Origin of the sequence: Mesorhizobium sp. C399B (assembly GCF_030323185.1) — a bacterium.
Taxonomy (GTDB): Bacteria; Pseudomonadota; Alphaproteobacteria; order Rhizobiales; family Rhizobiaceae; genus Mesorhizobium.
The window spans coordinates 3,202,510-3,256,962 of the sequence record NZ_CP100472.1 but is presented as its reverse complement, the minus strand read 5'-3'; the positions used below and the strand labels follow the sequence as shown (position 1 = coordinate 3,256,962).

The following is a 54,453-nucleotide window of genomic DNA, read 5'->3' as shown; positions in this document are numbered from 1 at the left end:
CGGCGAGGCTGAGGGAACGCTGGTGTGGCCGCCGCGCGGCGAACTCGGCTTCGGCTACGACCCGGTGTTTTTGCCCGACGGTTTCGAAAAGACGTTCGGCGAGATGAGCGCTGAGGAAAAACACGGCTGGAAGCCCGGTCAGCCGACGTCGCTGTCGCACCGCGCCCGCGCCTTCCAGAAATTCGCCCGCGCCAGGTTAGGCTCAGCTTAATGTCGCTGGACCGCAGCCCGGGCTTCGGCGTCTACATCCACTGGCCGTTCTGCGCGGCCAAATGCCCGTATTGCGACTTCAACAGCCATGTCCGTCACCAGCCGGTCGACCAGGAGCGCTTTGCCCGCGCCTTCGAGACCGAGCTGAAGACGATGCGCGAGCGGACCGGGGCGCGCGAGGTGACCAGCATCTTTCTCGGCGGCGGCACACCGTCGCTGATGCAGCCGCAGACGGTGGCGGCGGTGCTGGACGCCGTGGCGAAGAACTGGACGGTGCCCGACGGCATCGAGGTGACGCTGGAGGCCAATCCATCCTCGGTCGAGGCCGAGCGCTTTCGCGGCTACCGAGCCGCCGGCGTCAACCGCGTCTCGCTCGGCGTGCAGGCGCTGAACGACAAGGATCTGCGCTTTCTCGGCCGACTGCACAATGTCGACGAGGCGCTGCATGCCATCGGGCTGGCACGGGACATATTCCCAAGACTCTCCTTCGACCTGATCTACGCCCGCCCCCGCCAGACGCTGGACGAATGGCAGGCGGAGCTCGAACAGGCGATCGGCCATGCCGCCGACCATCTGTCGCTCTACCAGCTGACCATCGAGGAAGGCACGCCGTTCCATGCGCTGCATGCGGCGCACAAGTTTACCGTTCCCGACAATGACCGGGCCGCCGATCTCTATGCGCTGACTCAGGAGGTCACCGCGGCGCATGGCCTGCCGGCCTATGAGATTTCCAACCACGCCAGGCCGGGCGCCGAGAGCCGGCACAATCTGACCTATTGGCGCTATGGCGAATATGTCGGCGTCGGACCGGGCGCGCATGGCCGCTTTATCGAGAACGGCCACCGCACCGTGACGATCGCCGAGCGGATGCCGGAGACCTGGGCCAATCTGGTGGAGGCCAGGGGCCATGGCGTCACCGGCGGCGAGATCCTGACGCGCTCCGAAGAGGCCGACGAGTTCCTGCTGATGGGGCTGAGGTTGGCCGAAGGCATCGACCTTTCCCGCTACGAGGCGTTTTCCGGGCGCGGCCTGTCGAGCGCCCGGCTGACCGTGCTGCAGGATGAGGGGCTGGTGGCGCCGATCGGCAATGCCAGGCTACGCGCCACGCCAGCCGGCATGATCGTGCTCGATGCCGTGGTGGCGGATTTGGCGCGGTGAGCCCACAGGGCAAATGGCCGGGCTGTTGGACGATTTATCGGCTTGAGCAAGGATGTTAGAAAGTCGACTTGTTGAACCGCTGGCGTGCCAGCGCCGCATCCGAGGTGACTCCTGCGATGACGTTCCTGATCCACGAGACCTTGATGACATTGAACACGGATGATGTGTTCGAGTTTGGATTGACCGAAATCTTGAGATCTCCAGAGCAAGACGACCTCTTTGAGGCTCAGGCGATTTTCATCAGGAACGCAACGGTCACATCGAAACTAAAATTGACCCACTTGAGCGAATTCAGCGTTGTCCTCAGTTTCATAACATATATTGGAAATAAGCTTCGCGGAATCGCCAAGGATGAGTTGCTCGAGTTTGATCTGAATGGACTCACATTTGATCAGTACATCCCTCTCAGCAAAAATCTGCGTAAGATCTGGGATGAGTAGTCGGTGAAGAACGTCCTGTTCGTCTGCAGCCAGAACCGCTTGCGCAGCCCGACCGCCGAGCAGGTGTTCTCCAAACGTAGGGATATCGAGGTCGAGTCGGCCGGCACCAATCACGATGCAGACACGCCGCTGACGCATGAGCTGGTCGCCTGGGCCGACATCGTCTTCGTGATGGAAAAGGCGCACCGCACCAAGCTGCAGAAGAAATTCAAGGAGAGCCTGAAGAAGGCCCGCGTCATCTGCCTCGACATCCCGGATGATTACGGATTCATGGATCCGGAGTTGGTGCGATTGCTGGAGGTGAGGGTGACGCGATACCTGGGCTGACTGATGTGGTTGGGGCGTTCCACGCCCGCGTTCGCCATCCTCGGACTTCACCCGAGGATTCATGCCGCGAGGTTAAGGCGCTGCAGCGGTTCAGAATTCTGCGCCGCTGCATCCTTCGGCAGAGGTCACGGAATGGATCATAGGGTCTGCGCCGCGTCACTTCGCTCCTTGCTTCGCCCTAGGATGACGATGTTGCACCGATCGACAAACTAAGCGTCGTGCTTGAAGCGGCGCTTGCCGCGGTGTTTCTCGGCATGCGCCTCTCCGGTCCGGGCCGGCTTGGCGTCGCTCTTGTCCCGGCGGACGCTGTTCTGGTCGTTCATCGGATGCGGCGGCGCGCCTTCGCGGGCGCTCTTCGTTTCAAGACGGGTGATGAAGATATCGAAACGATTGGGCATCGTACGGTCAGTGCTCCGTCGTGCTGTCCGGTTTGTTGTCCGAAAGCCTGACATTCGTCGGCAAGGCGGTGGCCGCCCGACTGGCCAGGCCGGTGTCGCTTTCGGCGAGCGCACGCTTGCCCTTTCGCGCAGTGAAGCGCTTGCGCTCGGCATAATAGGGCTCGAAAACGTCCTGCAATTCCAGGCTGTCCATCCTGTCCTCCTCCTCAAGAGACTCAGGTATTCAATCCGCCAGCCACGCTTTCGTTCCCCACTGTGGCAAAGACATGGCCGCCGGGTTACATCGGCGTCAGGTTTGGCTCGACGTTCGGGAGTTTTGCAACCCGGCGCGCGCCGTGCCAAACAGGGCGAAATGGAGAGACCCCGGTGACCGGCGAGAAGCGCAGCTATGTGATCGGGCAGACCGAGATCGCGGTCCGGCCGCTGGCGCCGGCGCTGTATCTGGTGGCGACGCCGATCGGCAACCTCTCCGACATCACGCTGCGCGCGCTGGAAACGCTGGCGGCCGCCGACGTCGTCGCCTGCGAGGACACCCGCGTCTCGCGCGTGCTGCTCGACCGCTACGGCATCCGCCGCCGCACCACGGCCTATCATGAACACAATGCCGGCGAGGCCGGACCGAAGCTGATCGCGGCACTCGAGGCCGGGCAGAGCGTGGCGCTGATTTCGGATGCCGGCACGCCGCTGATCTCCGACCCAGGCTACCGGCTGGTCGGCGAAGCGCTGGAGCGCGGCCTGCGCGTGGTGCCGATCCCCGGCCCATCGGCGCCGCTGGCGGCGCTGACGGCGTCGGGCCTGCCGTCCGACGCCTTCCTGTTTGCCGGGTTTCTGCCGGTGAAATCTGGGCAGCGGCTGACAAAGCTCGAAACGTTCAGGGCGGTGCCGGCAACGCTGATCTTCTTCGAGTCGCCGCGTCGGCTGGCCGAAACGCTGGTCGCCATGGTCGAGGCGTTGGGCGGCGCGCGCAAGGCCGCCATCGGCCGCGAGCTGACCAAGACTTTTGAAGAGATGCGGACGGGAACGCTGCAGGCGCTGGCCGACCACTATGCGGCGGCTGACACGCCGAAGGGCGAGATCGTCATCTGCGTCGGGCCCGCCGAGATCAAGCCCGACCAACCCGCCGACATCGACAGGCTGCTGCTGTCGCTGGCCGCCGAAATGCCGGCGTCCAAGGCGGCGGCGGAGGCGGCGAAGATGACCGGCGGGCAGAAGCAGGCGCTTTACCGGCGGCTGCTGGAACTCAGGGATGCGGTTGGAGAAGGCGAAGGTGGCTGAGCGCCCGGCCGCCAGCCGCCAAAAAGCCTATCGGCGCGGCCATCGCGGCGAGTGGCTGGCGGCAGCGGCGCTGATGCTGAAAGGTTATCGCATCCTCGCCCGCCGGCATCGCACCCGCTTCGGCGAGATCGACCTGATCGCCAGGCGCGGCGACCTGGTGCTGTTCGTCGAGGTCAAGGCGCGGCGCACGCTGATGGAAGCGATGGAGGCGATTGGCCACGAATCGGAGCGCCGCATCGAAGGCGCCGCCGACATCTGGCTGTCGCGGCAGCCGGACTACGGCAGATTGTCGATGCGCTTCGACATGATCGCGGTGCTGCCCTGGCGCTGGCCGGTGCATGTCGAGAACGCGTTTTTTGGGAGGAGTTAGCGGCCTTTACCCTCCCCCTTTGTGAGCAAGCGACGCGACGCGTCGTTGGCGAAACGGGGCGGGGTGTGGCGCCGACCCCCACCCCGATCCGCTTTGCGGATCGACTGACCGGGGCGAGCCGCCTGTCTCGCCCGTCCTTCGGACCCCCACAAGGGGGAGGGTAAAGCTCACCCCCAGATCATCAACGCCACCAGCCCGACGCCACCCACGACCAGGCGCCACCAGCCGAACAGCGAATAGCCGTTGCGCGAGACGTAATCGAGCAGGAAGCGCACGACGATCAGCGCGGTAACGAAGGCGGCGACGAAGCCGATGGCGATGATCGGCAGATCGGCGCTGCTCAGCACGTTGCGGTTCTTGAACAGATCGAAGGCGAAGGCGCCGACCATGGTCGGGATGGCGAGGAAGAAGGAGAATTCCGCCGCCGCGCGCTTGTCGACGCCCAGCAGCAGCGCGCCGACGATGGTCGAACCGGAGCGCGACGTGCCGGGGATCAGCGACAGGCACTGGAACAGGCCGATTTGCAAATAAAGCCTTGTCGGGAAGCGCTCGACGTCGCGGTAGACCGGCTGCAGCTTCATGCGGTCGACGACCAGCAGCACGACGCCGCCGATGATCAGCATGATGCAGATCAGCCTTGGCGATTCGAACAGCACCGTCTTGATGAAATCATGCGCCAGCGCGCCGATGATGGCGGCCGGCAGGAAGGCAATCAGGATGCCGAGGACGAAATGCCGCGTCAGCCGGTCATGCGGCAGGTCGAGCAGCATCTGCCACAGACGGCGGAAATAGACGCTGAGGATCGCCAGGATGGCGCCGAGCTGAATCAGGATCTCAAAAGCCTTGCCGGTGGAATGGAAGCCGAGGAAATGGCCGGCGAGCAGGATATGGCCGGTCGAGGAGACCGGGATGAACTCGGTCAGCCCCTCCAGCAGGCCGAGCAGCAGGGCTTCGACAATGGTGTGGCTATCCATGGCAACCTCGGCATTCAAGGGACGGAAGGAAACGGCTGGCAAAAGGGCTTGCTTGTCACGGCGCGGAAGTCCCCCTATAGGTCGCAGCACCGTGACGGCCGCATGACGGGCCGCCAAGACTTACCGGTGCGGACGGCGATTCGCCAGTGCGCCTTAATATCGCGGAATCATGCTGACGCTTTTCCATCACCCGATGTTCGCCACCTGCCGCTTCGTGCGCCTCGCCTTCGGCGAATATGGCGAGGAGCTGGCGCTGATCGAGGAAAAACCGTGGACGCGGCGCAAGGAGTTTTTGGCGCTGAACCCGGCCGGCACCTTGCCTATCCTGCTTGCCGAGGGCGACGTGCCGATCGTCGGCGCCATGGTGATCGCGGAATATCTTGACGAGACACGTGGCGTCCTGAAGCGCGACAAGCGCCTGTTTGCGGAAGACCCGATGCAGCGCGCCGAAATCCGCCGTCTCACAGACTGGTATCTCAACAAGGCCGAGAGCGAAGTGACCCGGCATCTGGTGCGCGAGCGCGTGCTGAAGCCGGTGATGCCGGAAACGGCGGGCGGCGGTTCCCCCGATTCGGCGGCGATCCGCGCGGCGCGCGCCAACATTCGCCAGCACATGAAGTACACCAACTGGCTGGCCGGCACCCGTCATTGGCTGGCCGGCAGCAAGGTCACCTATGCCGACCTGGCGGCGGCCGCGACGCTGTCGGTGCTGGATTATCTCGGCGAGATCGATTGGCGCGAGCATGCCGCGGCGCGCGAATGGTACACGCGGGTGAAATCGCGGCCGTCGTTCCGGCCGCTGCTCACCGACCGAGTGCGCGGCCTGTCGCCGGTGTCGCATTATGCGGACCTCGACTTCTAGAAGCCAAACCCTGCGCGCGCTGGTCGACGCCGAGGCGCGGCGCGCAGGCTTCGATGCGGTTGCCGTCACCACGCCCGATGCGATCCCGCTGGCGCCGGCCAGATTGGCCGAATTCGTCGCCGATGGTTTTCACGGTTCGATGGCGTGGATTGCGGAGACGCTCCAACGCCGCAGCGAGCCTTCGACGCTGTGGCCCGAGGTGCGCTCGATCATCGTGCTGGCAATGAATTACGGCCCCGACCACGATCCGCGTGCGCTGCAGGCAAGGCGCGATCGCGGCGCGATCTCGGTCTATGCACAAAACCGCGACTATCACGAGGTGATGAAAGGCCGGCTGAAGGAGATCGCCGGCAAGATCGTGGCGCGGGCCGGCGGCGACGTGAAGGTTTTCGTCGATACGGCGCCCGTGATGGAAAAGCCGCTGGCTGAGGCCGCCGGGCTCGGCTGGCAAGGCAAGCACACCAACCTGGTCAGCCGCGAGCACGGCTCCTGGCTGTTTCTCGGCACCATCTTCACCACGGCTGAGCTCACGCCCGATGCGACCGAGGTAGACCATTGCGGTTCCTGCCGCGCCTGTCTCGACGCCTGCCCGACCGACGCCTTTCCGGCGCCCTACCGGCTCGATGCCCGGCGCTGCATCTCCTACCTGACCATCGAGAACAAGGGGCCCATCCCGCAAGAATTCCGCGAAAAGATCGGCAACCGCGTCTATGGCTGCGACGATTGTCTCGCCGCCTGCCCGTGGAACAAGTTTGCCCGCGCCGCTTCGGAAGCCAAGCTTGCTGCCCGCGACGAACTGCGCGAGCCGCCGCTCGGCGAGCTGTTGCAGCTGGACGACACGGCGTTCCGGTCTTTCTTCTCGGGCTCGCCGATCAAGCGCATCGGCCGCGATCGTTTTGTCCGCAACGTGCTGGTTGCCGCCGGCAATTCCGGCGATACTTTGCTGGCTGACCCTGTCCGCACCCTCCTTGGCGACGCCTCGCCGCTGGTGCGCGGCGCGGCGATCTGGGCGCTGGCGCGGCTGGTGACGGCCGCCGAATTCAACGGGCAGGCGGCGATCTACTTGAAAACCGAAACCGACACGACAGTGCAGGACGAATGGCTGTCCGCATTGCCAATTGAGGCGCACGCATGAGCGAAAAACAGGTTTTTATCTTCGGCGCCGGCTATTCGGGCAAAGCCTTTGCACGGGCCAATGCGGAGGCGATTACGATCTTCGGCACCACGCGCTCGGCCGAGAAATTCGAGGCATTGCGTCAGGCCGGCATCGCGCCGCTGCTGTTTCACGGCGCCCTGACACCTGAAATCGGCGAAACGCTGGAGACCACCACCCATCTCGTCGTCTCCGTGGCACCGGAGGAGGCCGGCGACCCTGTGCTTCTCGCCGCGCGCAAGGCGATCGAGGCGATGCCGGCGCTTCGCTGGATCGGCTATCTCTCGACCGTCGGCGTCTATGGCAATTATGACGGCGCCTGGGTCGATGAAACGGCCGAGTGCCGGCCGGTATCGAAACGCTCGGCCATGCGCGTGGCAGCCGAGCGGGACTGGCTGCAGCTTGGCCTCAAGACCGGCAAGCCGGTGGCGATCCTGCGGCTTTCCGGCATTTATGGGCCGGGACGCAACGCGCTGGTCAATCTGGAAAACGGCACGGCCAGGCGGCTGGTCAAGCCCGACCAGGTGTTCAACCGCATCCATTGCGACGACATCGCCGGCGCGCTCTGGCACCTCATCGGTGGCAATAGAGGCGGCATTTTCAACGTCACCGATGACGAGCCGGCGCCGCCGCAGGATGTCGTCACCTATGCCGCTTCGCTGATGGGCGTCGAGCCGCCGCCAGAGATTCCTTTCGAGACCGCCCAACTTTCGCCCATGGCGCGGTCCTTCTATGGCGAGAACAAGCGCGTCGCCAACGCCGCGATCAAGGCAGCGGGCTACCGGTTCCGCTATCCGGACTACCGCCAGGCGTTCGATCGGATGTGGGCCGACGGCAGCTGGCGCGACGGCGAGCCGCGCAGCCCGATGAAGGTAGATAATCGAAACGCGAGCCCGAGGGTGATATGATTCGATTGTGTTGCGGACTTTTGCAGTGGGGTTCATGACGATTTCGATGCGATCCTTGACCGGCAGACGGCCGTTCCTGACGGCGGCGCTGGCGATCATGGCGCTGGCCGGGCTGGTGGCGGGCGCAATCACGGCCGAGCCACGGGCAAAAGACCTGTTCGGCGCCAAGAAGCTGCCGGCGGTGGCCGCGGCGCAATCCTTCGGCTTCTATTCAAAGGGCTGCTTCACCGGCGGCGTCGCCATTCCGATGGACGGCCAGAACTGGGAGGTGATGCGTCCCTCGCGCAACCGGCGTTGGGGTCATCCAACGATGATCGCGCTGATCGAGAAACTGTCGCGCGATGCCGCCGCCGACGGCTGGCCGGGGCTGTTGATCGGCGACATTTCGCAGCCGCGCGGCGGGCCGATGCTGACCGGGCACGCCTCGCACCAGATCGGCCTCGACGCCGACATCTGGCTGACGCCGATGCCCGACCGCAAGCTCACCACCCAGGAGCGAGAAAACATCAGCGCGACGCTGATGGTCGACGACAAGACGCATCTGGTGAAGGACAGGCTGTGGAAGCCGATGCACACCAAGCTGCTGAAGCGCGCCGCGAGCTATCCGGAGGTCGAGCGCATCCTGGTCAATCCAGGCATCAAGAAGAAGCTGTGCGACACCGTCACCGGCGACCGTACCTGGCTGAGAAAAATCCGGCCGTTCTGGGGCCATGACTATCATTTCCACATCCGCATCGGCTGCCAGCCGGGTTCGCCCAACTGCAAGGGACAGGAAGCGACGCCCGACGATGACGGCTGCGGCAAGCCGCTGGCCTGGTGGTTTACCGAGGAGCCGTGGCGCCCCAACAAGAACCCGGATGCGCCCAAGGCGCGCGACCTGATGACGATGGCGAACCTGCCGAAACAATGCCAGTTCGTGCTTGACCAGCCCGACGCGGACTCGGCCGAAGCCGTCACCTATCGCGGCGGCGGCGTGCCGATCGCCGCCAGGGCGCCGGAACCCGACGCGCCTCCGCCTATTGCGGGCAATGCGGGCGGCTTGCCAAACGCAGCCAACGCCTTCACCGCCACGCCGGAGATCGGCATTCCCCTGCCAAGGCGACGGCCGCCGGCAAACGTCGGACAGTGATGGCGAACTGACGCTTTCCCTTTCCTGGGCCATGCGCTAGTCAATCGATTGAAAACCGGGGCGATTGAAAACCGGGGCGATTGAAAACCGGGGCGATTGAAAACCGGGGCGATTGAAAACCGGGCGATTGAAAAACCGGGCGATTGAAACGGTCGCAACGGCGCCGCAAAGGGGACGAGCAAGAGCATGTCAGGCGACGACGACACCGCGTTGCGGTTTCCAGTGCTGATCGGCGACATCGGCGGCACCAATGCGCGCTTTTCGATCGTGCTCGACGCAAATTCGGAAGCCGGTGAGCCGCATATCGTGCAAACCGCCAATTTCGCCACCATAGACGAGGCGATCCAGGCGGCGGTGCTCGACCGGTCGTCCATCCGGCCGAATTCGGCAGTGCTGGCCATCGCCGGACCGGTCGATGGCGACGAGATCCCGCTTACCAACTGTCCCTGGGTGGTGAAGCCGAAGCAGATGTTTGCCAATCTGGGCCTGGGCGACATCGTCGTGCTCAACGATTTCGAGGCGCAGGCGCTGGCCGTCGTGGCGCTCGGCGAAGAGCACATGGAAAAGATCGGCGGCGGCACGCCGGAGGAGAATGCCGGGCGTGTCGTGCTCGGTCCCGGCACCGGCCTCGGCGTCGCCGGGTTGGTTCATGCCCTCCACCACTGGATACCGGTGCCTGGCGAAGGCGGCCACATGGATATCGGTCCGCGGACGCCGCGCGATTTCGAGGTGTTCCCGCATATCGAAAAGCTGGACGGCCGCATTTCGGGCGAGCAGATCCTGTGCGGGCGCGGTCTGGTCAATGTCTACCGGGCGGTCGCCAAGGCCGACGGCAAGCGGGCGCCGTTCACCACGCCGGCCGAAATCACCGGGGCGGCCCTGGCCAAGACCGATGCGGTCGCCGAGGAAGCGCTGGCGCTGTTCGTCACCTGCCTCGGCCGCACCGCCGGCGACCTCGCGCTGGTGTTCATGAGCCGCGGCGGCGTGTTCTTGACCGGCGGCATCGCGCAAAAGATCGTGCCCGCGCTGAAGGAAGGCAATTTCCGCGCCGCCTTCGAGGACAAGGCGCCGCACAGCGCGCTGATGGCCTCGATGCCGGTCTATGTCATCACCCACCCGCTGGCGGCACTTCTGGGCCTTGCCGCCTATGCCCGCAACCCGTCGCTGTTCGGCGTCCAGACGGCGGGGCGGCGCTGGCGGGCATGATCCATTTCGTCCCGAAAACGGGTATTTTCCTGGAAATGGCTGCCGCTTTCGTGACCCTAACCTCGGGCCGCGACGAAGTTTCGCCATAGGCAAGCCGTAGCCGGGGCGCTAAGAGGGGGCCGAATTCCAGCCTGGCATCCCTAGAGCCGGATGATTTCAGATCGAATCGACCTGAAATCTGAATCCGGCTCTAAATCAAAGAGATAGAGCATGATGTCGTCCGAAAACCGCTTCACACTTTTCGGCATCATGCTCTAGCAAACCACGAAGCGCCCGCGATTTGACCGCTCAAAGTCCACTCAAACTGAAAGTCCAGCCAGCTGAGGTCACTGCGGTGCTGCGCCGCATCCTGGCCGAAAACGGTAGTGAATATCGCTGGACCTATGTCGTTGCCGTCGGCTGCCTGCTGATTGTTTCCGCCACCACCGCCTTCACGGCGTGGATCATGGCCCCGATGATCAACGAGATCTTCTACGAACGACGCGGCGACATGATCGTCTGGATCTGCGCCGGGTTCATGGCCGCCTCCGTGCTGCGCGGCTTCGCCGGTTACGGCCAGGCGGTCGCGTTGGCCAAGATCGGCAACAATCTGGTCGCCCGCTACCAGAAGCGCAGCTTCGACCACCTGATGAAGCTCGGCGTCGACTTCTTCAACGATACGCGTTCCGGTCGGCTGGCGGCACAGGTCAACGAGAATGTCGGGGGCGTTCGCGATCTGCTATCGCTGACGCTGACCTCCATCAGCCGCGACGCGGTCTCGCTGATCGCCCTCGTCGGCGTCATGATCTACCAGGATCCGGTGTTGTCGCTCAGCTCGCTGCTGATCGGGCCGCCGCTGATCTGGGCCGTCGTCTACATCACCCGCCGATTGCGGCGCATCAACCGGGAATCGGTGCTGATCAACTCGCGGCTGAACGGGTCCGTGCAGGAGGCCACCCAAGGCATTGCCATCGTCAAGGCCTTCACCCTGGAAGCCGAGCTGGCGCGCCGGATCGGCATCATGGCCGATACGGCCGAGCAGCGTAACAACAAGATCGCCCGGGTCGCGGAGCGGCTGTCGCCGATTTCCGAGATTTTGGGCGGTCTCGCCATTACCTCCGTCCTTGCCTATTCCGGCTACCGGGCGCTGGTGCTCGGACAACCACCAGGCGCTGTGTTTTCCTTCATCACCGCGCTGATCATGGCCTACGACCCGGCACGGCGCCTGGCTCGTACGCAGGTTGGTATGGAACGTGCCCTGGTCAACGCCCGGATGATTTACGAGCTGCTCGACCTGGAGCCTAAACAGGGCGATGCGCCCGACGCGGTCGAAGCCAGGATCACCACCGGCGAGGTTCGCTTCGACAATGTGACGTTCGGCTACAGCGCCGGCATGCCGGTGATCAGGAACCTGAGTTTCACCGCCGCGGCCGGCAAGGTTACGGCGGTGGTCGGGGCCTCGGGCGCCGGCAAGACGACGCTCGTGGCGCTGCTGCAGCGCTTCTACGATGTCGACAAGGGTTCGATCGAGATCGATGGCCAGGACATTTCCAAAGTCACCAAGCACTCGCTGCGCGGCTCGATCGCCTATGTCTCGCAGGCGCCCTATCTGTTCGAAGGCAGCATACGCGACAACATCCGTTTCGGCCGGCTTTCGGCGACCGACGCCGAGATCGAGCGGGCGGCGGTGCTGGCGGCGGCCGACGAGTTCATCCGTCAGCAGCCGCAGGGCTACGACACGCCCGTCGGCGAGGGCGGCTCGACACTTTCCGGCGGCCAGCGCCAGCGCGTCTCGATTGCGCGGGCGATCGTGCGCAACGCGCCGATCCTTTTGCTCGACGAAGCGACCTCGGCGCTCGACAACGAGGCCGAGGCGCGCGTCCAGGAGGCGCTGACCCATGTGATGGAAGGGCGCACCACCATCGTGATAGCGCACCGCCTGTCGACGGTCGTCAACGCCGACCACATTATCGTGCTTGAAGAGGGCCGCCTGGTCGAGGAAGGCACCCATGCCGCGCTAATGGCCGATCCAAACAGTGTCTACGCCCGCTTCCACCGCATTCAAGGCAAGAACGGACTGGGGCTTGTCGACGACTCCAAGCCCGTCCAAACTCCGGTCCGGCGCAGCCGCGCCAAGAAGGCGGTGGGGAGAACAGCATGAGCGAATCCGGCGAAATGGGCCTGGTGGTGGTGGGGGCGGCCGGCCGCATGGGCCAGACGCTGATCCGCGCCATCCATTCGATCCCCGGCGCCCGCGTCGTCGGCGCGGTCGAACGAGCCGGATCGCCCTATCTCGGCAGGGATGCGGGCGAGCTTGCCGGCATCGGCATCATCAATGTGACGATCGGGGACGATCCGCTGCCGGTGTTCGCCAAGGCCGACGGCGTGCTTGATTTCACCATGCCGGCAGCCACCGTCGAATTCGCAGGCTATGCCGCGCAGGCACGCATTGCCCATGTCATCGGCACCACCGGCTGCTCGGCGGAAGACGACGCCAGGATCGAAGCGGCGGCGCGCCACGCGACGATCGTCAAATCCGGTAATATGAGCCTCGGCGTCAATCTTCTGGCGGTGCTGGTCGAGCAGGCCGCGCGCGCGCTCGGTCCAGAGGATTTCGACATCGAGATCCTCGAAATGCATCACAAGCACAAGGTCGACGCGCCCTCGGGCACCGCCTTGCTGCTCGGCGAAGCGGCGGCGGCGGGACGCGGCATTTCCCTTGCCGGCAACGATGTGCGGTCACGCGATGGCCATACCGGCGTGCGCAAGCCAGGAACGATCGGCTTTGCCAGCTTGCGCGGTGGCTCGGTGGTCGGCGACCACAGCGTCATCCTGGCCGGGACCGGCGAGCGCATCACGCTGTCGCACCATGCCGAGGACCGCGCCATCTTTGCCCGCGGCGCGGTCAAGGCCGCGCTCTGGGCGCGCGGTAAAAAGCCTGGACTTTATTCCATGCGGGACGTGCTCGGCTTGAGCTAAACTATCCATAATTTTGAAGGAGCAAACATGTCGGGAACTCTCGTGCTCGTGCGCCACGGCCAGAGCGAATGGAACCTGAAGAACCTGTTCACCGGCTGGCGCGATGTCGACCTTACCGAGCAGGGCCACAAGGAGGCCAAGGAAGCCGGCCAGAAGCTCAAGGCACGCGGCTTGAAATTCGACATTGCCTTCACCTCGGCGCTGATCCGGGCGCAGAAGACCTGCCAGCACATTCTCGACGCGGTCGGCCAGAGCGATTTGAAGACGACCCGCGACCAGGCGCTGAACGAGCGCGACTATGGCGATCTCTCCGGCCTCAACAAGGACGACGCGCGCCAGAAGTGGGGCGAGGAGCAGGTGCACATCTGGCGCCGCTCCTACGACGTGCCGCCGCCCGGCGGCGAAAGCCTGAAGGACACCGGCGCCCGCGTCTGGCCCTATTACCTGCACGACATGCAGTCGCATGTTCTGAAAGGCGGCACCGTGCTGGTCGCCGCGCATGGCAATTCGCTGCGCGCGCTGATCATGGCGCTGGACGGCAAGAGCGGCGAGGAGATCGTCAAGCTCGAGCTCGGCACCGGCGTGCCGGTGATCTACAAGCTCAACGCCGATTCCACTGTGGCGTCGAAGGACGTGCTGGAGGGGTGAGGTTTTCGGCCAGCGCATTCGCCAAGTCGGCGCTGCCCCTCATTGCCCTGCCGGGCATTTCTCCCCGTATAGTGACGGGGAGAAAGGGCTGGCCGCAGCCTCGGCGCTCTTCTTGTGACGCAGGTGACTGGCGAAAATTCATCGATGAGAGCGCCCCTCTCCCCGTCACCGTACGGGGAGAGGATGCCGGCAGGCAGGTGAGGGGCGGCGCTGACCCCCGGGAAACTAAGCCGGCAGGCAGCGGCCCTCGAAAAAGCGCGTTGACACATATCGTTTGCCCGCTTACATGAGCCCGCACCAGCCCAGATGGCGGAATTGGTAGACGCGCACGGTTCAGGTCCGTGTTCCGCAAGGAGTGGAGGTTCGAGTCCTCTTCTGGGCACCATCTATCCCACGCAAACGCGTGAAATCCAAGGAAATCAAGGCGTTGAGCGTCCCCGGAGGTCCACTTAAAGGTCCCTCTGGAGGCTCACCCTTGGACATCAATCTCCCCTACGTTCATCAACCCTCCGGCAAGGCGCACTATCGCTATCGGCGGAAGGTGCCCAACTTCCTGAGACCGGCGCTTGGAAAGGCGTGGATCATTCTCCCCCTTGGCAAGACGCCCGCTGAGGTGGTGCGACATTACGACCACGCTCACAAGCAGGCCGAGACCGAGTTGAAGGCGGCAATGAAGGGCCAGCCCACGAAGGCCCAGCCCAAGACCAAGCTTGAAAGCTACCAATGGGCGACACGACAAATTGCCGAATGGGGACCGATGAGTGCAGACGCGGCTGAGGCGTTGGCCGACCATCTGGAGGAGACCGGGCAGGGTGACCTTTACCGGGCCTTGGTCGTGCCAGATCGGAAGCCCGAACCGACGCTTGCCGATGCCGTGAAGCTCTACCTGAAAGACAGGGTCGAGGGGACGCCCGACGAGACCAAGAAGCGGCAGCGCGTCGAGCGGGTGCAAGGCCACGTCGAAAAAGCTCTGAACCGGGGTGATCCGCAGATCAGATCGCTGACGCGGACTGACGCCAGGGAGGTCAGGGACCACATGCTCGCTGATGGCGACATGGCCCCCGCGACGGTACATCGCTACCTGAACGACCTTCGGGCGATCATCACATACGGCATCAAGGAGCTTGATCTTAGAGACGCGACCAATCCGTTCAACGGGCTGGAGGTCAAGAAGCAGACGCTGGCTAAGGAAGACCGGAAGCCTTTCTCCGAGGCTCAACTCAAGGCAGCCAGGGCGCGGGTACTGGGCCACGCTTCGGTCGACCTTCAACGTATCTGGCGGATGCTGGAGCAAACCGGATGCCGGCTGGCGGAAGTGACCGGGCTCATGGTGGAAGACGTTCACCTTGACGGGGATTTCCCTTATCTCGACCTCAGGTTTCACCCGCACAGGCGCTTGAAGAACGCCGGCAGTGTGCGCCGGGTGCCACTGGTTGGGGAGGCGCTCAAGGCCGCTCAGGAGGCCCGCGAGGCGGCTGGAGACCACGCCATGCTGTTCCCAGCCTACGCCCGAGAAGGTGGCGCTACGGCAGCCTCACAGGTCCTGATGAAGCATGTTCGCAAGGTCGTGACCGACCCGAAGGTGACGGTGCACTCGCTGCGACACACGCTCAAGGACAATCTGGTCAGGACTGACGCAACAGAGGCAGTTCAGAACATGATCTTGGGTCACTCGTCGGGTGCCGTCAGTGAGGCTTATGGTGGGCCTGAAGCGAGGCTGGAGGTGGCAAAGCGAGCCCTCCAGCGAGCTATTTAAGGCCCTGAGAGGAGATGGTTAGCCTGAGCCAACGCATCCGAACTGCACAGCCCCACTGCATCTACTGCGGAGGGGTGGCGCCCGGCGACGACATAGACCATGTTCCGCCAACGGGCCTGTTCGATGGGGCATGGCGACCAAAGGGTGGAGAAGTCACGGTCTGCAAATCCTGCCACACCGGAACCCGCGAAATGGACGATGTGGCAGCCTTCGCCAGCCGGTTTTATCCGAACCCCGAGACCGACACCCAAAGAGCTGACATGCAGCGTTCCATTCGGTCGTTCGTTAGGAACTATCCGCATTTGGTTGCCGAGGCGGGTCGGCCTCAACCCTACAAGCAGATTGAAGGCGCAGGGACGTTTCGTATCGGCCCCCTCATGAACTCCGTCATGACAACGTTTGCGGCTCGCATTGGGCTCGCACTCCACCATCGCCTGACCCGCGAAATCATCCGGCCGGGCGGGGGCGTCGTTGCAAAGTGGTTCACTAACCACCAACGGTTCGAGGGTCGGCTTCCCGACGATTTCCTGCAAACCTTGGGGCCTGGCTACACGATGGTTCAAGGGACAAAAGGGGTTGGTGACCAGTTCAGCTTCGCCTTCTCCAAGGGAAGCGATCATGGTGTGACAGGGTATTGGGCGACGTTTCGACACTCATTCGCAACAATGGCTTTCGTGTCGCAGTCTACTTCGGACTTCCCGACCGCGCAGCCTGTCGACATTCACAGACCGGGTTTCCTGCAGGGGTACACGGTCAAGCGCTTGGGAGAGTGGCCCGGCCTAAATGGACTGCCGTTCTACCATTCCTATTGGTTCAAATAGGTGACGCTCCGGTAGGGCTCCCCCAATTCTGAAGCTCTCCGGCGTGACCACGCAGTCAACCCACGCGATGACATCGGCACCAACGCAGGTCCGCTCCACTCCCGGCTCAGGGCGGTCAAAGCGCGCGACTAGCGGCTGTGTGAATGGGGCCTTGGCTCTGTGGTTCAAATGACCCTCAACGATCTTCTCGAACCAGAAGCCATCAAAGCGGCAGACTAAGGTGCGGAGCAAGGGGACCCGCTGGTCCTTGTTAAGGGAAGACTGTTGCACGAGCATGTTGTGCAGCCGCTTCATCTTACCGGCGTCGTAGGCTTCGACAACGATTTCAAGCCAACCGGGTGCGAGGTGGGTCGACAAGCTCCATCCACTGTACAAGTCCGTTCTCCCCTTTCGGTCGAGGCCATTCTACATCAGGGCGTTTCTCGAAATCCTGAATGAGGGTCGCTATAAAATTGCAGAAATTTCCTTATGGGTGATCGGATAACAGGCACGCGCGCCGCCCCCCCTTACCCGGTCAGGTTCTATCGAAGAGCCCAGACCAGCGGCGCGGACGACTGAGCCTTCCACTAGCACAGGGCAACAGCCCCAACGCACCCGACCTCATCAAATCCCTTGATTTCGCCTATGGCATTGACTATCGTATGGCATTGCTGCTGCACAGCCATAAGGATGAGCCATGAATGTCTATGGGTACTGCCGCGTTTCGACCTTTGAGCAGGCCAACTCAGGCGAGAGCCTTGAGACCCAGAAGCGGGCAATCGAAGGCTATGCCATGATGAAGGGCTGGACCATCGCCGAGACGTTTGTTGAAGCGGGCGTATCTGGGTCGATCCCGTTGGCCGACCGTCCAGAGGGTCAGCGCATGTTGGCCGGGACGGCATCAGGCGACATCATCATCACTCCGAAGCTCGACCGCATGTTCCGCAATGCGACCGATGCGCTGGTAACGCTGGAGGAGCTGAAGGGCTCCAAGGTCGAGTTGCACATGCTGGACCTTGGTGGCGACGTATGTGGGAACGGCATTTCCAAGCTGGTGTTCACGATCCTGTCAGCCGTGGCCGAGAACGAGCGAGACCGCATAAGGGAACGCATCAGGGACGTTAAGCGCAGCATGGCTTCCCGTGGCCTCTACAACGGCGGCAAGAAGCCTTTCGGGTTTGATGTCGTGGGAGAGGCTAAGGACAAGCGGCTGGTGCCGAATGAGGCAGAGCAGGCCACCCTCGCCAAGATGGTCGCGATGCGCAACGACGGGGCGAGCTTCAACAAGATTGGCGCTGCGGTCGGTATGGACATGAAGACTGTCAGCCGCATCCTCGCGAGGCAGGCAGCCGAATAAGGCCTCCACTACCACCTACGAAGGCGAATAGGTTGCCCACTGGCACCTACGCAACGCACAGCAGCAGCGCGGCAAATCGAATAAGGCCCCCACTAGGTCTACGAAACGCGCCTTTCCCAGATCGACCATCCTGTGCAGACCCGACAGGCACCCTCGTTGCTCCTTCCGGGGAGACTTGAAGGTGTCGCCGGGGTGGTCGGTCTTGGTGAGGTGCGAGCCCGCGAATGTTCAGGCGCGTGTCTGCCTATCCGTGCATTTCCCGGTGGACAGGTGTCCGAGACCCCAACAACAAGGAGCGAGAATGAGTGCAGGAGAGCAACTCCTGGAATTGACCGATCAGTTCACCGCAAGGCCGGCTTCAGGTGCCACAACAGGCCCACCAGAACTGCGCATTGAGATCATCGAGACGATGCCGGAATTGTTCCAGCCGAGGGGCGGGATCAGCGAGCGGCATGTGTCGGACCTGATCAAGGCAATCAAGGCAGTCGGAGCCCTCGACCCGGTCACCGTGATGGTGGTCGGGAACAGGACCATCCTAATCGACGGGCACCATCGGGTTGAAGCCTATGGGGCTGCTAAGTGGGCCGATCCGGTGCCCGTCAGGTACTTCGGCGGGACGCCTGAAGAGGCCGTTCTGGTGGCTGGCGAGGCCAACTCCAAGGCCAAGCTGCCGATGGACAACACTGACCGGCAGAACTTCGCGTGGCGGCTGGTGCTAATTGACAAGCACAGCAAGGCGGCGGTGGCGAAGTCTTCGGGCATATCGGAAGCCCAAGTGTCTATCATGCGGCGCGCCAAGAAGACCCTAGGGGAACAGGCCGGGGACCATAAGTCGTGGTTTCGGGCTCGACTTGCGGCGAATGGCAAGGATCAGGCTTTGAACGATGACGATGAACAGGAGAAATGGATGGAAGCCGTTGCCGAGAGATACGCCGACGAGTTGACTAAGCGGTTCTCGACCAAGCTGGCGTTGAACCCCGAAATCGCGGCTAGGGCGTTGTCGAGATACTTCGGGCGGAAGCTGCCGGAAGTCTACGGGTTCCTTAGGGAGCATGTAGGCGAGGACGACAGAAGGGCCATTGAGGTCGAGAATGAGGACTTCTGAAGCCCCGCCTGTGTAATCACTAGGCTATGCAATTTATACAGGGCGCTCCAACCGGGGCGCTCTTTCCACATCAACACGAAGGAGACGATGAGCCCAGATGAGAAAGCGTTGGTCACGCTGCGGACGCCCGGATGGGACCCGAACGACCACCTAGATCGATACGTCACCCATGGGGCCGTTACGGCGTTCATGGCGCAATACCTCGACCGACACCCAGACGGCACCTCGACCATTGAGGATGACCCCGTGCGGGGCTGGCGCGGGCTGGTGAGCGAGACCGGCAGTTGTGTCTATTGCCCGACCGCGTTCCAGATCATGCAGGCGCATAACGACGCCGTGGGGCTGACTGACCGGGAAGTGGTGTTCTTGGTCATGACCTCGACCGAGGTTGAGAGCTTCACCCAAGCGGATTGGGACGCCATGGTCACCGGCAAGATTGCCGAGGCGAAGGCCCGCCAGGACGACGACAGGCGAGGCAAGCGGCATAAGCTCGACCACGACGAGAGGGCAGAGCGGGGGGGCCGGGAAAGGCTGACGCTCGACCAAATACGGGGCCAGCGGATAACGCCCGACGAAGCTCTTTCACAGCGCGCCAAGATGCGCCGAACGAAATCACTGAAAGCAGCAAAGGAGCGAAGGAAATCGAGACGAATGATAGCGCAAGGCATCGTGGTCCAGCCGAGCAAGGATGAGTGGCGGACGATGAGCCCGACCGACGTCAAGCAATACCACCAGACGATTGACCGGCTGGTTGCCATGGGCACCCTCGACCCGTTCGCGGTGGACGAGATCGAGAACCCCGAGGGTTCGCCGATTGCGTATCTCTACCGAATGGGTCGGATGACCGCCAAGGGTGACCGGACATGACGCCGGAGCAGATCAAGCGGCGGGATTGGGTGGCCACATATCCGACGCGGGAGGCGGCTCTTGCCTTGGTCGAGTGGATCAGGGCCGACGACTGGGAAACCGTCTCCGAGCTGGATCGAAGGCTGCCGGGGATTGGCATCGAATGGACCCAGTGCTTCAACACGGCAGCCGAGCGATGCTTTGAGGTATATGGCTATCCCGCCTTGGACGTGGTGACAATCGCGAGGCGTATTGCCGAGGTCACGACGAGGCCTGCAGCGCCCCGCAGAGTGACCACCGGAGCCAGCGACGAGCTTCCCGGGCCGCCAGCCCCAGCCAGACCTAGCGCGCGTCCTGAGGGCGCTGTGACGACCACCTACGGGTTCACCCCACGGGGCTAACGCTCAGTCGCTATACCATCCCCCACCAACTGGCTGGTGGGTAACAGCAGCACCCTGCATCAGACGGGCAGGCAGCGCAAAAAACCAATTCAAATCAACCAGAAGGAACGAGAATGACCCATTACGACGACAACCCGAACAAGTATCAAACCGACAACACGACCGTAGCCAAGGCCATGTTCCGGGCGCAAGAAGCAGAGCAGGCAGCCAACGAGGCGAAGCAGGCAGCCCTTGCAGAGCAGGCCAAGGAAGAGGCCTTCAAGGCTGACATTGCCCACCGGACGGAACTTGGTCTCAGAGCCAACCAGCAGCTTAATGCAAAACGGAGCGGCTTCAACACCGGGCAGGCGCTCAATGAAGGTCAGCAGGCCAGAGCAGCGGCGGCCAATGCCAGCGCATTCAACGCGGCACCTCAGGCCCTTGTCGACCAGCTTCCGGTGACAATCGGCGGCATTCAGCTTGGACCACAGCAGGCCAAGGACATGCTTGCCCGTGGCGAGATCAGGCAGGCCGATTACGTCGCGGCTGTGAATGTGGCGTTGAAGCCATACGGCTCGTCTTTCAGGTAACCACGGGGGCCGAGAGTGATGGGGCGGTTGATGCCGCTCCGTTGCCCACCGTGGATGACAAGACTGGCGAGGACAAGGCGTTAGACCTCGACACCGCCGACCCTGCCGAGATCGAGGCGATTGCAGATCAGGCGATCACAACGTTCAACGAGACAGTGGACCGTGACACGGCTGAACTGATCGTGGCCAAGTTCACCCTTGACGGGACGCTCGACGCCAACGTCGTCGGGGTCGATCAGCAGACCCTCGACGCGACCGTGAAGGCGTTCGAGAACCGTATGACGAGCGAATGCTTGGCACCTGTCGGGCTCACCCTCAACGACTACCTCGACTGCTGCGACGAGGCAGACCTTCCGGCGATCCGCTCACTTGTCGTCAGGGGCGATTTCAAGACCATCGCGGAACACGCCCAGCGCATCCGAACTGCACTCAATAACCAAGGATGACGACATACCCTGCCCCCGATGCATCGCCCCAAGAGGTGTGTCGGGGGTGGGCCTTTTGAACAACTGACCCGCCATTCGGTTGTGGGGCTTGCTCGCGTCCGGTGCATCCGTGTACACGATGGCAAGGAGGGGACGATAAGATGGTATTAGTGCCGGCCTATAGTCAGATGTTGTGGCCCACGATCACCGCGCTGAAAGAGCTTGGTGGGTCCGCGACCAACGATGAGTTGCTTACGAAAGTCATCGAGGTAATGCATCTCCCCTTGGAGGTGCAAAACGTCCCACACACGGACGGGCGACAGTCGAAGGTCGGTTACAACCTTCATTGGTCGAAGACTTACCTCAAGAAGGCTGGGTACGTGGACAACAGCGTCCGTGGTGTGTGGGCGCTAACCGACGCCGGGGAGGAAGTTACCGAGGCTGTAGTAGCTCAGGTTCCTTCGATAGTCCGAAAGATGGACACCGAAGCGCGGAAAGTCGCGCCGGTGAGCAGTGAGGAACCCGCCACCGACGTGCTCGACATCAACTGGAAAGACCAACTGCTAGACTGTCTGAAGAAGATCCCGCCAGATGCGTTTGAACGACTGTCTCAGCGGCTGCTGCGTGAGGCCGGCTTCATCAAGGTCGAGGTAACGGGCCGCGCTGGGGATGGTGGTATTGATGGCATCGGGGTTCTGAGATTGAACCTCCTTTCCTTCCAGGTCCTGTTTCAATGCAAGCGGTATAGCGGTTCGGTAGGACCCAGCACGATCCGCGACTTCCGGGGCGCGATGGTCGGGCGTAGCGACAAAGGATTGTTGATTACCACAGGCACCTTCACTGCCGAGGCGAAGAAGGAGGCCACACGCGACGGAGCGCCGGCGATAGAGTTGATTGATGGCGAGCAGCTTTGCGACCTCCTGAAACAACTCAAGCTCGGGGTCTCGACGGAGATGGTTGAGAAGGTTTTGGTTGACCCTAGCTGGTTCAGCAGGGTGTGAACCGGGGCTTGACCGAGGTCCACCGATCAGCCATCTTAGAGGTCCACCGAAGCAGGACCCTCCGGAGACACTCACACGCTTCAACTTCTTGGCATGTAAGGCTTAGAGCCAGATAGGCAGGCGGTTCGATACTGCCGCGTTACGCCTCTTCTGGGCACCAAATTCCCGTTTCGGATAAATCCGAAATGATTTAGACGCGAAGCAAAAAAGCCCGGTTTCCCGGGCTTTTTTGCTGATGGATGACAGATAGTCCGGCGGAGGGTCAATGCGGCGGGCGAACCGCTTTCATTGCTTCTTCTTCGAGTGTCTGGAGCTTCTCCCGAATCTCCTCCGGCTCGGCATGCTCCAAGCCGACGACATCGTTTCTGGTCTCATTCAGCGAAACGATAATCTCATCAAGCTTGGCGTGAATGGCGGCCGTGTCGCGGTAACCCTGGATCAGTACAACGCCGGTGATCACGATGGCCGCTACCGACAATGCGTAGGTGACCACATTCGTCAGGCCGAATGGCACCAACGCAGTACAGAGCAGCATGGCTACAAGAAGGACATAGAAGCCCGGTGGCCGGGATAGAAAGTCGCCCATCACAAACAGGAAGCGATTCATATCAAGGCCGCGGTCAAAAATGCCACGAGTGCGGTGACGGCTACGCAAATTGGAATTGCCGCGAGTAAGGCAGCTTCCAGGACCCAAGTTTCCTTGTCGCTAAACATCAGACATCCTCCCGTTGAGAAAAGGCTGCCCGTAGACTTTCACAGGGCAGCCACAGCCCGCCGCTCCAGACCGGAGCGGCGGGCTCGCGCGTTATTCGATGATCTGCACGACCTTGCGCGTGTCGGGATCGACGAGAACCGCATGATCTCCGACAACCGTATACTTGTAGCGGACATCCGGAACGTCGATTGCGTGGAGCTCGACAGTGTCTGGAAGTGCCGTGCCGACATTGAGTTCGACGCCGAGCAAACTGACTGATGCCAGCTTTTGCTTATGGATATATTCGCGAACGACCGTCTGTTGTTCGGGCTTGAGAACAATAACGTCCTCGGCAAACGAGGTGCCGATGCCCGCCATAAGGACGAGGGCGCCGGCGGCGCTGACGAAATATCTGGTCATGGGAATTTCCTTTTCATAGGTCAGTTCGGAAGCGTGGATGCGAGCAGATCAGCCGCCACTCGCAGGGGCTGGGGCAGGTGCCGCAGGCTTTGCGGGTGCAGCCGGAGCTTCCACCTTTGGCGCTTCAACCTTGACGTTGATATCCTTGCCGCCGTCGCCGCGGATATTGATGACGCCGGTAAAAATAAGCAATACTACGACTGCAATAAGTGCAAGAACAACAGCAATCGCAGTGCCGCCGCCACCCCCAGAATTAACAACAGTTGGGCCGTCGGCCATGTGTTCCTCTCCTGTTTTATTTAGTTGCATTTGGGAAACGCCTGCCCCGCTTGAACGTTCCGCCTCGGGACTTGGGTCTTAGCTGATATCCGACTTTGGTCTGGTTCGCCGCGGACTGAAGTCCCAGGAACAATCTGGCTGATCTCAAGTTCGGTCCCTCGGCGAACAGGCGTGGTGCCGTCGCCGGATTACGCGAGGAGAAAACCATGAAAATCCACTTTGCAAGTGCTGCTGCAGGCTTGTTGCTTTTGGCTGGCGTCGGCGGCGCCGCAGCTCAGGATGTCGTCATCACACCGGAGCAGGATACGGTCGTCCGCGAATATGTGAAAAAGCAGCCGCTTGCTTCGGTGAAGATCCCGGGCGTGGAGCTGAACGTCGGCAGTGCCTTGCCTGATACGGTCGAGCTGCACGAAGTTCCCAACGTCAAATACCGCTATGTCGTGGTCGACAACCGCACCGTCCTGGTCGACCCCGGCACCCGGAAAATTGTGAAGGTCTACGACTGATCGAATAGCTGCAGCCCGCCGCCGACCATGGCGGCGGGCCGCGGATTTAACATTGCGCTCCAGGATGATCGAAGATGATCGATGACGTCGAGACATCGCCAGCCCTCGATGCCCGCCTGGGTTCGCTCAGGGCGAGAATGCGCGATGCGCGCATAACAGAGGCCGACATGAAGACCTTTCAGAAAGTCGCATCCATCATGGTTGGCGGCAGTGGCCGCATCAGCGGCGATGACCTGATTGCAGCTTCGTTCGTCCTCGAGGACCAGCCGGAAGGCTTGTAAGGGCGAAGTACTCACGTGTGCAGGCTCCCGCAACGCTGATCCCAAGTGTTCTGGTGCTGAACACATTCCTGCTGCGGGCCGGCGTCGAAGGCGTGCCCGCTGGCGAGGTCGCGTCGCGCTCAAGCATCGTCCAGAACACCATGTCGCTGCATGTGAAGATACCCGGCCATGCGAGCCGATGCCGGCGCCGTATCAGCGCGGCCGGCAGAACAGGCAGGCCGGTCCAGAGCGTCGCCACGCCTATGGTCACAAATGTCACCGAGGCCAGTTTGGTCCAGATCGGATGATGGTAGCGGGCGATCGCCATCTCGACCGTACGGGCGCCGGCCTGGGAAGGACCCACCAGCGCGCCGAGGCCGACCGCCGCGCCCAGCGTGGTCGGCGCGCTGTTTACCCTGCAACGCGCGGCTATGCGGCGTGCTCGCACAAGTTAGCTCCAACTTGAGGCACGGCGTGAAGTCTCGGTGCTTGCCCCCACGATGGCGAGGTACGAAGTCAAAGGCGGTCACGCTCCGCAATCACGAGATTTGTCGATAATAAGCGATATTAGGCTGTATTCGCGACTATTCGATCGCTCTTCCATAGTGGGCGATTAGATAAAATTGGAAATGATATCCCGGATCGGAGGAGATCGAGCCATTCGGACCGGCATCAGCATGATTGAACCGCAGCCACCGGAAGTTGACAGTGATCATCAGCGGGATCGGATTTGGTACGAAGTCTTAATACGTCTCACCTAAGGTCCAACTTTGACTTCGGGAGCGCGACGTTCGACAGACATATCTCCGCAGGTTACATTCGCCAGTCAGACAGCGCTCCGCACTCGAATGGATGTCTCTGAATGCCGGGCCTCACGCCTTCACGACCGCACCCGAGAACCTTGGGATGGATGGGCACGACAGCGCTCGCCATGGGTGGCAGCAATCAAAGCCTGTTTCTGATTGCCGCCCTTTTTGTCGGCCAGGGGAATATTCCCGGTCAAGGAAGCGCTGCGGTTCCTTTGCTCGTTGTTGGTCTGCTTCTAAGCTGGGCCGCCGCGCCTGCGTGGACCGAATTGGTTCTCATGTGGCCAAACCGCGTCGGCGGTATCTCTGCAGCGTGCGCCGAAGCCTTCCGACCTTACAGTCCCGTTCTCTCGGCTCTGACGGGCACCTGCTATTGGTGGGGTTGGGTGCCGACCTGCGGACTGACAGCGGTTCTTTCAGCGTCTGCAATCCAGCAATGGTACCTGCCGGGCCTCCCCGTGGAGGCGGTCGCCTGCGGGCTTATCGCATTCTTTACGACGGTGAACCTGTGTGGAATCAAGTGGGTGGTCCAACTGGCGATCCCGATCGCCACGGCCTCCGCGACGCTTGCGTTTCTCTCATCCCTCGTACCGGTCATCAGTGGCTCGGTCGACTGGCGGCAGGCGACGGATTTTGCCCTGACCAGCCCGTTTACCGGCCTGTTCGGCGACATCACGTCGGTGATGGCGGGACTGTATCTGATCGGGTTTGCCGCACCGGCATTTGAGGCTGCAGCCTGCCATGTTGGCGAAACCATCGATCCCAACCGCAACATTCCTCTGGCGATGTGGGCCAGCGCCGCAATGGCGGGCGTCTATTTCCTGGTCCTGCCGGTTGTCTGGCTGGGTGTGCTCGGACCGGAGCCGCTCGGCACCGACCTCGCCATAGCTCTCGGGCCCACCTTTGCGCCCTTGTTGGGGAGTTTCGGCAAGGCGGCCGCCATCTGGCTCATCATGCTGAACATGTTCCATGGAACGTTGCAGCCATTGGCAGGCGCCGCGCGGACCCTTGCGCAGCTGAGCGAAGACGGCCTGCTGCCGAGCTTCCTGGCCAGGCGCACCTCAACAGATTGTCCCTGGGCGGCAACGCTGCTCACAGCTGCCGCGGCAATCGGCTTCATGCTGTGCGGGTATCCGCTCTGGATGATCGCCGCGGCCAATTTTACGTACCTGATCAGCATCTGCATGCCAAACATCGCAGTCTGGCTCTTGCGCCGTGACAGTCCCGAAGCCGAGCGACCCTTCCGGGCTCCCAGGGGAACGATCATCCTTGGCGTAGGCGCGGCTGCAATATGGCTGTTGACCGCCATACTGGGATTTCAGCAATTTGGCCTTCCTACCGTCCTGTTCGGTCTGGCTTTGGCATATTCGGGTGCTGCGCTATACGCCTGGCGCACGATGGAGGATCGATACGCACTCGGTCTACCCTTGCTGCCACATACGCTTCACCTGAAGCTTACCGGAGCCATGCTTTTTGTGCTCGTGCTTGACGGTGCCGGCTATTTCCTGGCGATCGGCAGCGTTCCCCAAGGCGACACTTCATTGGTCGCCGCGCTGGAGGACATTTTTGTCGTTGTCGCGCTGCTGACCATCAGCGTTGGCCTGATCTTGCCGGGGATGATCACCCATTCGGCGACCGAGGTGAGCAACGCGGCAAAGCGTCTGACATCCGGAACGCTGAAGGATTTCTCTCTTGCCATGGTCGCCCTGGGGCGGGGAGACCTCGCTGCGGCGCATGCCTCCGTGAATATCATGCCGGTTACGGTAAACTCTCGTGACGAACTTGGAGAGATGGCCGAAAGTTTCAACCTGCTCCAGGACAAGGTGAGGGAAGCCGCCCACGGCCTGGACGACGCGCGCGAGAACATGAACGTAGCGCGCACCGAACTGATGGCACGGCACGAGGAAATCGCGCATCTCGCGCACCACGATCCGCTTACCGGCCTGGCGAACCGAGCCGCGCTTGCAGCACACCTGGCCACGACGCTCGAGCGTGCAAAAGCAACGCACGCCAGCTTTGCCGTCTTCAGCATCGACCTTGACCATTTTAAAGAGGCGAACGACGTTTTCGGGCACGCCGCCGGCGACGATCTGCTTTGCACCATTTCCCGGCGTCTCCAAACCGCGGCGCCTGAGGCCTTTATCGCGCGCATGGGCGGCGACGAATTCACGGTTGTCCTGGCCATGGATGACCGGTCCGCGAGTGCCAAGGACGTTGCGGACCGTCTGTTCGAATCGGCGGCAGGCAAATTCGAAATCCGGGGCCAGCACATTTCGATCGGGGTGAGCATCGGGGCGGCGATCTATCCGAAAGACGGAGAGAATGCAGCGGCGCTGATGGCAAATGCCGACGCAGCGCTCTACCGGGCCAAGGCGGACGGTCGTCGGATGGTGCAATTCTTCGATCCTGAGATGGATAAGCGGCTAAGAGAGCGCTACGCCTTGCAGCGAGATTTGCGCTCTGCGGTCGCCCATGGCGAACTTGTGCTTCATTATCAGCCGCAAGCCAGGATGGACGGCGAAATTTTCGGCTTCGAGGCACTCGCCCGATGGCACCATCCAAAGCATGGGCTCATCTCCCCGAACGCGTTTGTCTCGCTTGCCGAACAGGATGGCACGATCGTTGAGATAGGTGAATGGACGCTCAGGCAGGCGTGCAGAGACGCGGCCTCCTGGCCCTCACCGCTGCAGATCGCCGTCAACCTCTCTCCCGTGCAGTTCCGTTTCGGGGACCTGGTAGGCCTCGTTCATTCTATCCTCTACGAGACCGGCCTTGCTCCGGGGCGGCTGGAACTGGAAATCACGGAAGGGGTTCTCATCCGCGACCGGGCAACTGCCTTGTCGGTTTTGCGGAGGTTGAAGGCGTTGGGCGTCAGGGTCTCGATGGATGATTTTGGCACCGGGTATGCCTCGCTGTCCTCGCTGCAGGCGTTTCCATTCGACAAGATCAAGATCGATCGCAGTTTTGTTTCGGGTGTCGGTTCGAATGTCCAATCGGCCGCCATCGTGCGCACGATACTCAGCCTGGGGAATGCGCTGGCCTTGCCTGTCATCGCGGAGGGTGTCGAAACAGAGGACGAGCGTGCCTTCCTGATGAGGGAAGGATGTCCCGAAATCCAAGGATATCTGGTGGGGCGCCCGCATCCGATAGCGCTCTACAAAGATGTGACGAATGGGCTTTCGCCGGGATCTGCCTTCGGGGAGCCCGAGGATACCACCGCACCCCAGGCGCTTGGCGTAACGCGATAGCCGCGGCGCCGTTCGTCGGCGCGCTGCTCCTGCAACACACCGGTGAGCGAGGACTGCCGACGGTACTGCTCGGGCTCGCCCTTATAAAGGTCGCACTGGTCGGCGCGCTGTTTGCCTTGCAGCGCGGGGCCATGCGAAGCATCCGAACCAGATGGCGCGGGAGCCACCTCCCTTCCGGCCAGTCCTCCAACAAACCACTTCAAACCCGGCCGTCTCGGCGCTACGTTCTATCTATGGCCCCACCCACCCAGCCGATCACCGTCACCCGCCGCGACCAGATGTTTCCTATCCTGGGCGACGCCGATATCGAGCGCATGCGCCGGTTCGGCGAGGCGAGTTCCTATGCCGCCGGCGAGCACATCGTCACCGCCGGCACCGTGGCGCCGGGGCTGATCGTCATCCTGTCGGGCACGGTCGATATCACCCAGGATGTCAGGCCCGGCCGGCGCGAGACCATCGTCACTCATGGTCCGGGCAATTTCATCGGCGAGCTGGCGCAGCTTTCCAGCCGGCCGTCGCTGGTCAATGCGGAGGCGGCCGAGCCGGTCGAGGCCTTCGTCATCCCCTCGCAGCGGCTGCGCGACCTGATGGTGCAGGAGGCAAGCCTTGGCGAGCGGATCATGCGGGCGCTGATCCTGCGCCGCGTCGGGCTCCTGGAAAGCGGCAGCAGCGGACCGATCGTCGTAGGTCCGACCGGCAATGGCGACACGCTGCGGCTGCAGGGATTTCTGCGCCGCAGCGGCCAGCCGCACCGCGCGCTCGATTCCGACAGCGACCCGTGCGCCAAGACGCTGATTGAGCATTTTCATGTCGACCCGCACCATCTGCCGATCGTGCTCTGCCCCAACGGCAAGCTGATGCACAATCCCGGCGAAACCGAACTTGCCCGCTGCATCGGCCTGCTGCGGCCGATCGATCCCGACATGGTCTATGACGTCGCCATTGTCGGCGCCGGGCCGGCGGGGCTGGCGGCCGCGGTCTATGCGGCATCCGAAGGGCTGTCGACCATCGTGCTCGATTGCCGCGCCTTCGGCGGCCAGGCCGGCGCCTCCGCGCGCATCGAGAACTATCTGGGTTTCCCCACCGGCATTTCCGGCATGGCGCTGATGGCGCGCGCCTACAACCAGGCGCAGAAATTCGGCGTCGAAATAGTCATCCCGGACGAGGCCAAGCTGCTCGGTGCAGCAGGCGAGGGCTACACGCTTACCGTCGGCGACGGTGAAAGCCTGCGCGCACGCACGGTGGTAATCGCCAGCGGCGCCCGCTACCGCCGCCTCGACATCGCCAAGCTGGCCGAGTTCGAGGGCACGTCGGTGCATTACTGGGCCTCGCCGATCGAAGCGCGGCTATGCACAGGGCAAGAAGTGGCGCTGGTCGGCGCCGGCAATTCGGCGGGGCAGGCGGCCGTCTATCTCGCCAGCCAGGTGCGCAAGGTGACGATGCTGGCGCGCCGCGGCGGCCTCAGGGAAACCATGTCGCGCTATCTGGTCGAGCGTATCGAGGCGCAACCCAACATCGAGGTGCTTGGCGAGACCGAGATCGAGGCGCTGGAAGGCGAAGGCGGCAATCTCACCCAGTTGCGTTGGCGCAACCCCGGCGGCGTCGAGACGCGGCCGATCCAGCATCTCTTCCTGTTCATCGGCGCCGACCCCAACACCGATTGGCTGGCTGGGTGCGATATCGCGCTCGACGCCAGGGGCTTCGTGCGCACCGGCGCCGACATAGGGGCGGGCCAGATGGAGACCAGCCGCAGCGGCGTGTTCGCCATCGGCGACGTGCGCTCCGGCTCGGTCAAGCGGGTCGCCGCCGCCGTCGGCGAAGGCGCCCAGGTGGTGGCTGCCTTGCACGCCTATCTCGCGCGACCCGACGCAGCAGCGCCCGAACTGGCCAGAGCATAATGGATGAATGCAAACACACGCGCGACATCAAGACGGTGACGCCGAGCGCGCTCGGCTGCGAGGAATGCCTGAAGAGCGGCTCGATGTGGGTGCATCTCAGGCTCTGCCGCACCTGCGGCCATGTCGGCTGCTGCGACGACTCGCCCAACCGCCACGCCACCAAGCATTTCCACGCCACCAAGCACCCGATCATCGAAGGCTACGACCCGCCGGAAGGCTGGGCCTGGTGCTTTGTCGACGAGGCGTTCATCGACCTGGAAGGCGACGTGACGCCGCAGAACGGCCCGATCCCGAAGTTTTTCTGAGGCGGCCGTTCCCGGGCAGGCAAGCCGACGGCCGTGCCGCTATTTCACCGAGCCCGTAACCGTGCGGTCGAGGGCGTCGGAACTGTGGTCGTTGCCGGCAAGAGCGGCAATGATCAGAAGGCTGGCGACGACCGGGACAAACAGGATGGCCACGCGGGCCTGCACATAAAAAATGGCGCGCCATTCGCTGCGCTTTTCCGGGTTGTTGTCCATCACACTCACTCTCGCCATGCCTCCCCGGGGCGGGACATAGCGGCGAAGAGTTAAGCAAAAGCTGCTGAATGTGTTAACGCGCGGCGGATTGGGATTTAATCTCGACGGTCAGCGCCGCCCCTCATTGTCATCGGTACGCATCCGGTACGCCTAGCCCCGCAGCGCCTGGTCCAGGTCGGCGATCAGATCATCGCCATCCTCTATCCCCGCCGACAACCGCACCAGCGAATCCGAAATGCCGATTTCCGCGCGCTTTTCCGCCGGGATCGAGCCGTGCGTCATCAGCGCCGGGTGTTCGATCAGGCTTTCGACGCCGCCGAGGCTTTCAGCCAGCGTGAACAGTTGCGTCCGTTCCAGGAAGCGTTTGGTGCCGGCGAGGTCGCGGTCGAGGTCGACCGAGATCATGCCGCCGAAGGCATGCATCTGTTGGACGGCGATGGCGTGCTGCGGATGGCTGGCCAGGCCGGGATAGACGACGCGGCGCACATCTTTTCGCGCCTCCAGCCACTGCGCAATCTTCAGGCCGTTCGTGGAATGCCGCTCCATCCTGAGCGCCAGTGTCTTGATGCCGCGCAGCGCGAGAAAACTGTCGAAGGGACCGGAGATGGCGCCGGTGGCGTTCTGCAGGAATTTCAGCTGGGCGGCGAGATTCTTGTTGTCGCCGACGATGGCGACGCCGCCGACCATGTCGGAATGGCCGTTGAGATATTTTGTCGTCGAATGGACGACAATGTCGATGCCGAGTTCCAGCGGCCGCTGGATGTAGGGGCTGCAGAACGTGTTGTCGGCGACCGTCAAAACCCCTTTGCGCCTGGCGAGTGCCGCAACGCCTTCGAGGTCGACGATACGCAGCAGCGGATTGGTCGGAGTTTCGACCCAGAGCAGTTTTGTCTCCGGGCGAATCGCTGCTTCCACCGCCGCCAGATCGGTGAAGTCCACAAAACTCACCTGCAGATTGGCCGAGCGCTTGCGCACCCGCTCCATCAGCCGGAACGAGCCGCCATAGATGTCGTCGGTTGCAACGATATGGGCGCCGCTGTCGAGCAGCTCGAGCACGGTCGAGATCGCCGCCAGGCCGGAAGCAAAGGCAAAGGCCGCCGAGCCGCTCTCGAGATCGGCCACCGCGCGCTCGAAGGCAAAGCGGGTCGGGTTTTGGCTGCGGGCGTACTCAAACCCCTTGTGCACGCCGGGCGACTGCTGGCCATAGGTCGAGGTCGCGTAGATCGGCACCATCACCGCGCCGGTCAGCGGGTCATGGCTCTGGCCGCCATGGATGGTGCGCGTGGAAAAAGCCAGGCGGTTCTTGCCCGATGGGGATGTTTCAGCAGTCATCGTGCGCGCCTCAAATGGTTGATCAGGTCGATACGGGTTATCAGGCCGACGAACTCGTCGCCATCGAAGATGATGGCGACCTCGTTGCGGTCGAACACCGGCAGCAGCGCATCCAGCGTCTGGCTGGCCTGCAGCGTGTGCAGATTGGAGGTCATGGCGGTGCGCACCGGGGCGTTGAAACGGTCCCAGCGGCCGTCATAGGGGCCGTCGACCTTGGCCAATATATCGCCCTCATCGATAATGCCGACCAGCTTGCCGTTGTCCAGCACCGGCAGCTGCGAGACATCGGAGCGGCGCATGCGGCCATAGGCGTTGAGCAGGCTTTCGTCGGGGCCGACATAAACGGTGTCGCCGGTGCGGTGCGAGCGCATGACGAGGTCGCGCAGATCGCCATGCTGTTCCTGTTCGGCCAGCCCCTGCTCGGCCAGCCAGAAATCGTCGAACACCTTGGACAGATATTTGTTGCCGCTGTCGCAGACGAAGGTGACGACGCGTTTTGCTGTCGTCTGCTCGCGGCAATAGCGAAGCGCGGCCGACAGCAGCGTGCCGGAAGACGAGCCGGCGAGAATGCCTTCCTTCGAAAGCAGGTCCCGCACCGCCAGCATGCTCTGCTTGTCTGGGATGGAATAGGCTTTCCTGACCAGCGACAGATCGGCATTGGGCGGCACAAAATCCTCGCCGATGCCTTCGACGGTCCAACTGCCGGCCTCTTCCATCTTGCCGGTCTTGATCAGCGGCGCCAGCACCGATCCGACGGGGTCGGCCAGCACCATTTCGGTTTTCGGCGATGTTCTGGCGAAATAGCGGCCAAGCCCGGTCAGCGTGCCGCCGGAGCCGACGCCGACGACCACGGCGTCGAGGTCGCCGTCGAGCTGGGCAAGGATTTCCGGTCCGGTGGTGGTCTCATGCGCCTCAGGGTTGGCCGGGTTGGCGAACTGGTTGGCGTAGAAGGCGCCGGGCGTTTCCGATGCGATCTTCTCGGCCATGTCCTGGTAATATTCGGCATGGCCCTTGCCGACATCGGAGCGGGTCATGCGCACTTCGGCGCCGAGCGCGCGCAGATGCTGGATCTTTTCGCGCGACATCTTGTCGGGCACGACGAGGATGATGCGGTAGCCCTTGGGGATGCCGACCTGGGCGAGGCCGAGACCGGTATTCCCGGCGGTCGCCTCGACGATGGTGCCGCCGCGCTTCAGCTTGCCTTCCTTCTCGGCCGCGGCAATCATCGACAGCGCAATGCGGTCCTTGATCGAGCCACCGGGATTCTGGCTTTCGAGCTTGATGAACAGCCGGCACTTGCCGGTGTCGAATTTGGTCAGTTCGACCACCGGCGTCTGGCCGATGAGGTCGAGCACCGAGGCGTATGGCGGACGCAGGCGCGATAACGTGCCGTCCGAACTGCCTGGCGCAGCTTTTCCGTGCTCGCTCATGTCGATGTGCTCCCTTGAACAAGCGACCGCCTCGGGGGCAGAGCGGCAGCGTAGCTTCTTTTCCGGCCGTTTGCAGTCGGAAAGAAGGTAGATCGTGCCAATCAACCGGCGAGAGGGGGAATGGAATTCCAGTTTGAGGCGGGCTTTGGACTCAAGCCCAACACCCTCCGTAGCGATCCTTCCCACTCCCCTCTGAGGGGAGTGCTATCCCGCCGACGTCAACAGCTTTACCCCAGCAGCTGCTTGCTCAGCCTAGCGCATTGCACGCGGATGTCGGGGATGGCGTCGATCTCGAAGAAGGTGCCGCGGGTCAGCGGCCCGACGGCGAGGATCTTGGCCGATGCGGTGCCGTCGCCGGCGATGATTTCGCACTTGGCCGTTACATCGAGGCCAAGCCGCAGCGGGTCGGGCCGCGCCAGGCCGCGGTCGACCAGCGAGCGCACGACGCTGTTCGACGTCGTCGAGATGTCGCGGGCGATGCCGGTGCAATCATAGATGCGGGCGACCTGCAGCGTTTCCAGCGCCTTTGTGTGGCGGGACTGGATGCCGACGGTGAATCCATCGCCAGCCTCGATGCCGACGACACGGCCGGCGACCGGGCGGATGCGGCCGGTGCGCACCGCTTCGGTGACGCGGGCATGCACCTCGGGCGCCAGCCGATGGCGATGGATGTCCCACCAGGCCTTGGTGTGCTCGACGAAGCGGCGCTTGGCCGAGGACGGCCAGTTCTGCCAGATTTTCTGATTGAAGGGTCGCAGCCCATCGACGACGTCGCGCCAGTCGATGCCGGCCTTCTGGTTTTCGCGGATCAGATCGCGGAACCAGCCGACGAAATAGGAGAGCTGCGTGCCGAGCGGAATGTCGGCGACGTCGAGCTTGATCGGGTTGCCCTTGCGGTGCGGCGACGGCAGCAGCCCGCGCCGCGATAAGGCGACGATCTCGCCGCGATGGCCGCGCTGCTCGAGCGACAGGAAGGCATCGACCATGCTGAGCCCGGTGCCCAGCACCAGCACGCGGGCTTCAGGATCGAGCGCGGTGTCGGCCTCGGTGCCCATGCGGATGGCGTGGCCCTGGCCGGCGCCGGGCTGCTCGTCATGGCCGGTGGCAAGCACCGCCAGATGCGCGACGACGCTGGTGCCGTTGGCCAGCACAACTTCGACGCCGGACGATGTCGGCGAGATCGACAGGCTTTCCTCGCGAATCAGCCTGAGACGGCCGGTTTCCTTTTCGCGCGCTTCGAGCTCGTCGAGCACTTCCTTGAGGTAGCGGGCATAGACGCTGCGCGGCGCATAGAAGGGTGTCTGCGGCGTCTGTTCCTGGCTTATCAGGCCGCGCCCCTGCAACCAGCGCCAGAAATTCAGGGGATCGTCGGCATAGGCGCTCATGCCGGCAGCACTGACGTTCAGCACGTGCGCCGACAAAAGCGTCGAATAGGCGATGCCCTGACCGAAATGCGGACGCTTTTCGATCAGCGTAACGCGCAGGTCCGGATTGGCCGATTTGAGCAGATGCGCGGCCAGCACGACGCCGCTGGCACCGCCGCCGACGATGATGATCGAGCTGGGGATGATCGAATTGGCGCGCGCGACGCTCATGCGAGCAGGCTCAGGATCAGGCGGGGACCTTTTGCGCCGGCGCAAGCTCGTCGATGTCCCTCGCGACCGGAAGGTCGTCGAGGACGATGTCGCGCATCTCGGCCAGCGTGCGCTGGTCGAGCACCTCGGCGATCGCCTGCCGGACCTCGAGCATCAGATGTCGGACTTGGCATGTCGCCTCATTGCAGTCTTCACAGCGCTGATACTGGGTGCGGCTGGCGCAGGGGATGGGCGCCAGCGGTCCGTCGAGCACGCGCACGACATGGCCGACCTTGATCTCGTCGGCCGGGCGCGCCAGGCGATAGCCGCCATCCTTGCCCTTGCGGCTCTGGACGAAACCGGCATTGCGCAATTCGCCCATAATGGCGTCGAGGAATTTCTTCGGGATGTTGTTGCCGCTGGCGATGTCGCCGACAAAGGCGAGCTGTCCCGTCGGCAGTTGCGCCAGATGGACCAGCGCCTTGAGGCCGTACTTGCCTTTTTTGGTGAGCATAGACCGAATGTTTCTCTGTCAGGCGATGGCCCAAAACCATCGGTTGCGAAACGCCTGACGTGCCTCCCCGCCGCGTGCAAGCTGCTTCGACACATAAATTCTACTGACATGATATACAAGCCGAGAAACCTTGATTTTGCTTCGTTTTCACGCCGCAGGGGCCACTTTGGCAAGCTTTGTGCCGTTAAGGTCACAGCCAGCCGCGAGCGATAGCGGCGATGAGCGGCGGCTCCTGCTCCCAATGTCGATAAGATTACTATACTTACCCTCGAACACGCGGAACGTGTTTTCAAATCAACCGTCTTTTACAGCATGGATTTGCGCCATTTGGGGCTTTGCCAGGAATTTTGGGTCGCAGCCCGCGGATCGGCGAAACATGACTCCCGACAACTCGGGCGCCGCCCTGCGCCCGAAATCAGGACGCCGCCTTGCCGCTCTGAGACCGGGCGGCCTTGGCGGCCACCGGCACGCCGCTTGACCGCAGCATCCAGCGGTGGCCGTCGCTGCGGAAGTCGGTGAGGCTCAACGGCTCGACATCGATCCTGCGGCAGGCCGCAAGCGGCGCGCCGAGCACCAAATCAGGCCTCTTCCGTAGCGAGGGTTGGCAGGACCACCAACTCTTCAGCACCTTTCGGGCGCCGTTTGCGTTTGCGCACGGTTCGACACGGGCCGGTCACCGCGCCCGCATCAGCCGGTGGTTTTTTTCTAACAAGTGCTTCTTGCTTGGAAGGATTTAACTCTACAAGAATGATAGAATTAGCTGACTATGAACAGGCATCCGGTTTTTCTCATTTTTCATGGAGCCTTTCATGTCCAGCATTTCGCGACGCATTGTCCTCCTGTCGTCGGCAGCTTTGGCGGGTGCGGCCTTCCTCGGCCCGGCCCAGGCGCAGGACCTCAACATCACCATTGGCTACCAAACGGTGGTCGAACCTTCGAAAGTAGCACAGGCCGACGGCGCCTATGAAAAGGCGACCAAGGCAACGATCGACTGGCGTAAGTTCGATTCCGGTGCCGATGTCATCGCCGCCGTCGCATCCGGTTCGGTCGATATCGGCTATGTCGGCTCGAGTCCGCTGGCCGCGGCCGCCAGCCGCGAACTGCCGATCCAGACCATCTTTGTCGTCGGCCTGATCGGCCAGTCCGAGGCGCTGGTCGCCCGCAATGGATCCGGCATCGAGAAGATCGCCGACCTCGCCGGCAAGAAGGTGGCGGTGCCGTTCGTGTCGACCACGCATTACAGCCTGCTTGCCGCGCTGAAGCACGAAAACGTCGACCCGAAGTCGGTCGAAATCCTTAATCTCAGGCCACCGGAAATAGCCGCCGCCTTCGCCCGCGGCGACATAGACGCGGCCTATGTCTGGGATCCGGCGCTCGGCCAGATCAAGACGACAGGCAAGGTGGTGCTGGATTCCTCGCAGGTTGCCGCCTGGGGCGCGCCGACCTTCGACGCCTGGATCGTGCGCACCGACTTCGCCGAAAAGAACCCGGACGCCGTGCGCGATTTCGTCAAGGTGACCGGCGAATCCTATGCCCAGTTCCTGGCCAAGCCCGAGGCATGGTCGGTTTCGTCGCCGGAAGCGGCCAAGATCGCCAAGATCACCGGCGCCAAACTGGAAGAGGTGCCGCAGCTCCTCAAGGGTTACGTCTTCCCGACATTGGAGGAGCAGGCTTCCGACAAATTCCTCGGCGGCGGCACGGTCAAGGCGATGGAGGCAGCTTCGGCCTTCCTCAAGGAGCAGGGCAAGATCGACGCCGTGCTGCCCGACTATTCGAAATACGTGTCGTCGAAATACGTGACCGAGGCTCTGGCCTCGAACTGATCTTCAGTTTTACGCAATTCCGGACGGAAAACCGCTTCACACTTTTCCTGGAATTGCTCTGAACACGCGCGGTTTCCTCTTCCCTGACGCCGCGTGCTGCCTGTCCCGGATCCGCTTAACGAGGGCCGGGGCAGGCTGATTTTCTTCCGGAGCCCCTTTTCATGCCGCATCTCGTACTCGACCCGCATCTCGTACTCGACAAGGCCTCGGTTCACTATGACGGCCAAGCAGCGCCGGCGGTCGACCGAGTTTCCATCGATGTCGCCAAGGGCGATTTCGTCGTGCTGGTCGGCCGCTCCGGCTGCGGCAAGACCTCGCTGCTCAATGTCGCCGCCGGCCTGGTCGAACCCGCGCGCGGGGTCGCCACGATCGGCGGCAGACCGATCACCGGCCCAGGCTCCGACCGGGCGGTCGTGTTCCAGAACGATGCGCTGTTTCCCTGGCTGACGGCTCGTGAAAACGTCGGCTTTGCGCTCAGGCTGCGCGGCGTGCCGCAAGCCGAGCGGGCGCGCCGCGCCGACCAGTTGCTGGCGCTGGTCAAGCTTGACGGCGTCGGCGACAAACGCATCTGGGAATTGTCCGGCGGCATGCGCCAGCGCGTCGGCCTCGCCCGAGCGCTCGCGGCCGAGCCGGAATTCCTGCTGCTCGACGAACCGCTCGGCGCACTCGATGCGCTGACGCGCGAGCGCATGCAGACGACGCTGCTCGACCTGTGGACCGCAAGCCGGGTCGGCGTGCTGATGGTCACGCATGGCATCGAGGAGGCGCTGGTGCTGGCCACAAGCATCGTCGTTTTGGCGCCCGGACCGGGCCGCGTGGTGCGGACATTCGAGACCGGTTTCAGCCGGCGCTATGCCGCAGGCGAGCCGATCCGCACCATCAAGGCCGATCCGGCCTTTGCCGCGGCGCGCGGCGAGCTGACCGATGCGATCTTCGAAGGAGAGGTGGCATGAGCGTCACCTCCTACAGCGAGCGGCCGGCCACCGGGACCGGCGAGGCCGATGCCATTTCGGTGCCGTGGTCGCGGCCGGTGCGGAAGCGGCGCGGGGTTTCCTCGCGGGCGATCAGCGCCGTCACCATCCTGGTCGTGCTGGCGGCATGGGCGCTGTCTGCGCGCCTGCAACTGGTGTCGCCGGTGTTCCTGCCGTCGCCCGCCGCCGTGTGGACCAAGTTCATCGTGGTGATCAAGGACGGCTTCGTCGACGCGACTTTGCTGCAGCATATCGTCGCCAGCCTCGGCCGCGTGTTCGCGGCGCTGCTCGCGGCCATCGTCATCGGCGTTCCGGTTGGGCTGGCTATCGGCATTTCGACGGTCGGGCGCGGCATCTTCGATCCCTTGCTCGAATTTTTGCGGCCGATCCCGCCGCTCGCCTATCTGCCGCTGGTCATCATCTGGTTCGGCATCGGCGAGCCGTCAAAGATCCTGGTGATCGCCATTGCCATGCTGGCGCCGGTGGCGCTGTCGACGGCCTCGGGCGTGCGCGGTGTCTCAAAGGAGCGCATCGATGCGGCGCGTTCGCTTGGTGCGACGCAGCGCCAAGTGGTGCGCCATGTCATCCTGCCCAGCGCGCTGCCGTCGATCCTCACCGGCCTGCGCATCGCGCTCGGCGCCGGCTGGTCGACGCTGGTTGCAGCCGAGCTGGTGGCGGCAACGCGCGGCCTCGGCTTCATGATCCAGTCAGCCGCCCAGTTCCTGGTCACCGATGTCGTGGTGATGGGAATAGTGGTGATCGCGACAATAGCCTTCGTGCTGGAATTCATCATCCGCCGAATCGAGCGTCAGCTGGTTCCGTGGGCGGGAAAGGAATGACAACAAGTTCTGCCGGTTTGACCGGCTGCTTCCCTTCGCAGCACGGCGACCGCCGACCCCGGAACAGAAGGAGTGATGTCATGACCCAGTCCACCGCGGTGCTGTTCGCCCATCTCGGCAACTGGCTGCTCGCCTGGCGGGAGAACTCGTCGTCGCAGCCGCAGCCGAAATCGCCGGCCCCCGTGCAACTCGACGCCGAACGCGACCGCCTGCCGCCGCGCGACGAGGGATTTTACTGGGCCTGGCAGTATTGGTCGCAGTGAGGTGATTGGCGCTCCTCGCCCCGTGAACGGCGAGAAAGAGGCTTTCTCGACCCGCCCGTAGAAAACAATTCCGTTCCGCCTATTCATCTCGCAAAATCGTTTCTCTACTAAGAGCGGCTGCGGCAAGAGCACGCTTTTGCGGCTGCTGGCGGGGCTCGACCGGCCGACGGCAGGATCGCTGACATTCGGGCCGGAAGCCAAGGCCGGCGCTGGCGAAGAGAGCCGCTTCATGTTCCAGGAGCCGCGGCTGTTGCCCTGGGCCAGCGTGGTGAAAAACGTCGAGGTCGGGCTGACCGGGCTTGCCACCGGTGCGGAAGCCAGGCGGCGCGCGCTCGCCATCCTGGGTGAAGTCGGCCTCGCCGACCGCGCCGACGAATGGCCCTCGGTGCTGTCGGGCGGCCAGAAGCAGCGCGTGGCGCTGGCGCGTGCACTGATCGGACAGCCTCGGATCCTGGCGCTCGACGAGCCGCTCGGCGCGCTCGATGCGCTGACCCGCATCGAAATGCAGCAGCTTCTGGAACGTATCTGGCTGGAGCAAAAATTCACCGCCGTGCTGGTGACGCATGACGTCGCCGAGGCGGTTGCGCTCGCCGACCGGGTGGTGGTGATCGACGAGGGCCGCATCGCGCTCGATCTCGACGTGTCGGTGGCGCGGCCGCGCCGGCGTGGTTCGGTCGAGCTTGCCAGGCTGGAGGGCAGGATTCTGGATCAGCTGTTCGGGTAGAGCCTATCGCGGGCAGGGCATTCTATCCGAACCGGATAGATAGGTAACAGAATGGACCGGCAATATGGGGTGGCTGTTTTCTTGCTCGCCGGGTTGGCCCTGTTTGCGACTGCGGGTTTGACCAGCGCCTTCCCCCACTCCGTCACCGCTTCGCGGCGCCACCTCTCCCCCCTCCGGAGGGAGGGGAAGGGAGCCAGGCCGCATAAGTTCGCGCCCCTGCAAGGCTCGCGCCTTTCCTCTCCCCCGTCGATCGGGGGAGAGGTGTCGAGCGAAGCTCGACGGAGTGGGGGTCGATCTGTGGCGGTCGACTTTCGTCGCAACTCACCCCGGCGAACGGCTCGCCCATACCAGCCCGGCGAAACCGACCAGCATGGTCACGATGCCGATATAGAGCCATTGCGACTGGCCGGTCATGAAGCTGCCGCCGACCACGCCAATGCCTTGCAGCGACCACAGCGCGCCGATGGCCAGTACGATCAGAGCCAGCAGATATTTGAGCAGTCTCATCGTTGGAATCCCTTTTCAAAGTCGATGGTCAACTGCGCCATGACCGTGATGACAGAGCGAAAGGACGGCGCCCAATCGCGCTCTCTTCTACTTGTAATATAACGTCCTGCCTTGCTCACGGAATCTGTGAAACAGCTCGCAATATCGCCGGCGATACGGCCGCGCCACACGAAAGATGCCTGACAAACTGTTTCCCAGCGACTCCAAACGTGTGCCGGTGCCACGGAACTGCCCGATGCTTGCCGCATTTCCTGCCTTATTCGACACTTAACGGCTGGGGTCTGTCGAAAACGGAGCCAATCCCCCCAACATGAAGAAAACAAACCAGACCGCGCTTGTCGCGGTAACGATCGCGGCTGGCCTGATGGTCGGTGCATCCGCCTCCTCCGCCGCTGGCCAGTGCGGCCGCGCCTCCTGGTACGCACTGCATTCCAGGACCGCCAATGGCGAACGCATGAACCCGTCGGCGCTGACCGCCGCGCACCGCAGCCTGCCTTTCGGCACCAAGTTGAAAGTGACCAACCAGAATAATGGCCGCAGCGTCATCGTGCGCATCAACGACCGCGGCCCGTTCATCAAAGGGCGCGTGCTCGATCTGTCCAAGGGCGCCGCCGGCCAACTCGGCTTCATCGGCTCCGGCCATACCTCGGTGTGCATGGCGCGCGTCTAGATCTGTCCAAGTCCGGCCCGATCGGGCCGGACACATCCTGCCCCGTCGTCCAACAGCCTTGCATTTTGCAGTGCACATTGAGCCGGCTGCACCCGCCCAACGCGGTTTCTCAAGGCCTTGGACGAAAGATTGGCATATGTCACGCCACGTGACGTATTGCATCGCAGCAATATCTTGTTAACCTCCGCGCGAGACATTCAAGGCTCGGCGCTGTCCGTCGTCCCTTCGGTCACGGCAGCTGCGGAGTACCTGATGTTCTACCAGCTCTATGAAATGAACCATGCCGCCCTGCAGCCCGCGCGGCTTTATGCCGATGCAGTGCGGCTGTTCTACACCAACCCCCTCAATCCGTTTTCGCATACGCCGTGGGGCCGCTCGGTCGCCGCCACCGCCGAACTGTTCGAGCGCACGACGCGCCGCTACAGCAAGCCGCATTTCGGCCTGAGCAAGACCGTGGTCGACTGGAAGAGCGTCGAGGTTAGCGAAAAGACCGTGTGGTCGAAGCCGTTCTGCAATCTTACCCGCTTCGAGCGGTCGGTGCCCGCCGGGCGCAAGGCCGACCCCAAGCTTCTCATCGTGGCGCCGATGTCGGGCCATTATGCGACGCTGCTGCGCGGCACGGTCGAGGCGATGCTTCCCTATGCCGACGTGCACATCACCGACTGGGTCGATGCCCGCATGGTGCCGGTGACCGACGGCCATTTCGACCTCGACGACTATATCGACTACATCATCGACATGCTGCATGCGCTGGGGCCGGACGCCCATGTGATGGCGGTGTGCCAGCCTTCGGTGCCGGTGCTGGCGGCGGTGGCGCTGATGGAAAAGCGCGGCGATCCCTTCGTGCCCTCGACCATGACCCTGATGGGCGGGCCGATCGACACACGCCGCAACCCGACCGCGGTCAATCTTCTGGCCAAGGAGAAGGGCATCGACTGGTTCCGCGACAACGTCATCATGCATGCGCCATGGCCGGTGCCGGGCTTCGGCCGCGAGGTCTATCCGGGGTTCCTGCAGCTGTCGGGCTTCATGAGCATGAACCTCGACCGCCACATCACGGCCCACAAGGACTTCTTCATGCATCTGGTCAAGCATGACGGCGACAATGCCGAGAAGCACCGCGATTTCTACGACGAATATCTGGCGGTGATGGACCTGACGGCGGAATTCTATCTGCAGACCGTCGACACGGTGTTCGTGCGCCATGCGCTGCCCAAGGGCGAGATGACGCATCGCGGCGAGGTGGTCGACACCAAGGCGATCCGCAATGTCGCGCTGTTCACGGTCGAAGGCGAGAACGACGACATTTCCGGTCTCGGCCAGACCCAGGCCGCCCACGATCTCTGCCCCAACATCCCGGCTGACCGGCATGCGCATTACATGCAGCCGGCCGTCGGCCATTACGGCGTCTTCAACGGGTCGCGATTCCGCTCGGAAATCGTGCCGCGCATCGTCGATTTCATCACCAGCTACGGCCGCCAAACACGCGTAGCGGTGAAACCCAAGCTGGTCCGCTCCGCCAAAGGCTGAGGCTCGATCCGGCTGCAGCGTGCATTGCCCGCAAAAGCGGGGCGATTTTGCGCGCCACAGGCGTTCTGTTGCACAATAGACGCTGTTGGGCGGGCGCGGGTAACCATGCCGAAGAATCTGGCTCCCCCGATAATTGACACGGAGTGTAAATCCCCTTTAACCTTTCGTTAACAACAAGGGCGAACGGGGACAATGACTTCCTCATCGATGGCACGGACGCTGCGCTTGTGGGCGGCAGCAGGGCTGGCGATCTCTGCGTGCTGGGCAGTGCCGGCACTTGCAGGCGGCGCCATGGCGACGGGCGGCATGACCTCGCAGCCGATCGGCCACTATGATTTCTGTAAAACCCAGCCCGGCGAATGCTCGATCCGGCCGAGCAACCTCAACCCCGCCGCGATGACCGACGCCTTCATGCGCAAGCTGATCAACGTGACGTCAAGGGTCAACGCCGCCGTCAAGCCGATGAGCGACTACGACATCTATGGCAAGGACGAGGTCTGGGCCTATCCCGACAAGGGCGTCGGCGATTGCGAAGACTATGTGCTGGAAAAGCGCCGCCAGCTCTCGCGCTCTGGCGTGTCGCTGGCCGATCTCTTGATCACCGTCGTGCGCAAGCCGGACGGCGAAGGCCATGCCGTGCTGACCGTGCGCACCGACAAGGGCGACTACGTCCTCGACAATCTGACCGACAAGGTGAAGATCTGGGACGCCACCGGCTATCGCTTCCTCAAGCGGCAGGCCATCGACAATACCGGCCGCTGGGTCTCGATCCGCGGCGGCCAGCAGGTACTGGTCGGCGCGGTTCAGTAAGGACACGACGCTTTCGAACGAGCGGGATATCGGCCCGCGCGCCATCTTCAGGATGAGTCAGCGCTGCCCTCATCAACGCTGCGGAATAGGTGCCGGCGCAGCGGCTATCTCCCTTCCCCCGTCACTACGGGGAGAAGGTGCCGGCAGGCGGATGAGGGCAGCGCTGCCCTCGAAATCTTATCTCTCGAAACGCCTCCTCAAAAAATTTCGCTACCTGCGTGAACCAAACCGTCTCCAGCGGCGACACACAGCCGTAAACAGAAACCCAACCATGGAGACTTCAAATGACTGCTTTCCTGCGTAATGCTTTCCTCGCCGCCATCGCGGTATCGTCCCTGGCCGGATCCGCTATGGCCGACCAGACCGGCTGCGCCAAGAACAACCAGTGGGGCAATCGCTGTTGCGATCTCACCTCGGACTGCCTGGGTGGCGGTCGCGGCGGCGATCATGACAGCACTGGCGGCCGTGGCGGCCAGGCCGGCGCGAAGTAATCTCGCTATATGCCCGCTGGCTAACGGCCGGCGGGCATCGCCTTCAGGATGAAATGCCGGCGCTATTGATGAGCATTCGTGGCCTTGGCGCCGCCCTACTTACGCCGCTCCAGTGCCGCCCGGATCGAGCCGGTGATGCGGGCAAGCTCGGCTTCGTCCAGCTTCTCGATGTTTTCGGCCAGGAGATTGGCCAACTCGGTGGCAGCAGGACTAAGGCCGGACGTATCGAGTCTCACCCGCGGATGTGAGGCCTCGGCCAGACGCGCCAGCTCTTCGGCATCGTCCCAGATGACGTTGAAATAGCCGATGATCTTCTGGATCAGCGTCCAGGTCGGCGCGCCGCGGCGGCCATGTTCCAGCGCCGACAGATAGGCGGCGCTGACTCCGATCGCCTGCGCCATGTCCTTCTGGCGCAAGCCGCGCTCGGCTCGAAGCGCCCGCAGTTTTTCGCCGAACGGCGTCATCAGCGGGTTCGCCTGAGCCGAACGTAGAGCGCGCCCGAACCGCCGTGGTTGCGGGCGGCGTGATCGTGGCTGGAGACCAGCGGCCGGAAGGCAGGCGTCGACAGCCAGGCAGGCACGGCGCGCCGCAAGACGCCGTCGCCGCCCGACGACGACCCTTTTCCCGTAATGACTAGGACATAGCGGACCCCGCCGGCATGGGCCCGGTGCAGGAACGAAAACAGCAGCGAATAGGCCTCGTCCTGGGTCATGCCATGCAGATCGACGCGGCCTTCGATCGGCAGCCGGCCCTTCTTCAGCTTGTCCAATGTCGGCTCGTCCAGCGCGTGCGATACATGCTGCGCCTTCGGCTTGGCGGCGAGGACCGGACCGACAGCGACCGGCGTCTGTGCCGGCTTGGGGTCGACGACAATGTCGGGAATCTCGACCGCAGTCCGGCCCTTCAACGGTCGGGCGGTGCGCGCCACCAGGTTCCACAGCACCCGGTCGTCTTCATTGAGTTTATCGGGGCGCTTGTTCATCGATTCGATTCCGAAACGAGAGCGCGTGGAAACAAGGCATAGAAATCGGCCGCATTGCGAACGACGCCGGCGATCTCGCCGGCCGCATCGCCGGAGCCGGCGAACAGATCGCCCCGCGCCGGCCCGGTGATGGCCGAACCGGTGTCCTGCGCAATCATCAGCCGCCGGAACGGTTTTCCATCGAAGGCGGTCAGCGACGGAGCGTCGATGTAGAAGGGCGTGCCGAACGTATGCAGCAGCCGGTCGACGGCGAGCGAGCGGCCGGGCGTCAACGGCACCTTGGCGGCGGCGATAGGACCGAGTGCGGCATCGTCGACATCGGCTTCGCGAAAGAAGATGTAGGAGCGGTTCTGCCAGAGGATCTCGTCGACGCGATCCGGATGCGCCCTGAACCAGGCGCGGATAGACTGCATCGTCACTTTTTCCAGTCGGATTTCGCCGAGTTCGGCGAGAATCTTCCCCGGACCGCTGAAACGTTGGCCGGATTTGGCGGCGTAGGTGACGCGGCAAAGCCGGCCGTCGGTCATCTTCAGCCTGGCCGCACCTTGCACATGGATGAAGAAGACGTCGACCTTGTCGGCAAGCCAGGCGATTTCCAGGCCTTGGCCGGCCAGCGCGCCTCTCTCGATCTCACTGCGGTCGAAATACTCCACCAGGCCCTGCGGCGTATCGCGGGCGAAAGCGAGATAGTCGTCCATCCCTCGAGGACGGTTGGCATCATCGATGTCGACGAGATCGGAAGGCCGCGCCAGCAGCGGCACCGTGAATTCATCCGTGCGCACTGGTGAGGCCTCGGCCTCGGGCTCGTAGAAGCCGGTGACCAGGCCGAGGTTTTCGGATCGAATCTGGACCGGGGCGAAATGGCGCTCGAAAAAAGCCTTGGCCGCCGACCGATTCGCCGGCGAAACGGTGCGCGCCTCGTCATAGGCGCCGGCAAACGCGTTGAACCGGACGCCCAACGAACCGGTGCGGTAGGGCTTGTTCAGGACATGAAAGGCCGAACGGCGGAAGGCTTCGAAAGCGGGCAGATGGTCATCGGAATTCCAACCGGGAAGATCATCGAAGGACTTTTCCACGAAAAGCGGCGAGAGCGACACCTCAGCCTCGCCACTGCCGATGTTTGCCTGCATGTCGCTATCCCAAAAAAGCTGCCCGCACCGGGCGACATGCATAGGCTCAGTCTTCTTCCTCGGTGGCGACCAGCTTCCAGTTCGGATCGCGCGAGCGTGTGTCGCGGGCGAAGGTCCAGACATCCTTGACCTCGGCCACCGTCTCGGGATCGCCATCGATGACGGCACCCGCCTTGTCGCGGGTCGCCGAAATCAGTTCGCTCACGATGCGCAGCGTGATGTGGGCCTCGCCGCCCTTCATCTCGGCCGAGACGATGTCGGCCTTGTCGATGCCGACGAAGGAGGACTGGATCTTTTCGGCTTTCGCCTCGCGGTCGCCAATCGCGGCAACGAAGCCGTCAAAAACCTCGCGCGACAACAGGTTCTTCAGCGTTTTTCGGTCGCCATCGGCATAGGCCATGACAATCATCTCGTAGGCCATCTTGGCGCCGTCGACGAAGACTTTGGGGTCGAAGGAGGGATCATTATCCTTGATCGCGCGCAGGCCCTTGTTGAGGTCGGTGTCGGGCTTGGCGAAGGCATCGATGGCCGCGTAGGTCTCGGCAGCCGTCTCGCCCGGCATGCGCTTGCGTGGCAGCGAAACCACATTTTCGGGCTTCTGGGTCGCGTCCTTCTCGGTGCGGCTGGCCGTGTACGGATCGAAGGGCGGGCGCTCGCTGCCCGTGCGGCGGCCAAGCACGTTGCGCAGCTGGAAAAAGATCACCACCGCCGCAATCAGAAAGAAAATGGTGCCGAAGTCGAAGAATCCCATATCTTTCGCCAATCAATCCCTGACTTGGCCGGGACCGCCAGCCAATCGGGCGGCGGTCGCATGGCGTTAAACATGCAAAGCATATAGAACGCATGGCGCAATCATTCAAATCAAAGGCAGGCATACCTATCTAACGGCCTCAGTGCCAGCGGCGATTATGCGCCGCCCGGCAAACATGGAAACGATCGGTCAAGACTTGCGCATTTCCTTCCTTCCTCTGTTCCTGCTTGCGCTGCCGCTGCTGGAAATCGCCGGTTTCGTCATTGTCGGCCGCGAGGTCGGGGCGCTCGCCACGGTCGGCCTGGTGCTGGCTTCAAGCATTGCCGGCGTGCTTCTGCTCCGGCACCAGGGTTTTGGCGTCATGGCGCGGGTCCGCGCCGAGATGGCCGGCGGCGGCGACCCCAGCCGCCAGCTCGCGCATGGCGCCATGATCGTGGTCGCCGCGATCCTGTTGATCATCCCTGGCTTCATTACCGATATTATCGGCCTGCTGCTGTTCCTGCCGCCGGTGCGCGACCTTGCCTGGCGCAAGCTCAAGGGCCGCATCGTCGTCGCGACCGATTTCACGGCCGGCGGTTTTCGCGGCAGGTCGCGCGACAAGGTCATCGACCTCGACGACCGCGACTATTCGCGCGAGGACGATTTCAAGCGCGGTCCCGACCATAACTCGCCGTGGCGCCGCCTGAAGGACGACTGAACGTCACCTTGCCAACGACTGACTATTGACCCCTTTCGGCCTGAAGGCGGCAAACCTTGTCTTGTCTTGCCGACCATGCTAGCCAACGCCCGATTTCAATTCGGTCAGCGCTGCTGTCCAGGCAAAAGGAACAAGGCTCATGGCCAGCAAAGATGACGCGCCGGTCGGCGCCGCCAACGGCAACGGCGAAACGGCGCAGCCGTCGCTCAACGTGCTTGCCCAGTATGTGAAGGACCTGTCCTTCGAAAGCCCCGGCGCGCCGAACTCGCTGCGCGGCCGCGACAAGGCCCCAGGCATTGCGATCAACGTCAATGTCAATGCCAACCCGCTCTCCGACAAGCAGTTCGACGTCAATCTGACCTTGAACGCCAAGGCGTCCTTCGACCAGGAAGTGCTGTTCAATGTCGAACTGGTCTATGGCGGCGTCTTCGCCATCGCCGGCTTCCCGCAGGAGCACATGCTGCCGATCCTGTTCATCGAATGCCCGCGGCTTTTGTTCCCGTTCGCCCGCCAGATCATCGCCGAAGCCACCCGCAATGGCGGCTTCCCGCCGTTGATGCTCGACCCGATCGATTTTGCACAGATGTTCCAGCAGAAGCTGGCCGAGGACCAGGCGGCATCGAAGGTCAAGGTGAGCTGAAGGCAAGCGTCACGCGCATGAGTTGAAAGCCCGGCTTCGTGCCGGGCTTTTAGTATACTGAGATGCTGGCGGGACAGCACCCCCTCTGCCTTGCCAGGCATCTCCCCCTCAAGGGGGGAGATTGGCCGTCATCGCGACCTTCGCCAAATTTAGACGTTGCAGGAATGGGCTGGAGCGGCGAAGCTGCTGATCTCCCCCCTTGAGGGGGAGATGGCCGGCAGGCCAGAGAGGGGTGTGACGGAACGCTACTTCCGCGATCCGTTCACCCCGCCGCCACCTTCAGCCACAGCGCCTTTTCACCGAGCGTCGCCACCAGCCCCGCATGCGCCGCTCGCTCGCCCTCGGTCAGGCGCGGCGGCAGGGCGATTGGCCTGGCGGCGATCGAGATGTCGATATCGGCAACGTCGCCATTGCTGTTGAGCTGCACCACGACGGCGTCGAGGACAAGTGCGGCCTGCTTGCCGCCGATGAGTTCGATGTAGACTTCGGCCAGGAGCTCGGAATCGAGCAGCGCGCCGTGCTTGGTGCGGTGGCCGTTGTCGATGCCGTAGCGGCGGCAGAGCGCGTCGAGCGAATTAGGGCCCATCGGATGCTTGCGCCGCGCCAGCGCCAGCGTGTCGACGACGCGCCCGGTGTCTATGGCCGGCTGGCCGAGCCGCCCGAATTCCGTGTTGAGGAAGCCGATGTCGAAATTGGCGTTGTGGGCGACGAGCTTGGCGCCGTCGGTGAAGGCGAGCCATTCCTCGGCGATTTCGGCAAAGGTCGGCTTGCCGACGAGGTCGGCGGCGCTGATGCCGTGCACGGCTTGCGCCTCGACATGGACGGCGCGCCCCTGCGGATTGATGAATTTGTGGAAGGTGCGGCCGGTCGGGAAGCGGTTGACCAGCTCGACGCCGCCAAGCTCGATGATGCGGTCGTCGCGCATGTCGAGTCCGGTGGTTTCGGTATCGAAAATGATCTCACGCATAGAATCAACCTACTCCTGGAGGAGTAGAATCATGGAGCGGAACAAAATGGCAATGGGCAATGCCGACAGCCTGCCGTCAGGGGCCTTATGGGCGCGACTTATCCCCCAGGAGTTAGCAGGCGAGCTCAGCGTCCTGAGAGCTCGGCAATGATCGCGCCGACCGCGGTGCGGGCGGCGTCCATGCCTTCACCGGTGTCGATGACGAAATCGGCCTGCCGGCGCTTTTCGGCGTCGGGCACCTGCTTGGCCAGGATTGCCGCCAGCTTTTCCTCACTCATGTCAGGACGCGCCAGCACGCGGGCGCGCTGGATATCGGCCGGCGCGGTGACGACGACGACCTTGTCGACACGGTTGCGGCCGCCGGTTTCGAACAGCAGCGGAATGTCGAGCACGACGAGCGGCGCGCCGGCGGCGCGGTGCCTTGCCAGAAAGGCATCGGCATCGGCCCGCACCAGCGGATGGACGATCGCCTCCAATGTCTTCAGCGCAGCAGCGTTGCCGAGCACGCGGCGCGCCAACTCGGTGCGGTCGACCGAACCGGCAATCACGGTGCCGGGAAAGGCCGCCTCGACGAGAGGTGCTGCCTTGCCGGCATAGAGGCGATGCACGGTCTCGTCGGAGTCATGCACCGGCACGCCGGCGTCGACGAACATTTTCGCCGTCGTCGACTTGCCCATGCCGATCGATCCGGTGAGGCCGAGCACGGTCATCATTTGGCGCCCATCATTTGCGACCCATCATTTGGCGACGATGTCGGCGACGATCATCTGTCGCAACTCAGGCGTGACCTGCGGCTTCTTGCCGAACCAGCGTTCGAAACCGGGCACAGCCTGGTGCAACAGCATGCCGAGCCCGTCGACCGTCTTCAAGTTTCTCGCGCGGGCAGCGGCAAGCAGCGGTGTTTCCAGCGGCACATAGACGATGTCTGCGACAATGGCGTGAGCTGGCAGGCCGGCCGGATCGGCGGCCAGCGTCGCATCGCCATGCATGCCAAGTGCCGTCGTGTTGATCAGCAAGCCGGCATCGCCAAGCAAGTCGCCGACCGCGCCATGCGCCGAGACGCCGGCCCCGAAGCGGTCGGCGAGTTCCTGCGCCCGCGCCAATGTGCGGTTGACGATGCGGATATCTTTGATGCCGCGCGATTTAAGCGCGTGGATGACCGCGCGCGACGCGCCACCGGCGCCGAGCACCACGGCCGGAGCGTTTCTCTCCCAGCCCCGGGCATGCTCGTCGAGATTGCCGGCAAAGCCGATCCAGTCCGAATTGCCGCCCCACAGCACGCCGTCGTCCAGCCACAGCATGTTGACCGCGCCGATCATCTCCGCCGCCTCGTCGCGGCGCTCGACCCGGGCGAAGGCGACTTCCTTGTGTGGAATGGTGACGTTGCCGCCCTGATAGCCATTGGCCTGGAGGGAAGAGAGGAACTCGGGAAAATCGGCCGGCGCGACATCGATCGCATGATAGCTGCCGTCGATGCCGTATGTGTTCAGCCAATAGCCGTGGATCTTCGGCGAGCGCGAATGCGCGATCGGATGGCCGGTGACGAAAGCTTTTTTCTCAACCATCGATGGCTCCGAGCGCACGCAATTCCGCCAGCACCGGTAACAGCGGCAGGCCGACAATGGTGAAATAATCGCCTTCGATCTTTTCGAACAGCTGGATGCCTTCGCCCTCGATCTGGTAGGCGCCGACGCTCGACAACGCCTTGGCGCCGACGCGGGCCAGGTGCCGGCCGACGAAGGCCGGATCGAGCTTGCGCATGGTAAGGCTGGCGATGCCGACGTGACGCCACAGCACCTTGCCGTTGCGGCAGAGCACGGCGGCGCTGTTCAGCTGATGCGTCTTGCCCGACAGCGCCAGCAGATGGCGGCGGGCGCCTTCCATGTCGGCCGGCTTGTGGAACACTTCATCTCCCAGTGACAAAGTCTGGTCGCAGCCGAGCACCAGGGCGCCCGGTCTGCGTTCGCTGACCTCGGTCGCCTTGGCTTCGGCGAGTATCAGGGCGACATCTTCCGGCGACACACCGCTGTCCTGCAACGGCGCCTCGAGCGCACGCTCGTCGACATCGGCAGGCACCGCTTCGATGCCGAGCCCGGCATTGATGAGCATTGCTTTGCGGAACGGGCTGCCGGAGGCAAGGATGATTTTTTCGGTCATGGGTTCTGGGCCTGGTCGATTGTGGTTGATCGGGGCAGGAGGTCGCGTTGCCATCCCATCATCTATTCTTCCCCCGCAGGGCAACAATGGCTGCCGCGGTCTCTTCGATCGAACGGCGGCTGACGTCTATCATCGGCCAATTGTGGCGGGTGCAGATCTGGCGGGCATAGGCGAGCTCTTCGGCGATCGAGGCACGGTCGACATAATCGGTCGCTTCGTAGGTGCTGCTGTTGCCGAGCACGCGGTTCTGCCGGACATGCGAGATGCGTTCGGCGGTGGCGATCAGCCCGACGATCAGCGGCTTGGTGGCAGCGACCAGGCTTTCGGGCACGGGCACGCCGAGCACGATCGGGATGTTGGCGGTCTTGATGCCGCGGTTGGCGAGATAGATGCTGGTCGGCGTCTTCGATGTCCTGGAAATGCCGATCAGCACGACATCGGCGTCGTCCATGTTGAGCGGCAGCTGGCCGTCATCATGCTCCATCGTAAAATTGAGTGCGTCGATACGGTGGAAATAATCGGCATCGAGCACATGCTGGGCGCCGACGCGGCGGCCGGCCGGCGTGCCGAGATAGGACTGGAACACGGTGAGGACCGGCTCCAGCACCGAAACGCAGGGCAGCCCCATGGCGGCGCAGCGCTCGTCAATACCGCGCGCCAGCTTCTGGTCGACGACGGTGTAGAGGATGATGCCCGGTTCCTCCTCTATGTCCTCGAAGACTTTCGCCACCTGCTTTTCGGTGCGGATGAGCGGATAGATATGCTCGATGGCGCGCGCATCCTTGTATTGCGCCGAGGCGGCTCGGCCGGCCGCCAGCAGCGTCTCGCCGGTGGCGTCGGAAATCAGGTGCAGGTGAAAGAAGCTCTGGGGTTTGTTCACAGGGGGCGCCTCAGGCTGTGGGCTTGTGTGGATAAACCGGGGCCGCAAAGGCGACCGGCTGGAGGCGACTGTATCAGAAGGCCAGTTGTCCACAATTCGATGCGCTGTCAGCTTCACTGTGCGGTTGGGGACAAATCTGGGGACGGGCGTTTTTGCCAGCGCTTCATCCACAGAGGCGGTTTTTCAGCGGCTACGTCAAACCATTGACTCCAGTGATGGAATCCTGGTCATCCACACTCTTTGCCAATCCCGCGGAAGAAACACGCGACAAAATGCTGGCTGGCCTTTTCCAGGGCAAAGCGGGACAGGTGACAACCACCGATACCAACAGACTCTTAGAACCAGAAGATTCTAGAAATAGACTATTTAATTATAGAGAAGGCAGGGAAGAGAGCGCTCAATGCCCGAGAACCGCATCGTGCTGGACGTGCTGAGAGGCGAGGCAGTGTTTCCGCCGCCGCTCTGGATGATGCGCCAGGCCGGGCGCTATTTGCCGGAGTACCGCGAGACCAGAAAGCGCGCCGGGTCCTTTCTCGACCTTTGCTACAATCCTGATCTGGCCGTCGAAGTGACGCTGCAGCCGATCGAGCGCTTCGGCTTCGATGCCTCGATCCTGTTCTCGGACATTCTGGTCGTGCCGCATGCGCTGGGACGCGATGTCCGCTTCGAGGAGGGCCGCGGGCCGCTGCTGACGCCAATCACTGCAGCTGAGATTTCGGCTCTCAACAGTGAAACGTTTCACGTGAATCTCGAACCGGTCTACGAGACGGTTCGCCGGCTGCGGGCAAGATTGCCTGACGAGACCACGCTGATCGGCTTCTGCGGCGCGCCGTGGACGGTGGCGACCTACATGATAGCTGGCCACGGCACACCCGACCAAGCGCCGGCGCGGCTGTTTGCCTATCGCGAACCGACGGCCTTCAAGCATCTCCTGAAAGTGCTCGCCGATCACTCCGCGGCCTATTTGATCCGCCAGATCGAAGCCGGTGCCGACGTGGTGCAGATTTTCGATTCCTGGTCCGGCGTGCTTGATGATGCGTCTTTCGATCAGTTCTGCGTGCAGCCGGTGGCGGAGATCGTCAGGCAGGTTCGTGCGGTTCATCCCGATGTTCCGATCATAGGCTTTCCCAAGGGCGCCGGCGCCCGCTACGAGACCTATCGTGAGAAGACCGGTGTCACGGGGCTGGGGATCGACTGGACCGTACCCCTGGCGGCGGCGAACGAACTGCAGCGCTCGGGTGCGGTCCAGGGCAACCTCGATCCCTTGCGGCTCGTGGCCGGCGGCAAAGCCCTGTCGGACGGCGTCGATGCGATCCTCAAGGCGCTGGGCGACGGACCGCTGATCTTCAATCTCGGCCATGGCATCACGCCGGAGACGCCGGTGGCACATGTCGAGGCGATGGTGAAGCAGGTGCGGAGCGCGACACGCTGATGGCTCAATCGGATAATACGCGCGGCAACAGCACTCGTGGGGCGATGATGCGCATGACCATCGGCATCGGAGTGCTGGTTGTTCTCACCGCACTTTTGTTTTTCTTTGCGCCTGAGGGTTTCTATCCCTGGGCGAAGGCAATCCATATCCTGGCCGTCATCTCCTGGATGGCCGGCATGCTCTATCTGCCGCGATTGCTGGTCTACCACGCCGACGCAGAGAAGGGGTCCGTCCAATCGGAGACCTTCAAGGTGATGGAGCGGCGTCTGCTGCGCGGCATCATCAATCCGGCGATGATCGTCACCTGGGTGTTCGGGCTTTGGCTTGCCTGGAAAGTGTTTGGCTTTCACGGCGGCTGGCTGCACGCCAAGATAGGCTTGGTGCTGTTGCTGTCGGGCGTGCATGGCTATCTGGCCGGTGCTGTCAGGAAATTC

The 54,453-nt window shown here is 63.0% G+C and carries 61 protein-coding genes, 1 tRNA gene and 2 pseudogenes (2 of these 64 cut by a window edge); 43 read left to right on the top strand and 21 right to left on the bottom strand.

The window, feature by feature from the left end; translation table 11 throughout:
- The 5 genes and pseudogenes from rdgB to NLY36_RS15610 all read left to right on the top strand — a co-directional run.
- Positions 1-211, top strand: the 3' end of a protein-coding gene (gene rdgB / locus NLY36_RS15630; RefSeq protein ID WP_023698064.1) for an RdgB/HAM1 family non-canonical purine NTP pyrophosphatase. 437 nt of this gene lie to the left of the window's left edge; 211 of the gene's 648 nt are visible here — the last part of the coding sequence; the start codon falls outside the window, past its left edge; it ends in the stop codon at positions 209-211.
- Positions 211-1,368: a radical SAM family heme chaperone HemW gene (gene hemW, locus NLY36_RS15625; RefSeq protein WP_023698065.1), complete on the top strand. Its 1,158-nt coding sequence runs from the start codon at positions 211-213 to the stop codon at positions 1,366-1,368. The genes rdgB and hemW overlap by 1 nt, the downstream gene beginning before the upstream one ends.
- A 71-nt stretch (positions 1,369-1,439) precedes the next feature.
- A complete protein-coding gene (locus NLY36_RS15620) occupies positions 1,440-1,808 on the top strand; it encodes a hypothetical protein (RefSeq protein ID WP_155923877.1) in 369 nt (122 codons plus the stop codon).
- A 3-nt stretch (positions 1,809-1,811) separates the two neighbouring features.
- Positions 1,812-2,135 (top strand): low molecular weight protein tyrosine phosphatase family protein, encoded by a 324-nt coding sequence (locus tag NLY36_RS15615; RefSeq protein ID WP_023698066.1) that lies wholly within the window; start codon positions 1,812-1,814, stop codon positions 2,133-2,135.
- 191 nt (positions 2,136-2,326) lie between these two features.
- Positions 2,327-2,461, top strand: a pseudogene (locus tag NLY36_RS15610) (EamA family transporter); the annotation flags it as partial.
- A 79-nt stretch (positions 2,462-2,540) separates the two neighbouring features.
- On the opposite strand, the gene NLY36_RS15605 reads toward NLY36_RS15610, so the two are convergent.
- Positions 2,541-2,726 (bottom strand): hypothetical protein, encoded by a 186-nt coding sequence (locus tag NLY36_RS15605; RefSeq protein WP_023687558.1) that lies wholly within the window; start codon positions 2,724-2,726, stop codon positions 2,541-2,543.
- 173 nt (positions 2,727-2,899) lie between these two features.
- Between NLY36_RS15605 and rsmI the strand changes: the two genes are divergently transcribed.
- Positions 2,900-3,808 carry a 16S rRNA (cytidine(1402)-2'-O)-methyltransferase gene (rsmI, locus tag NLY36_RS15600; RefSeq protein ID WP_023672060.1) on the top strand — a complete coding sequence of 303 codons (909 nt, stop codon included), beginning with the start codon at positions 2,900-2,902 and terminating at the stop codon, positions 3,806-3,808.
- Positions 3,801-4,178 (top strand): YraN family protein, encoded by a 378-nt coding sequence (locus NLY36_RS15595; RefSeq protein WP_023698068.1) that lies wholly within the window; start codon positions 3,801-3,803, stop codon positions 4,176-4,178. The genes rsmI and NLY36_RS15595 overlap by 8 nt, the downstream gene beginning before the upstream one ends.
- Before the next feature lie 167 nt (positions 4,179-4,345).
- On the opposite strand, the gene NLY36_RS15590 is transcribed toward NLY36_RS15595, so the two are convergent.
- On the bottom strand, positions 4,346-5,152 hold the full coding sequence (locus NLY36_RS15590) for an undecaprenyl-diphosphate phosphatase (RefSeq protein WP_023681226.1): 807 nt from the start codon (positions 5,150-5,152) through the stop codon (positions 4,346-4,348).
- 169 nt (positions 5,153-5,321) lie between these two features.
- Between NLY36_RS15590 and NLY36_RS15585 the strand changes: the two genes are divergently transcribed.
- The 17 genes from NLY36_RS15585 to NLY36_RS15505 all read left to right on the top strand — a co-directional run bounded on the left by NLY36_RS15585 (position 5,322) and on the right by NLY36_RS15505 (position 22,276).
- Positions 5,322-6,014, top strand: a complete 693-nt coding sequence (locus NLY36_RS15585) for a glutathione S-transferase family protein (RefSeq protein WP_023681225.1) — start codon at positions 5,322-5,324, stop codon at positions 6,012-6,014.
- Positions 5,995-7,149 (top strand): tRNA epoxyqueuosine(34) reductase QueG, encoded by a 1,155-nt coding sequence (queG, locus tag NLY36_RS15580; RefSeq protein WP_023736693.1) that lies wholly within the window; start codon positions 5,995-5,997, stop codon positions 7,147-7,149. Before NLY36_RS15585 ends, queG begins: the two co-directional genes overlap by 20 nt.
- Complete coding sequence (locus NLY36_RS15575; protein ID WP_023698070.1) at positions 7,146-8,075, top strand: SDR family oxidoreductase; 930 nt, start codon at positions 7,146-7,148, stop codon at positions 8,073-8,075. Before queG ends, NLY36_RS15575 begins: the two co-directional genes overlap by 4 nt.
- Before the next feature lie 46 nt (positions 8,076-8,121).
- A complete protein-coding gene (mepA, locus tag NLY36_RS15570; protein ID WP_502882033.1) occupies positions 8,122-9,204 on the top strand; it encodes a penicillin-insensitive murein endopeptidase in 1,083 nt (360 codons plus the stop codon).
- Between the two features lie 186 nt (positions 9,205-9,390).
- Positions 9,391-10,410 (top strand): glucokinase, encoded by a 1,020-nt coding sequence (locus NLY36_RS15565; protein WP_023698072.1) that lies wholly within the window; start codon positions 9,391-9,393, stop codon positions 10,408-10,410.
- A gap of 280 nt (positions 10,411-10,690) precedes the next feature.
- Positions 10,691-12,550 (top strand): ABC transporter ATP-binding protein, encoded by a 1,860-nt coding sequence (locus NLY36_RS15560; protein ID WP_023698073.1) that lies wholly within the window; start codon positions 10,691-10,693, stop codon positions 12,548-12,550.
- The gene (gene dapB / locus NLY36_RS15555) at positions 12,547-13,368 is read left to right on the top strand and encodes a 4-hydroxy-tetrahydrodipicolinate reductase (protein WP_023698074.1); all 822 of its coding nucleotides are present in this window, start codon (positions 12,547-12,549) and stop codon (positions 13,366-13,368) included. Before NLY36_RS15560 ends, dapB begins: the two co-directional genes overlap by 4 nt.
- A gap of 27 nt (positions 13,369-13,395) precedes the next feature.
- Positions 13,396-14,016, top strand: coding sequence for a 2,3-bisphosphoglycerate-dependent phosphoglycerate mutase (locus NLY36_RS15550; RefSeq protein WP_023736695.1), 621 nt, complete (start codon positions 13,396-13,398; stop codon positions 14,014-14,016).
- Positions 14,017-14,316: 300 nt separating this feature from the next.
- Positions 14,317-14,401: transfer RNA gene (locus tag NLY36_RS15545), tRNA-Leu, on the top strand.
- Between the two features lie 90 nt (positions 14,402-14,491).
- Positions 14,492-15,772, top strand: coding sequence for a tyrosine-type recombinase/integrase (locus tag NLY36_RS15540; RefSeq protein WP_023736696.1), 1,281 nt, complete (start codon positions 14,492-14,494; stop codon positions 15,770-15,772).
- Between the two features lie 191 nt (positions 15,773-15,963).
- Positions 15,964-16,593: a hypothetical protein gene (locus NLY36_RS15535; protein ID WP_023736697.1), complete on the top strand. Its 630-nt coding sequence runs from the start codon at positions 15,964-15,966 to the stop codon at positions 16,591-16,593.
- A 676-nt stretch (positions 16,594-17,269) separates the two neighbouring features.
- Entirely contained in the window at positions 17,270-17,929 is a 660-nt protein-coding gene (locus NLY36_RS15530) for a recombinase family protein (protein ID WP_023736698.1), read from the top strand.
- Between the two features lie 301 nt (positions 17,930-18,230).
- Positions 18,231-19,034, top strand: a complete 804-nt coding sequence (locus tag NLY36_RS15525) for a ParB/RepB/Spo0J family partition protein (protein ID WP_023736699.1) — start codon at positions 18,231-18,233, stop codon at positions 19,032-19,034.
- 87 nt (positions 19,035-19,121) lie between these two features.
- Positions 19,122-19,901, top strand: coding sequence for a hypothetical protein (locus tag NLY36_RS15520; RefSeq protein WP_023736700.1), 780 nt, complete (start codon positions 19,122-19,124; stop codon positions 19,899-19,901).
- Between the two features lie 493 nt (positions 19,902-20,394).
- A complete protein-coding gene (locus tag NLY36_RS15515) occupies positions 20,395-20,850 on the top strand; it encodes a hypothetical protein (RefSeq protein ID WP_023736702.1) in 456 nt (151 codons plus the stop codon).
- Positions 20,851-20,891: 41 nt separating this feature from the next.
- Complete coding sequence (locus NLY36_RS15510) at positions 20,892-21,296, top strand: hypothetical protein (RefSeq protein WP_023736703.1); 405 nt, start codon at positions 20,892-20,894, stop codon at positions 21,294-21,296.
- Positions 21,297-21,436: 140 nt separating this feature from the next.
- Positions 21,437-22,276 carry a restriction endonuclease gene (locus tag NLY36_RS15505; protein ID WP_031249362.1) on the top strand — a complete coding sequence of 280 codons (840 nt, stop codon included), beginning with the start codon at positions 21,437-21,439 and terminating at the stop codon, positions 22,274-22,276.
- A 262-nt stretch (positions 22,277-22,538) separates the two neighbouring features.
- Here NLY36_RS15505 and NLY36_RS15500 read toward each other — a convergent pair whose 3' ends face one another.
- From NLY36_RS15500 to NLY36_RS15490, 3 genes are all read right to left on the bottom strand, one after another.
- Positions 22,539-22,883 (bottom strand): low affinity iron permease family protein, encoded by a 345-nt coding sequence (locus NLY36_RS15500; RefSeq protein ID WP_023672069.1) that lies wholly within the window; start codon positions 22,881-22,883, stop codon positions 22,539-22,541.
- A 198-nt stretch (positions 22,884-23,081) separates the two neighbouring features.
- Positions 23,082-23,390 carry a DUF1236 domain-containing protein gene (locus tag NLY36_RS15495; RefSeq protein ID WP_023672071.1) on the bottom strand — a complete coding sequence of 103 codons (309 nt, stop codon included), beginning with the start codon at positions 23,388-23,390 and terminating at the stop codon, positions 23,082-23,084.
- Positions 23,391-23,438: 48 nt separating this feature from the next.
- The gene (locus NLY36_RS15490) at positions 23,439-23,669 is read right to left on the bottom strand and encodes a hypothetical protein (protein ID WP_033001362.1); all 231 of its coding nucleotides are present in this window, start codon (positions 23,667-23,669) and stop codon (positions 23,439-23,441) included.
- A 206-nt stretch (positions 23,670-23,875) separates the two neighbouring features.
- On the opposite strand from NLY36_RS15490, the gene NLY36_RS15485 reads away from it, so the two are divergent.
- From NLY36_RS15485 to NLY36_RS15460, 6 genes are all read left to right on the top strand, one after another.
- Complete coding sequence (locus NLY36_RS15485; RefSeq protein ID WP_023698077.1) at positions 23,876-24,175, top strand: DUF1236 domain-containing protein; 300 nt, start codon at positions 23,876-23,878, stop codon at positions 24,173-24,175.
- Positions 24,176-24,249: 74 nt separating this feature from the next.
- Positions 24,250-24,456, top strand: a complete 207-nt coding sequence (locus NLY36_RS15480; protein ID WP_023698078.1) for a hypothetical protein — start codon at positions 24,250-24,252, stop codon at positions 24,454-24,456.
- A gap of 17 nt (positions 24,457-24,473) precedes the next feature.
- The gene (locus tag NLY36_RS15475; protein ID WP_156933261.1) at positions 24,474-24,743 is read left to right on the top strand and encodes a hypothetical protein; all 270 of its coding nucleotides are present in this window, start codon (positions 24,474-24,476) and stop codon (positions 24,741-24,743) included.
- A 554-nt stretch (positions 24,744-25,297) separates the two neighbouring features.
- Entirely contained in the window at positions 25,298-28,489 is a 3,192-nt protein-coding gene (locus NLY36_RS15470; RefSeq protein WP_084026263.1) for an amino acid permease, read from the top strand.
- A gap of 233 nt (positions 28,490-28,722) precedes the next feature.
- Complete coding sequence (locus tag NLY36_RS15465; protein ID WP_023736705.1) at positions 28,723-30,387, top strand: FAD-dependent oxidoreductase; 1,665 nt, start codon at positions 28,723-28,725, stop codon at positions 30,385-30,387.
- Complete coding sequence (locus NLY36_RS15460) at positions 30,387-30,692, top strand: UBP-type zinc finger domain-containing protein (protein WP_023672079.1); 306 nt, start codon at positions 30,387-30,389, stop codon at positions 30,690-30,692. Before NLY36_RS15465 ends, NLY36_RS15460 begins: the two co-directional genes overlap by 1 nt.
- Before the next feature lie 39 nt (positions 30,693-30,731).
- Here NLY36_RS15460 and NLY36_RS15455 read toward each other — a convergent pair whose 3' ends face one another.
- From NLY36_RS15455 to NLY36_RS15430, 6 genes are all read right to left on the bottom strand, one after another.
- Positions 30,732-30,923 (bottom strand): hypothetical protein, encoded by a 192-nt coding sequence (locus NLY36_RS15455; RefSeq protein WP_196814852.1) that lies wholly within the window; start codon positions 30,921-30,923, stop codon positions 30,732-30,734.
- A 132-nt stretch (positions 30,924-31,055) separates the two neighbouring features.
- Positions 31,056-32,237 (bottom strand): trans-sulfuration enzyme family protein, encoded by a 1,182-nt coding sequence (locus NLY36_RS15450; RefSeq protein WP_023687573.1) that lies wholly within the window; start codon positions 32,235-32,237, stop codon positions 31,056-31,058.
- On the bottom strand, positions 32,234-33,667 hold the full coding sequence (locus tag NLY36_RS15445; RefSeq protein ID WP_023687574.1) for a pyridoxal-phosphate dependent enzyme: 1,434 nt from the start codon (positions 33,665-33,667) through the stop codon (positions 32,234-32,236). The genes NLY36_RS15450 and NLY36_RS15445 overlap by 4 nt, the downstream gene beginning before the upstream one ends.
- Before the next feature lie 227 nt (positions 33,668-33,894).
- Positions 33,895-35,262, bottom strand: a complete 1,368-nt coding sequence (locus NLY36_RS15440) for an FAD/NAD(P)-binding protein (RefSeq protein ID WP_023736706.1) — start codon at positions 35,260-35,262, stop codon at positions 33,895-33,897.
- A gap of 16 nt (positions 35,263-35,278) precedes the next feature.
- Positions 35,279-35,755, bottom strand: coding sequence for an RrF2 family transcriptional regulator (locus NLY36_RS15435; RefSeq protein WP_023736707.1), 477 nt, complete (start codon positions 35,753-35,755; stop codon positions 35,279-35,281).
- 415 nt (positions 35,756-36,170) lie between these two features.
- A complete protein-coding gene (locus tag NLY36_RS15430) occupies positions 36,171-36,332 on the bottom strand; it encodes a hypothetical protein (protein WP_023706948.1) in 162 nt (53 codons plus the stop codon).
- Between the two features lie 232 nt (positions 36,333-36,564).
- Here NLY36_RS15430 and tauA point away from each other — a divergent pair, with 232 nt between their 5' ends.
- The 5 genes and pseudogenes from tauA to NLY36_RS15405 all read left to right on the top strand — a co-directional run.
- On the top strand, positions 36,565-37,578 hold the full coding sequence (gene tauA, locus NLY36_RS15425; protein WP_023672086.1) for a taurine ABC transporter substrate-binding protein: 1,014 nt from the start codon (positions 36,565-36,567) through the stop codon (positions 37,576-37,578).
- A 161-nt stretch (positions 37,579-37,739) separates the two neighbouring features.
- A complete protein-coding gene (locus NLY36_RS15420; RefSeq protein WP_023672087.1) occupies positions 37,740-38,531 on the top strand; it encodes a taurine ABC transporter ATP-binding protein in 792 nt (263 codons plus the stop codon).
- On the top strand, positions 38,528-39,388 hold the full coding sequence (locus NLY36_RS15415; RefSeq protein WP_023672088.1) for an ABC transporter permease subunit: 861 nt from the start codon (positions 38,528-38,530) through the stop codon (positions 39,386-39,388). The genes NLY36_RS15420 and NLY36_RS15415 overlap by 4 nt, the downstream gene beginning before the upstream one ends.
- Positions 39,389-39,468: 80 nt before the next feature.
- Complete coding sequence (locus tag NLY36_RS15410; protein ID WP_023672089.1) at positions 39,469-39,651, top strand: hypothetical protein; 183 nt, start codon at positions 39,469-39,471, stop codon at positions 39,649-39,651.
- A 109-nt stretch (positions 39,652-39,760) separates the two neighbouring features.
- Positions 39,761-40,375 (top strand): annotated as a pseudogene (locus tag NLY36_RS15405) (ATP-binding cassette domain-containing protein); the annotation flags it as partial.
- Between the two features lie 321 nt (positions 40,376-40,696).
- Here the strand turns inward: NLY36_RS15405 and NLY36_RS15400 are convergent.
- Positions 40,697-40,882, bottom strand: coding sequence for a hypothetical protein (locus tag NLY36_RS15400; protein ID WP_023672095.1), 186 nt, complete (start codon positions 40,880-40,882; stop codon positions 40,697-40,699).
- Between the two features lie 310 nt (positions 40,883-41,192).
- Here NLY36_RS15400 and NLY36_RS15395 point away from each other — a divergent pair, with 310 nt between their 5' ends.
- From NLY36_RS15395 to NLY36_RS15380, 4 genes are all read left to right on the top strand, one after another.
- Entirely contained in the window at positions 41,193-41,552 is a 360-nt protein-coding gene (locus NLY36_RS15395; protein ID WP_023672096.1) for a septal ring lytic transglycosylase RlpA family protein, read from the top strand.
- Positions 41,553-41,804: 252 nt separating this feature from the next.
- Positions 41,805-43,082: a polyhydroxyalkanoate depolymerase gene (locus NLY36_RS15390; protein WP_023736708.1), complete on the top strand. Its 1,278-nt coding sequence runs from the start codon at positions 41,805-41,807 to the stop codon at positions 43,080-43,082.
- 192 nt (positions 43,083-43,274) lie between these two features.
- Positions 43,275-43,892 (top strand): transglutaminase-like cysteine peptidase, encoded by a 618-nt coding sequence (locus NLY36_RS15385; protein WP_023736709.1) that lies wholly within the window; start codon positions 43,275-43,277, stop codon positions 43,890-43,892.
- Between the two features lie 284 nt (positions 43,893-44,176).
- Positions 44,177-44,383, top strand: coding sequence for a hypothetical protein (locus tag NLY36_RS15380; RefSeq protein ID WP_023672099.1), 207 nt, complete (start codon positions 44,177-44,179; stop codon positions 44,381-44,383).
- Between the two features lie 95 nt (positions 44,384-44,478).
- Here NLY36_RS15380 and NLY36_RS15375 read toward each other — a convergent pair whose 3' ends face one another.
- From NLY36_RS15375 to NLY36_RS15360, 4 genes are all read right to left on the bottom strand, one after another.
- The gene (locus NLY36_RS15375) at positions 44,479-44,847 is read right to left on the bottom strand and encodes a helix-turn-helix domain-containing protein (RefSeq protein WP_023672100.1); all 369 of its coding nucleotides are present in this window, start codon (positions 44,845-44,847) and stop codon (positions 44,479-44,481) included.
- Positions 44,847-45,365 carry a Smr/MutS family protein gene (locus NLY36_RS15370; protein ID WP_023692923.1) on the bottom strand — a complete coding sequence of 173 codons (519 nt, stop codon included), beginning with the start codon at positions 45,363-45,365 and terminating at the stop codon, positions 44,847-44,849. Before NLY36_RS15370 ends, NLY36_RS15375 begins: the two co-directional genes overlap by 1 nt.
- Positions 45,362-46,462: a murein transglycosylase A gene (mltA, locus tag NLY36_RS15365; RefSeq protein WP_023698095.1), complete on the bottom strand. Its 1,101-nt coding sequence runs from the start codon at positions 46,460-46,462 to the stop codon at positions 45,362-45,364. The genes NLY36_RS15370 and mltA overlap by 4 nt, the downstream gene beginning before the upstream one ends.
- 79 nt (positions 46,463-46,541) lie before the next feature.
- Complete coding sequence (locus NLY36_RS15360) at positions 46,542-47,246, bottom strand: Tim44/TimA family putative adaptor protein (protein ID WP_023672103.1); 705 nt, start codon at positions 47,244-47,246, stop codon at positions 46,542-46,544.
- Positions 47,247-47,442: 196 nt separating this feature from the next.
- Between NLY36_RS15360 and NLY36_RS15355 the strand changes: the two genes are divergently transcribed.
- Positions 47,443-47,943, top strand: a complete 501-nt coding sequence (locus NLY36_RS15355) for an FxsA family protein (RefSeq protein ID WP_023698096.1) — start codon at positions 47,443-47,445, stop codon at positions 47,941-47,943.
- A gap of 139 nt (positions 47,944-48,082) precedes the next feature.
- On the top strand, positions 48,083-48,583 hold the full coding sequence (gene secB, locus NLY36_RS15350) for a protein-export chaperone SecB (protein WP_023672105.1): 501 nt from the start codon (positions 48,083-48,085) through the stop codon (positions 48,581-48,583).
- A 262-nt stretch (positions 48,584-48,845) separates the two neighbouring features.
- On the opposite strand, the gene dnaQ is transcribed toward secB, so the two are convergent.
- The 5 genes from dnaQ to NLY36_RS15325 form a co-directional block, all read right to left on the bottom strand.
- On the bottom strand, positions 48,846-49,550 hold the full coding sequence (gene dnaQ / locus NLY36_RS15345) for a DNA polymerase III subunit epsilon (protein WP_023672106.1): 705 nt from the start codon (positions 49,548-49,550) through the stop codon (positions 48,846-48,848).
- Positions 49,551-49,675: 125 nt separating this feature from the next.
- Positions 49,676-50,260 carry a dephospho-CoA kinase gene (gene coaE, locus NLY36_RS15340; RefSeq protein ID WP_023698098.1) on the bottom strand — a complete coding sequence of 195 codons (585 nt, stop codon included), beginning with the start codon at positions 50,258-50,260 and terminating at the stop codon, positions 49,676-49,678.
- Positions 50,261-50,287: 27 nt separating this feature from the next.
- Complete coding sequence (locus NLY36_RS15335) at positions 50,288-51,115, bottom strand: shikimate dehydrogenase (RefSeq protein ID WP_023685038.1); 828 nt, start codon at positions 51,113-51,115, stop codon at positions 50,288-50,290.
- On the bottom strand, positions 51,108-51,707 hold the full coding sequence (locus tag NLY36_RS15330; protein WP_023685039.1) for a Maf-like protein: 600 nt from the start codon (positions 51,705-51,707) through the stop codon (positions 51,108-51,110). Before NLY36_RS15330 ends, NLY36_RS15335 begins: the two co-directional genes overlap by 8 nt.
- A 58-nt stretch (positions 51,708-51,765) precedes the next feature.
- Positions 51,766-52,704, bottom strand: coding sequence for a pyruvate, water dikinase regulatory protein (locus NLY36_RS15325; RefSeq protein ID WP_460221915.1), 939 nt, complete (start codon positions 52,702-52,704; stop codon positions 51,766-51,768).
- 283 nt (positions 52,705-52,987) lie between these two features.
- On the opposite strand from NLY36_RS15325, the gene hemE reads away from it, so the two are divergent.
- Together hemE and hemJ are read left to right on the top strand one after the other, a co-directional pair.
- Complete coding sequence (gene hemE, locus NLY36_RS15320; RefSeq protein WP_023736710.1) at positions 52,988-54,019, top strand: uroporphyrinogen decarboxylase; 1,032 nt, start codon at positions 52,988-52,990, stop codon at positions 54,017-54,019.
- Positions 54,019-54,453: the 5' portion of a protoporphyrinogen oxidase HemJ gene (gene hemJ / locus NLY36_RS15315; RefSeq protein ID WP_023685042.1), read on the top strand. The gene runs 108 nt beyond the window's last position; 435 of the gene's 543 nt are visible here — the first part of the coding sequence; it begins with the start codon at positions 54,019-54,021; the stop codon falls past the right edge of the window. The genes hemE and hemJ overlap by 1 nt, the downstream gene beginning before the upstream one ends.

Bases quoted from the DNA above. Each gene is read 5' to 3' on its own strand.
- NLY36_RS15360 (WP_023672103.1), bottom strand. From the start codon at position 47,246: ATGGGATTCTTCGACTTCGGCACCATTTTCTTTCTGATTGCGGCGGTG.
- NLY36_RS15450 (WP_023687573.1), bottom strand. From the start codon at position 32,237: ATGACTGCTGAAACATCCCCATCGGGCAAGAACCGCCTGGCTTTTTCC.
- hemW (WP_023698065.1), top strand. From the start codon at position 211: ATGTCGCTGGACCGCAGCCCGGGCTTCGGCGTCTACATCCACTGGCCG.
- NLY36_RS15400 (WP_023672095.1), bottom strand. From the start codon at position 40,882: ATGAGACTGCTCAAATATCTGCTGGCTCTGATCGTACTGGCCATCGGC.
- NLY36_RS15490 (WP_033001362.1), bottom strand. From the start codon at position 23,669: ATGGCCGACGGCCCAACTGTTGTTAATTCTGGGGGTGGCGGCGGCACT.
- NLY36_RS15415 (WP_023672088.1), top strand. From the start codon at position 38,528: ATGAGCGTCACCTCCTACAGCGAGCGGCCGGCCACCGGGACCGGCGAG.
- mepA (WP_502882033.1), top strand. From the start codon at position 8,122: ATGCGATCCTTGACCGGCAGACGGCCGTTCCTGACGGCGGCGCTGGCG.
- NLY36_RS15420 (WP_023672087.1), top strand. From the start codon at position 37,740: ATGCCGCATCTCGTACTCGACCCGCATCTCGTACTCGACAAGGCCTCG.
- NLY36_RS15395 (WP_023672096.1), top strand. From the start codon at position 41,193: ATGAAGAAAACAAACCAGACCGCGCTTGTCGCGGTAACGATCGCGGCT.
- queG (WP_023736693.1), top strand. From the start codon at position 5,995: ATGCGGACCTCGACTTCTAGAAGCCAAACCCTGCGCGCGCTGGTCGAC.
- NLY36_RS15335 (WP_023685038.1), bottom strand. From the start codon at position 51,115: ATGGTTGAGAAAAAAGCTTTCGTCACCGGCCATCCGATCGCGCATTCG.
- NLY36_RS15445 (WP_023687574.1), bottom strand. From the start codon at position 33,667: ATGAGCGAGCACGGAAAAGCTGCGCCAGGCAGTTCGGACGGCACGTTA.
- tauA (WP_023672086.1), top strand. From the start codon at position 36,565: ATGTCCAGCATTTCGCGACGCATTGTCCTCCTGTCGTCGGCAGCTTTG.
- dnaQ (WP_023672106.1), bottom strand. From the start codon at position 49,550: ATGCGTGAGATCATTTTCGATACCGAAACCACCGGACTCGACATGCGC.
- NLY36_RS15520 (WP_023736700.1), top strand. From the start codon at position 19,122: ATGAGCCCAGATGAGAAAGCGTTGGTCACGCTGCGGACGCCCGGATGG.
- NLY36_RS15605 (WP_023687558.1), bottom strand. From the start codon at position 2,726: ATGGACAGCCTGGAATTGCAGGACGTTTTCGAGCCCTATTATGCCGAG.
- NLY36_RS15470 (WP_084026263.1), top strand. From the start codon at position 25,298: ATGCCGGGCCTCACGCCTTCACGACCGCACCCGAGAACCTTGGGATGG.
- NLY36_RS15435 (WP_023736707.1), bottom strand. From the start codon at position 35,755: ATGCTCACCAAAAAAGGCAAGTACGGCCTCAAGGCGCTGGTCCATCTG.
- NLY36_RS15390 (WP_023736708.1), top strand. From the start codon at position 41,805: ATGTTCTACCAGCTCTATGAAATGAACCATGCCGCCCTGCAGCCCGCG.
- dapB (WP_023698074.1), top strand. From the start codon at position 12,547: ATGAGCGAATCCGGCGAAATGGGCCTGGTGGTGGTGGGGGCGGCCGGC.
- NLY36_RS15530 (WP_023736698.1), top strand. From the start codon at position 17,270: ATGAATGTCTATGGGTACTGCCGCGTTTCGACCTTTGAGCAGGCCAAC.
- NLY36_RS15330 (WP_023685039.1), bottom strand. From the start codon at position 51,707: ATGACCGAAAAAATCATCCTTGCCTCCGGCAGCCCGTTCCGCAAAGCA.
- NLY36_RS15440 (WP_023736706.1), bottom strand. From the start codon at position 35,262: ATGAGCGTCGCGCGCGCCAATTCGATCATCCCCAGCTCGATCATCATC.
- NLY36_RS15590 (WP_023681226.1), bottom strand. From the start codon at position 5,152: ATGGATAGCCACACCATTGTCGAAGCCCTGCTGCTCGGCCTGCTGGAG.
- NLY36_RS15535 (WP_023736697.1), top strand. From the start codon at position 15,964: ATGGACGATGTGGCAGCCTTCGCCAGCCGGTTTTATCCGAACCCCGAG.
- NLY36_RS15410 (WP_023672089.1), top strand. From the start codon at position 39,469: ATGACCCAGTCCACCGCGGTGCTGTTCGCCCATCTCGGCAACTGGCTG.
- NLY36_RS15485 (WP_023698077.1), top strand. From the start codon at position 23,876: ATGAAAATCCACTTTGCAAGTGCTGCTGCAGGCTTGTTGCTTTTGGCT.
- NLY36_RS15525 (WP_023736699.1), top strand. From the start codon at position 18,231: ATGAGTGCAGGAGAGCAACTCCTGGAATTGACCGATCAGTTCACCGCA.
- NLY36_RS15480 (WP_023698078.1), top strand. From the start codon at position 24,250: ATGATCGATGACGTCGAGACATCGCCAGCCCTCGATGCCCGCCTGGGT.
- NLY36_RS15460 (WP_023672079.1), top strand. From the start codon at position 30,387: ATGGATGAATGCAAACACACGCGCGACATCAAGACGGTGACGCCGAGC.
- NLY36_RS15500 (WP_023672069.1), bottom strand. From the start codon at position 22,883: ATGAATCGCTTCCTGTTTGTGATGGGCGACTTTCTATCCCGGCCACCG.
- hemE (WP_023736710.1), top strand. From the start codon at position 52,988: ATGCCCGAGAACCGCATCGTGCTGGACGTGCTGAGAGGCGAGGCAGTG.
- NLY36_RS15380 (WP_023672099.1), top strand. From the start codon at position 44,177: ATGACTGCTTTCCTGCGTAATGCTTTCCTCGCCGCCATCGCGGTATCG.
- NLY36_RS15385 (WP_023736709.1), top strand. From the start codon at position 43,275: ATGACTTCCTCATCGATGGCACGGACGCTGCGCTTGTGGGCGGCAGCA.
- NLY36_RS15550 (WP_023736695.1), top strand. From the start codon at position 13,396: ATGTCGGGAACTCTCGTGCTCGTGCGCCACGGCCAGAGCGAATGGAAC.
- NLY36_RS15375 (WP_023672100.1), bottom strand. From the start codon at position 44,847: ATGACGCCGTTCGGCGAAAAACTGCGGGCGCTTCGAGCCGAGCGCGGC.
- NLY36_RS15455 (WP_196814852.1), bottom strand. From the start codon at position 30,923: ATGGCGAGAGTGAGTGTGATGGACAACAACCCGGAAAAGCGCAGCGAA.
- NLY36_RS15585 (WP_023681225.1), top strand. From the start codon at position 5,322: ATGCTGACGCTTTTCCATCACCCGATGTTCGCCACCTGCCGCTTCGTG.
- secB (WP_023672105.1), top strand. From the start codon at position 48,083: ATGGCCAGCAAAGATGACGCGCCGGTCGGCGCCGCCAACGGCAACGGC.
- coaE (WP_023698098.1), bottom strand. From the start codon at position 50,260: ATGACCGTGCTCGGCCTCACCGGATCGATCGGCATGGGCAAGTCGACG.
- NLY36_RS15565 (WP_023698072.1), top strand. From the start codon at position 9,391: ATGTCAGGCGACGACGACACCGCGTTGCGGTTTCCAGTGCTGATCGGC.
- NLY36_RS15465 (WP_023736705.1), top strand. From the start codon at position 28,723: ATGGCCCCACCCACCCAGCCGATCACCGTCACCCGCCGCGACCAGATG.
- NLY36_RS15575 (WP_023698070.1), top strand. From the start codon at position 7,146: ATGAGCGAAAAACAGGTTTTTATCTTCGGCGCCGGCTATTCGGGCAAA.
- NLY36_RS15495 (WP_023672071.1), bottom strand. From the start codon at position 23,390: ATGACCAGATATTTCGTCAGCGCCGCCGGCGCCCTCGTCCTTATGGCG.
- NLY36_RS15515 (WP_023736702.1), top strand. From the start codon at position 20,395: ATGACCCATTACGACGACAACCCGAACAAGTATCAAACCGACAACACG.
- NLY36_RS15505 (WP_031249362.1), top strand. From the start codon at position 21,437: ATGGTATTAGTGCCGGCCTATAGTCAGATGTTGTGGCCCACGATCACC.
- NLY36_RS15370 (WP_023692923.1), bottom strand. From the start codon at position 45,365: ATGAACAAGCGCCCCGATAAACTCAATGAAGACGACCGGGTGCTGTGG.